This window comes from Aeromonas sp. 603757 (assembly GCF_049171255.1).
GTDB classification, from domain to species: domain Bacteria; phylum Pseudomonadota; class Gammaproteobacteria; order Enterobacterales; family Aeromonadaceae; genus Aeromonas; species Aeromonas veronii_A.
In genome coordinates this window covers 115,343-171,449 of record NZ_JAAKOE010000004.1, presented here as the reverse complement: position 1 = coordinate 171,449, position 56,107 = coordinate 115,343, and the positions used below count along the sequence as shown (strand labels likewise).

General features: G+C 57.8%; 56 protein-coding genes, 4 tRNA genes and 1 riboswitch (2 of these 61 cut by a window edge). Of the genes, 22 read left to right on the top strand and 38 right to left on the bottom strand.

The window, feature by feature from the left end:
• On the top strand, positions 1-1,510 hold the 3' portion of the coding sequence (locus G5332_RS05755) for a hypothetical protein (protein ID WP_421249484.1). 488 nt of this gene lie to the left of the window's left edge; only the last 1,510 of its 1,998 coding nucleotides appear in the window; its start codon lies beyond the left edge, outside the window; the stop codon is at positions 1,508-1,510.
• A gap of 84 nt (positions 1,511-1,594) precedes the next feature.
• Here the strand turns inward: G5332_RS05755 and glgC are convergent, their stop codons facing one another.
• Positions 1,595-2,869: a glucose-1-phosphate adenylyltransferase gene (glgC, locus tag G5332_RS05750; protein ID WP_005337070.1), complete on the bottom strand. Its 1,275-nt coding sequence runs from the start codon at positions 2,867-2,869 to the stop codon at positions 1,595-1,597.
• Between the two features lie 189 nt (positions 2,870-3,058).
• Between glgC and G5332_RS05745 the strand changes: the two genes are divergently transcribed.
• A complete protein-coding gene (locus tag G5332_RS05745) occupies positions 3,059-4,699 on the top strand; it encodes an EAL domain-containing protein (RefSeq protein ID WP_421172589.1) in 1,641 nt (546 codons plus the stop codon).
• On the opposite strand, the gene G5332_RS05740 is transcribed toward G5332_RS05745, so the two are convergent.
• The 14 genes from G5332_RS05740 to lrp form a co-directional block, all read right to left on the bottom strand.
• Entirely contained in the window at positions 4,662-5,156 is a 495-nt protein-coding gene (locus G5332_RS05740; protein WP_042055706.1) for a hypothetical protein, read from the bottom strand. The two genes, G5332_RS05745 and G5332_RS05740, sit on opposite strands and share 38 nt — an antisense overlap.
• A 175-nt stretch (positions 5,157-5,331) precedes the next feature.
• Positions 5,332-5,694 carry a DUF2750 domain-containing protein gene (locus G5332_RS05735; protein WP_005337077.1) on the bottom strand — a complete coding sequence of 121 codons (363 nt, stop codon included), beginning with the start codon at positions 5,692-5,694 and terminating at the stop codon, positions 5,332-5,334.
• 179 nt (positions 5,695-5,873) lie between these two features.
• Positions 5,874-7,178, bottom strand: coding sequence for an inosine/guanosine kinase (locus tag G5332_RS05730; RefSeq protein WP_216953402.1), 1,305 nt, complete (start codon positions 7,176-7,178; stop codon positions 5,874-5,876).
• A gap of 186 nt (positions 7,179-7,364) precedes the next feature.
• On the bottom strand, positions 7,365-7,757 hold the full coding sequence (locus G5332_RS05725) for an MAPEG family protein (RefSeq protein ID WP_421172590.1): 393 nt from the start codon (positions 7,755-7,757) through the stop codon (positions 7,365-7,367).
• A 34-nt stretch (positions 7,758-7,791) separates the two neighbouring features.
• Positions 7,792-8,766: a ferrochelatase gene (gene hemH, locus G5332_RS05720; RefSeq protein WP_421172591.1), complete on the bottom strand. Its 975-nt coding sequence runs from the start codon at positions 8,764-8,766 to the stop codon at positions 7,792-7,794.
• 96 nt (positions 8,767-8,862) lie between these two features.
• Positions 8,863-9,507 carry an adenylate kinase gene (gene adk / locus G5332_RS05715; protein ID WP_005337083.1) on the bottom strand — a complete coding sequence of 215 codons (645 nt, stop codon included), beginning with the start codon at positions 9,505-9,507 and terminating at the stop codon, positions 8,863-8,865.
• Positions 9,508-9,810: 303 nt separating this feature from the next.
• Positions 9,811-10,569: a tRNA isopentenyl-2-thiomethyl-A-37 hydroxylase MiaE gene (gene miaE, locus G5332_RS05710; RefSeq protein ID WP_005346385.1), complete on the bottom strand. Its 759-nt coding sequence runs from the start codon at positions 10,567-10,569 to the stop codon at positions 9,811-9,813.
• A gap of 205 nt (positions 10,570-10,774) precedes the next feature.
• Entirely contained in the window at positions 10,775-12,295 is a 1,521-nt protein-coding gene (purF, locus tag G5332_RS05705) for an amidophosphoribosyltransferase (RefSeq protein WP_005351229.1), read from the bottom strand.
• Positions 12,296-12,316: 21 nt separating this feature from the next.
• On the bottom strand, positions 12,317-12,805 hold the full coding sequence (locus G5332_RS05700) for a CvpA family protein (RefSeq protein WP_033115174.1): 489 nt from the start codon (positions 12,803-12,805) through the stop codon (positions 12,317-12,319).
• Between the two features lie 187 nt (positions 12,806-12,992).
• Positions 12,993-14,288: a serine--tRNA ligase gene (gene serS, locus G5332_RS05695; RefSeq protein WP_421249485.1), complete on the bottom strand. Its 1,296-nt coding sequence runs from the start codon at positions 14,286-14,288 to the stop codon at positions 12,993-12,995.
• A 287-nt stretch (positions 14,289-14,575) separates the two neighbouring features.
• Positions 14,576-15,913 carry a replication-associated recombination protein A gene (locus G5332_RS05690; RefSeq protein ID WP_421249486.1) on the bottom strand — a complete coding sequence of 446 codons (1,338 nt, stop codon included), beginning with the start codon at positions 15,911-15,913 and terminating at the stop codon, positions 14,576-14,578.
• Positions 15,914-15,989: 76 nt separating this feature from the next.
• Positions 15,990-16,598 carry an outer membrane lipoprotein chaperone LolA gene (lolA, locus tag G5332_RS05685; protein WP_041202312.1) on the bottom strand — a complete coding sequence of 203 codons (609 nt, stop codon included), beginning with the start codon at positions 16,596-16,598 and terminating at the stop codon, positions 15,990-15,992.
• A gap of 80 nt (positions 16,599-16,678) precedes the next feature.
• Complete coding sequence (locus G5332_RS05680) at positions 16,679-19,189, bottom strand: DNA translocase FtsK (protein ID WP_321537288.1); 2,511 nt, start codon at positions 19,187-19,189, stop codon at positions 16,679-16,681.
• Positions 19,190-19,391: 202 nt separating this feature from the next.
• Positions 19,392-19,883 (bottom strand): leucine-responsive transcriptional regulator Lrp, encoded by a 492-nt coding sequence (gene lrp / locus G5332_RS05675; RefSeq protein ID WP_005300047.1) that lies wholly within the window; start codon positions 19,881-19,883, stop codon positions 19,392-19,394.
• A 150-nt stretch (positions 19,884-20,033) separates the two neighbouring features.
• Between lrp and ald the strand changes: the two genes are divergently transcribed.
• The 3 genes from ald to G5332_RS05660 all read left to right on the top strand — a co-directional run bounded on the left by ald (position 20,034) and on the right by G5332_RS05660 (position 23,595).
• Positions 20,034-21,149: an alanine dehydrogenase gene (gene ald, locus G5332_RS05670; RefSeq protein ID WP_005337098.1), complete on the top strand. Its 1,116-nt coding sequence runs from the start codon at positions 20,034-20,036 to the stop codon at positions 21,147-21,149.
• A 185-nt stretch (positions 21,150-21,334) separates the two neighbouring features.
• Complete coding sequence (gene trxB, locus G5332_RS05665) at positions 21,335-22,285, top strand: thioredoxin-disulfide reductase (RefSeq protein WP_019445530.1); 951 nt, start codon at positions 21,335-21,337, stop codon at positions 22,283-22,285.
• A gap of 62 nt (positions 22,286-22,347) precedes the next feature.
• A complete protein-coding gene (locus G5332_RS05660) occupies positions 22,348-23,595 on the top strand; it encodes a diguanylate cyclase (RefSeq protein ID WP_193860409.1) in 1,248 nt (415 codons plus the stop codon).
• A 108-nt stretch (positions 23,596-23,703) separates the two neighbouring features.
• On the opposite strand, the gene G5332_RS05655 is transcribed toward G5332_RS05660, so the two are convergent.
• Positions 23,704-24,174: a glycine zipper 2TM domain-containing protein gene (locus G5332_RS05655; RefSeq protein WP_227342589.1), complete on the bottom strand. Its 471-nt coding sequence runs from the start codon at positions 24,172-24,174 to the stop codon at positions 23,704-23,706.
• Positions 24,175-24,193: 19 nt separating this feature from the next.
• Between G5332_RS05655 and aat the strand changes: the two genes are divergently transcribed.
• The 3 genes from aat to infA all read left to right on the top strand — a co-directional run bounded on the left by aat (position 24,194) and on the right by infA (position 25,901).
• The gene (aat, locus tag G5332_RS05650; protein ID WP_042080501.1) at positions 24,194-24,901 is read left to right on the top strand and encodes a leucyl/phenylalanyl-tRNA--protein transferase; all 708 of its coding nucleotides are present in this window, start codon (positions 24,194-24,196) and stop codon (positions 24,899-24,901) included.
• A complete protein-coding gene (locus tag G5332_RS05645; protein WP_227342588.1) occupies positions 24,898-25,614 on the top strand; it encodes an arginyltransferase in 717 nt (238 codons plus the stop codon). Before aat ends, G5332_RS05645 begins: the two co-directional genes overlap by 4 nt.
• Positions 25,615-25,682: 68 nt before the next feature.
• A complete protein-coding gene (gene infA / locus G5332_RS05640; RefSeq protein ID WP_005300033.1) occupies positions 25,683-25,901 on the top strand; it encodes a translation initiation factor IF-1 in 219 nt (72 codons plus the stop codon).
• Positions 25,902-25,969: 68 nt separating this feature from the next.
• On the opposite strand, the gene clpA is transcribed toward infA, so the two are convergent.
• Both clpA and clpS read right to left on the bottom strand, forming a co-directional pair.
• Positions 25,970-28,225 carry an ATP-dependent Clp protease ATP-binding subunit ClpA gene (gene clpA, locus G5332_RS05635; protein WP_100653551.1) on the bottom strand — a complete coding sequence of 752 codons (2,256 nt, stop codon included), beginning with the start codon at positions 28,223-28,225 and terminating at the stop codon, positions 25,970-25,972.
• Between the two features lie 59 nt (positions 28,226-28,284).
• Positions 28,285-28,602, bottom strand: coding sequence for an ATP-dependent Clp protease adapter ClpS (gene clpS, locus G5332_RS05630; protein ID WP_005337111.1), 318 nt, complete (start codon positions 28,600-28,602; stop codon positions 28,285-28,287).
• A gap of 229 nt (positions 28,603-28,831) precedes the next feature.
• Here clpS and cspD point away from each other — a divergent pair, with 229 nt between their 5' ends.
• Positions 28,832-29,050: a cold shock-like protein CspD gene (gene cspD, locus G5332_RS05625; protein WP_005300025.1), complete on the top strand. Its 219-nt coding sequence runs from the start codon at positions 28,832-28,834 to the stop codon at positions 29,048-29,050.
• A gap of 117 nt (positions 29,051-29,167) precedes the next feature.
• Here cspD and folD read toward each other — a convergent pair whose 3' ends face one another.
• A complete protein-coding gene (gene folD / locus G5332_RS05620; RefSeq protein ID WP_005337113.1) occupies positions 29,168-30,022 on the bottom strand; it encodes a bifunctional methylenetetrahydrofolate dehydrogenase/methenyltetrahydrofolate cyclohydrolase FolD in 855 nt (284 codons plus the stop codon).
• Positions 30,023-30,235: 213 nt separating this feature from the next.
• Here folD and G5332_RS05615 point away from each other — a divergent pair.
• The 8 genes from G5332_RS05615 to G5332_RS05580 all read left to right on the top strand — a co-directional run bounded on the left by G5332_RS05615 (position 30,236) and on the right by G5332_RS05580 (position 36,603).
• Positions 30,236-30,312 (top strand) — tRNA-Pro (locus G5332_RS05615).
• Between the two features lie 37 nt (positions 30,313-30,349).
• Positions 30,350-30,426, top strand: a tRNA-Arg gene (locus G5332_RS05610).
• A 52-nt stretch (positions 30,427-30,478) separates the two neighbouring features.
• Positions 30,479-30,554: transfer RNA gene (locus G5332_RS05605), tRNA-His, on the top strand.
• Between the two features lie 317 nt (positions 30,555-30,871).
• A complete protein-coding gene (gene rstA / locus G5332_RS05600) occupies positions 30,872-31,582 on the top strand; it encodes a two-component system response regulator RstA (protein WP_421172595.1) in 711 nt (236 codons plus the stop codon).
• Positions 31,583-31,603: 21 nt separating this feature from the next.
• Positions 31,604-32,929, top strand: a complete 1,326-nt coding sequence (gene rstB, locus G5332_RS05595; RefSeq protein WP_421172596.1) for a two-component system sensor histidine kinase RstB — start codon at positions 31,604-31,606, stop codon at positions 32,927-32,929.
• Positions 32,930-32,983: 54 nt separating this feature from the next.
• Positions 32,984-33,166, top strand: coding sequence for a hypothetical protein (locus G5332_RS05590; RefSeq protein WP_076494658.1), 183 nt, complete (start codon positions 32,984-32,986; stop codon positions 33,164-33,166).
• Positions 33,167-33,319: 153 nt separating this feature from the next.
• Complete coding sequence (gene mprF, locus G5332_RS05585) at positions 33,320-35,869, top strand: bifunctional lysylphosphatidylglycerol flippase/synthetase MprF (protein WP_227342580.1); 2,550 nt, start codon at positions 33,320-33,322, stop codon at positions 35,867-35,869.
• Between the two features lie 11 nt (positions 35,870-35,880).
• A complete protein-coding gene (locus G5332_RS05580; protein WP_216953396.1) occupies positions 35,881-36,603 on the top strand; it encodes a virulence factor in 723 nt (240 codons plus the stop codon).
• Positions 36,604-36,897: 294 nt separating this feature from the next.
• On the opposite strand, the gene G5332_RS05575 is transcribed toward G5332_RS05580, so the two are convergent.
• Both G5332_RS05575 and G5332_RS05570 read right to left on the bottom strand, forming a co-directional pair.
• Positions 36,898-36,985 (bottom strand) — tRNA-Ser (locus tag G5332_RS05575).
• 134 nt (positions 36,986-37,119) lie between these two features.
• Entirely contained in the window at positions 37,120-37,575 is a 456-nt protein-coding gene (locus G5332_RS05570; RefSeq protein WP_005337119.1) for a YbjN domain-containing protein, read from the bottom strand.
• A gap of 158 nt (positions 37,576-37,733) precedes the next feature.
• Between G5332_RS05570 and G5332_RS05565 the strand changes: the two genes are divergently transcribed.
• Complete coding sequence (locus G5332_RS05565; protein WP_421172597.1) at positions 37,734-39,071, top strand: flavohemoglobin expression-modulating QEGLA motif protein; 1,338 nt, start codon at positions 37,734-37,736, stop codon at positions 39,069-39,071.
• Between the two features lie 78 nt (positions 39,072-39,149).
• Here G5332_RS05565 and G5332_RS05560 read toward each other — a convergent pair whose 3' ends face one another.
• On the bottom strand, positions 39,150-39,731 hold the full coding sequence (locus G5332_RS05560; RefSeq protein WP_005351181.1) for a thymidine kinase: 582 nt from the start codon (positions 39,729-39,731) through the stop codon (positions 39,150-39,152).
• 91 nt (positions 39,732-39,822) lie between these two features.
• Positions 39,823-41,403, bottom strand: coding sequence for a Na+/H+ antiporter NhaC family protein (locus G5332_RS05555; protein ID WP_005351177.1), 1,581 nt, complete (start codon positions 41,401-41,403; stop codon positions 39,823-39,825).
• Between the two features lie 88 nt (positions 41,404-41,491).
• A riboswitch (Lysine riboswitch) is annotated at positions 41,492-41,663 on the bottom strand.
• A gap of 302 nt (positions 41,664-41,965) precedes the next feature.
• Between G5332_RS05555 and G5332_RS05550 the strand changes: the two genes are divergently transcribed.
• The gene (locus tag G5332_RS05550) at positions 41,966-42,370 is read left to right on the top strand and encodes an H-NS family nucleoid-associated regulatory protein (RefSeq protein ID WP_075115902.1); all 405 of its coding nucleotides are present in this window, start codon (positions 41,966-41,968) and stop codon (positions 42,368-42,370) included.
• A 69-nt stretch (positions 42,371-42,439) separates the two neighbouring features.
• Here G5332_RS05550 and G5332_RS05545 read toward each other — a convergent pair whose 3' ends face one another.
• From G5332_RS05545 to G5332_RS05525, 5 genes are all read right to left on the bottom strand, one after another.
• Positions 42,440-43,015 (bottom strand): cob(I)yrinic acid a,c-diamide adenosyltransferase, encoded by a 576-nt coding sequence (locus G5332_RS05545; protein WP_100646101.1) that lies wholly within the window; start codon positions 43,013-43,015, stop codon positions 42,440-42,442.
• Positions 43,012-43,242: a DUF3820 family protein gene (locus G5332_RS05540; protein ID WP_005337126.1), complete on the bottom strand. Its 231-nt coding sequence runs from the start codon at positions 43,240-43,242 to the stop codon at positions 43,012-43,014. Before G5332_RS05540 ends, G5332_RS05545 begins: the two co-directional genes overlap by 4 nt.
• A gap of 1 nt (position 43,243) precedes the next feature.
• Positions 43,244-43,915, bottom strand: coding sequence for a 7-carboxy-7-deazaguanine synthase QueE (queE, locus tag G5332_RS05535; protein WP_227342578.1), 672 nt, complete (start codon positions 43,913-43,915; stop codon positions 43,244-43,246).
• Positions 43,916-43,976: 61 nt separating this feature from the next.
• Positions 43,977-44,684: a 7-cyano-7-deazaguanine synthase QueC gene (queC, locus tag G5332_RS05530; RefSeq protein WP_201990205.1), complete on the bottom strand. Its 708-nt coding sequence runs from the start codon at positions 44,682-44,684 to the stop codon at positions 43,977-43,979.
• Between the two features lie 20 nt (positions 44,685-44,704).
• Entirely contained in the window at positions 44,705-45,328 is a 624-nt protein-coding gene (locus G5332_RS05525) for a tRNA-uridine aminocarboxypropyltransferase (protein ID WP_201990207.1), read from the bottom strand.
• Here G5332_RS05525 and rrtA point away from each other — a divergent pair.
• Positions 45,327-45,920 (top strand): rhombosortase, encoded by a 594-nt coding sequence (rrtA, locus tag G5332_RS05520; RefSeq protein ID WP_179214420.1) that lies wholly within the window; start codon positions 45,327-45,329, stop codon positions 45,918-45,920. The genes G5332_RS05525 and rrtA overlap by 2 nt on opposite strands.
• On the opposite strand, the gene pyrF is transcribed toward rrtA, so the two are convergent.
• From pyrF to cmk, 6 genes are all read right to left on the bottom strand, one after another.
• A complete protein-coding gene (pyrF, locus tag G5332_RS05515) occupies positions 45,895-46,596 on the bottom strand; it encodes an orotidine-5'-phosphate decarboxylase (protein ID WP_227342577.1) in 702 nt (233 codons plus the stop codon). The two genes, rrtA and pyrF, sit on opposite strands and share 26 nt — an antisense overlap.
• Positions 46,597-46,614: 18 nt before the next feature.
• Positions 46,615-47,781: a lipopolysaccharide assembly protein LapB gene (gene lapB / locus G5332_RS05510; protein WP_227342575.1), complete on the bottom strand. Its 1,167-nt coding sequence runs from the start codon at positions 47,779-47,781 to the stop codon at positions 46,615-46,617.
• Between the two features lie 9 nt (positions 47,782-47,790).
• Entirely contained in the window at positions 47,791-48,075 is a 285-nt protein-coding gene (locus tag G5332_RS05505) for a LapA family protein (protein WP_005337143.1), read from the bottom strand.
• Positions 48,076-48,233: 158 nt separating this feature from the next.
• Positions 48,234-48,518 (bottom strand): integration host factor subunit beta, encoded by a 285-nt coding sequence (gene ihfB, locus G5332_RS05500; RefSeq protein WP_005299934.1) that lies wholly within the window; start codon positions 48,516-48,518, stop codon positions 48,234-48,236.
• A gap of 92 nt (positions 48,519-48,610) precedes the next feature.
• Entirely contained in the window at positions 48,611-50,281 is a 1,671-nt protein-coding gene (gene rpsA, locus G5332_RS05495) for a 30S ribosomal protein S1 (protein WP_005337148.1), read from the bottom strand.
• Between the two features lie 94 nt (positions 50,282-50,375).
• Positions 50,376-51,068 (bottom strand): (d)CMP kinase, encoded by a 693-nt coding sequence (gene cmk / locus G5332_RS05490; RefSeq protein ID WP_019444698.1) that lies wholly within the window; start codon positions 51,066-51,068, stop codon positions 50,376-50,378.
• A 248-nt stretch (positions 51,069-51,316) separates the two neighbouring features.
• Here cmk and ribA point away from each other — a divergent pair, with 248 nt between their 5' ends.
• Positions 51,317-51,910: a GTP cyclohydrolase II gene (gene ribA, locus G5332_RS05485; protein WP_005351157.1), complete on the top strand. Its 594-nt coding sequence runs from the start codon at positions 51,317-51,319 to the stop codon at positions 51,908-51,910.
• A gap of 81 nt (positions 51,911-51,991) precedes the next feature.
• Here ribA and G5332_RS05480 read toward each other — a convergent pair whose 3' ends face one another.
• Positions 51,992-52,948, bottom strand: coding sequence for a LysR substrate-binding domain-containing protein (locus tag G5332_RS05480; RefSeq protein WP_421172598.1), 957 nt, complete (start codon positions 52,946-52,948; stop codon positions 51,992-51,994).
• 63 nt (positions 52,949-53,011) lie between these two features.
• Complete coding sequence (locus G5332_RS05475; RefSeq protein WP_266135531.1) at positions 53,012-53,887, bottom strand: LysR family transcriptional regulator; 876 nt, start codon at positions 53,885-53,887, stop codon at positions 53,012-53,014.
• A gap of 95 nt (positions 53,888-53,982) precedes the next feature.
• On the opposite strand from G5332_RS05475, the gene G5332_RS05470 reads away from it, so the two are divergent.
• Positions 53,983-55,206 carry an MFS transporter gene (locus G5332_RS05470; RefSeq protein WP_021231402.1) on the top strand — a complete coding sequence of 408 codons (1,224 nt, stop codon included), beginning with the start codon at positions 53,983-53,985 and terminating at the stop codon, positions 55,204-55,206.
• Between the two features lie 145 nt (positions 55,207-55,351).
• On the opposite strand, the gene G5332_RS05465 is transcribed toward G5332_RS05470, so the two are convergent.
• Both G5332_RS05465 and G5332_RS05460 read right to left on the bottom strand, forming a co-directional pair.
• Entirely contained in the window at positions 55,352-55,906 is a 555-nt protein-coding gene (locus G5332_RS05465; protein ID WP_031227877.1) for a VOC family protein, read from the bottom strand.
• On the bottom strand, positions 55,900-56,107 hold the 3' portion of the coding sequence (locus G5332_RS05460; RefSeq protein ID WP_216953387.1) for a DNA repair protein. The gene runs 557 nt beyond the window's last position; 208 of the gene's 765 nt are visible here — the last part of the coding sequence; its start codon lies beyond the right edge, outside the window — the gene reads right to left on this strand; the stop codon is at positions 55,900-55,902. Before G5332_RS05460 ends, G5332_RS05465 begins: the two co-directional genes overlap by 7 nt.

Sequence of the window (56,107 nt, the reverse complement as noted above, 5' to 3'; positions counted from 1 at the left end):
TGACCAGATCACCATCAAGACAGCCAAAGGTGTCGAGAAAACCGTCAAGACCCAGGTGCCAGCCTACTTCCGCGACTACAGCACCCTGCGCTGGAGCGGCAGCGACAACCTGCTGGTGCCCGCAGCGGTGGGCGGCATCCTGCTCAAAGAGGTAATGTGGTCGCAAGACTTCCTCGGCGGCATGCATGTGGCCGAGACCGATGAAGAGGTAGAAGCCGCCTCCGCCACCATGGATCAGGATGGCAAGCACAAGCTGGGCGTCTCTGCCGCCGATGGCTTCAATGGCATGATGCTGACCGAGCAATCCATCGACAAGCTGGCCATCATGCAGAACCAGCTCGGCTTCGATGGCAAGCAACTGGGCGCCAAGATCACCCCGCAGTACGATCCGGCCAAGGGCGTGATTTACTTCCCCCATCAGGTGAAAGTGACCGAAACCAGCAACAACGATGCCGGTGCCATCGGCAAGCTGGAGGTGGTGGATGGTTCCGCCCAACTGCGCGATGCCTGGATGATGCTGTGGCCGCTCTCCGAGTTCTATGCCTTCAGCGATCAGCGCAGCGCCAACACCAACCAGAACCCGGCCTTCCACGCCGTGTTTGACGGCGCGCCGTTTGCCGCCGCACCGGCTGCCAACAAGGCCAATGACCTGGGCAAAGCGGTCGCGGGCAGCGATGCCTTCTCGCTGGCGATCAATCTCTCCAACCTCACCTTCAAGAACCTGGCTGCCCTGCACTTTGATACCAAGGCTGGCACCCTGGTCGACAGCTGGCAGGCAGGCAAACAGGGCAAGCACGTCACCACCTTTGACGCCGCTTACGCACTGGTCGCCCTGCAGATCTTCCAGCGCGCTCAGGACGCGCTGCCGGTCGGTTACGCCGCCGGTGACAATGGCGAGCTGAACCTCAAGACCAAGCAGGGTCAACAGGCGCTCGACTTGATCCGCAAGCAGGCCGATTTCATCCTTGCCAACCTCAAGGGCAAAAATGGTCTGGTGCATGACGGCATCACCCTGGGTGGCAAGCTCGATGCCGGCTACTCCATCGATGCGCAGTTCGCCGCTATCCGCGGTCTGACGGCCGCCTTCCTCGCTACCTCCGATGCCAAGTACCGCACCGCCGCCCGCGAGCTGTTTGTCGCTGCCGACAAGGCCTACTTCAATGCCAAGGCGGGCACCTGGCTGGCGGGTAAACAGGGTGAATACACTCCCTGGACCCAGGCGGCCATCTCTGGCGCCCTGCGCTCTGCCATGCTGAACCTGCGCAACGAAGGTGCCGAGAAGGCGCCCGAGCTGGAGCTGGCCAAACTGACCAGTCAGTACGTCAGCTGGTTCCGTGGCACCGTCAATGGTGGCATGCAGATGGCCGAGTGGATCGGCGACTCCGGCGAGAACATCATCGAAGGTGCCGGCAGCGATACCGATGAAGATGGCGTACCGCAAGTGACCGCCGCCGGTGGCAAGCACGGCACCGCCATGGTGATGGCCGCCAAAGCGGTGGTTAGCGAATAATCCTCGCCATTCACCAGCATGAAAAAGGGAGCCAACTTGGCTCCCTTTGCATTACAGCGTCTGACACAGTTTCAAGGGCTTTCCTCAAACCAGCTTGTCCAGCATCTCCTTGGTCACCAGCACAATCCCCTGCTCGGAGCGGTAGAAGCGGCGGCTATCCTCATCGGCATTCTCGCCCACCACCAGTCCATCGGGCAGCACACACCCTTTATCCACCACCACCCGGCGCAGACGGCAACCGGCGCCAATCTCGACCCCGGGGAAGATGATGGCTTGATCCAGGGTGCAGAAGGAGTGCACCCGCACATTGGTAAAGAGTACCGAATTGAGCACGAACGATCCGCTGACAATGGTACCGCCCGAGAACATGGAGTTGATGGTCATGCCGTGCTGGCCATTGCGATCCTGCACAAACTTGGCCGGTGGCGTCAGGGTCTGGCTGGTCCAGATAGGCCAGTTCTGATCGTAGATATCGAGCTCGGGCAGCACGGAGGCGAGATCCATGTTCGCTTCCCAGAAGGAGTCCAGTGTACCCACGTCACGCCAGTAGGGCTTTTGCCCCTCGCGTGCCCCGACACAGGACATGTTGAAGGGGTGCGCAAAGGCCATCCCCTCCTCCACAATGCGGGGGATCACATCCATTCCGAAGTCGTGTTTGGAGTCCTGATTGTGAATATCCTCCTCCAGCAATTGGTAGAGGTACTCCGCCTCGAAGATATAGATCCCCATGGAGGCCAGCGAGCGATCCTCGCAACCCGGCATGGCAGGCGGATTGGCCGGTTTTTCGACGAAGGCGCGGATCTTGCGCTGCTCGTCGATATCCATGATCCCGAAGGCGGATGCCTCTGCCCGCGGCACTTCGATGCAGGCTACCGTCACCTTGGCACCGAGGCGTACATGGTCGAGCAGCATGGCGGCATAATCCATCTTGTAGATGTGATCCCCAGCCAGCACCACCAGGTATTTGGGGCCGTAGTCACGAATGATATCGACGTTCTGATAGATGGCATCGGCGGTGCCGCGATACCAGTGCACCTCATCCACCCGTTGCTGGGCTGGAAGCAGGTCGATGAACTCGTTCATCTGGTAACGCAGGAAGGACCAGCCCGATTGCAGGTGACGCAGCAGACTGTGAGATTTGTATTGGGTGACTACACCAACGCGGCGGATCCCCGAGTTGATACAGTTGGAGAGCACAAAGTCGATGATCCGGAATTTGCCACCGAAATGGACGGCAGGCTTGGCGCGGTTGTCAGTCAACTGCTTCAGGCGACTGCCACGTCCACCTGCCAGCACCAGTGCCATACTCTGGTTCAACAATTGTCGTGCTTTGGCACTATTTTCTGGCTCTAACAACATGATTTACCTCTGCCTTGTTTGATCTGTTTTCAACTCATCTTCGCCTGTTTCGGTACCTGTGAAAGTGGTTTCACTCACATTTAACCGATTTCAATTGACCCTTTTCACCGAGTTGCGAGGAATAGCATGCTTTGCACCGCAAGCTTGGTTAAAATTCCCTCATAAAGCAGCCACTTCAAGGATAAAAAGATGGTTCACAAGCTTGGACGCCCCCTCTTCATGATCGCCACCATAGTGACCATACCCCTGCTGCTCCTGCAAGCAGTTTGGTTGGCCCTTCAGAGCACACCGCTCACTCTGACAGTTATTCTGGCCACCACACTGCTCGGCATGATCCTGTTGTTAATGCTGGCCATGCGCACCATGGACGGCATGGTCCAGCATCAGGAGCTCACCTGGGTCAAGGCCATCAGGAGCCGGGATCCCTCACAGCTTGATGAGCCCGCCTCCCGGGAAGTGCTGCAACAGCTGCTGGAACAGTTCGAGAGTGCCGAACAGAGTGCCCATCGTCAGCTGACCGAACTGAGCAATCTGGCCACCACCGACGAGCTGACTCAACTACTCAACCGCCACGCCTTTCGCCGCGACATGACCGAGTTGCTGCAGCGGGATCAGGACACCCAGACCGCAAGTCTGGTGCTGATCCGCGCCACCGAGCTTGGCAAGATCAACGCCCAGCGCGGCTTCCAGTCTGGTGATGCCTACATCAAGGACATGGCCGCTCTCATCAAGCGGGTGGTAAGCCGCTTCCCGGGCAATCAGGTCTACCGCATTTCGGGGGCTGATTTCGCCGTGCTGGTGCAACCGGTGGCCAATATTCCCCCCCATCTGCTGGGGCAGGATTTGAAAGTGGCTTTCGATCACTATCAGGCTCAACACGAGCTGGAGAGCACAGGTTACTCGGGGTTGACCAAGCTCAGCAGCGGCCAGAAAATCGAAGCCGTGCTGGCCAGGGCGGATTTGGCGCTGGCACGCGCCCAGACCGAAACCATCAATGGCTGGGCCATCCAGCAGGATGACAACGTCTCCGATCTGCAGGGACAGCATCACTGGCGCGAGGTGCTGACTGAAGTGCTGGCACAGGAGCGACTCAGCTTCACCTATCAGCCAATCCAGCCCCTGCACCGCAGCATGCTGGCCTACAACGAAATCTACACCCGTTTCAGCGGCAGCGATGGTACCGCCCTGCCCACCGACACCCTGTTTGCCATGGCCCAGCGGCTCGATATGGTGATGCGGCTGGAGCAACTGGTGATTGTTCATATAATGCGTCAATACCGGGCTTTTGGTGCCAATCAGAGTCGCTGGGGAGTCAATCTCTCCCCCAACCTGCTGCAAAACAGCGCCTTCCTGATCTGGCTTGACCGCCAGTTGCTCAAAGATCCCAATACCAGCGCCAATCTGGTGTTCGAGCTGGATGAAGAGCATCTGGAACGCAATCTGACCGGTGCCAAGCGGGTATTTGAACTGCTGCGCCGCAACGGCAGCCGCTCGGCGATCGCCAATTTCGGCAAGGGGATCGGCTCCTTTACCCTGTTTCGCGAGCTCAAGCCCGACTACATCAAGCTGGATCCTGCCCTTATTACCGGGCTGGAGCAGGATCAGACCAACCAGCAGTTTGTGCGGATGATCGTCGATGTATCACATCGGATGGGATGTCAGGTGATTGCTGAGGGGGTAGAACAGCTTGGCCAGAAACAGCTGCTGCAGGGGATGTATGTGGATGGCTTGCAGGGCTATCTGATCGCCCGGCCGCAACCGCTGCGACCGGATATCAGCCAGCTGGGGCTCTTTACTGAGGATGCTTCAGCTTCAACAGGGTCAGAATGATGTCATTGAGCTGGCGATAGCGCTCCAGCTCTTTCTGATCGTAACGGGTCGCCAGCGTGGTGGGGTTGTGGCGATTTTTGAGGTAACGGTTGATTTGCAGGCGATTGAACCCCGCCACCTGATAGACCTGGCCAAGCAGGGTATTGAGCTCATCGTGCTCCAGACCGGCTCTGGCCAGATAGTCCCCATCGGCGGGACTCTCGGTCTGGTGGCTCCACTTGCCAATGCGACCGCTCTCTTGCAGATAGCTGAGCCACTGCTCGATATAGAGCGGTTTGCACCCCGCCAACAGGTTGAAAAAGCCCACCGCATCGCAACGACAACCGCTCAGGAGCACGACCGCCAGCTGATCATCATCGCACTGGAAGGTCACTGGTCCGGCTTGCGCCCAATCCAGCGCCTGCACCCGAATGCTGGCCTTCTCACCCGCAGCTCCCGTTACGTCGAATACAAACATGGCGCTCCTCCCTTGGCAAAAGGTTGATGATGGACCATCCCCCTGACAGGTGCAAAGGCAAATCGGCTTTTAACTCATCAATCGGGCCATTCGACCATAAAAAAGACCGGCACCTTCGCGGATGCCGGTCTTTGTCCCGATGGCCTGTGCGTTCATGCCATCAATGGAGGCGCTTTCAGGCGTCCAGTTCAACCAGTGCCTTGGCCAGCTCGATGGGTTCGAGCTCCTGACCTTCCAGATCGGCGTTCCAGTTCGGGCCAACCAGTACATCATCTTCATCCAGATCGTTGATCCAGATATCGAGAAACTCTTCCAGATCGATCACTTCCGGCTCGTAATCGGCCCACTCGTCAACACAGTGCAGACGAGCGTCCTCTTCGGCAGACCAGAGCGGCATCACGTCGGCATCTTCAAATTCGGCGGAGCGACAGACGACCCAGTCTTCCCCATAGCGCAGACCCCACACCTGACCCGACTCGCGGACTTGTTCGATAAACAGTTGGAAATTGGCGTCAAGGTTGTCGTTAAGCATGCTCATGGGGTTCTCTCTTTCTTTCGGGTGCTGCGGCATTGTCGGGCGACAATACGATGGCCAAATGGTGTCGCAAAAGTGACATGGACTCAAGCATATTGGGGTTATTCCGGGAAAAAAGCCGGGATAACCCCCATTTGCCTGCAAAAACGCCTCCCGATGGAGGCGCCTTGCAGATTAGGAGATCAACGCTCCCAGTAAACCTCTTCCAGGCTGTCCTCTTTCTCCGGCAAACCGCGGGAGAGACGGGGACTGCTCTGGGCCAACACCTCGTAGCTGACGCGGTTGGCGTATTTGCACACCTGGGCCAGTGAGGAGTAAGTCAGGAACTCGGAGATGTGTTTGGCGGAGTTGGGCACATTCATCCGGTGATAGGAGTTGGCCACCATGTCGTGCAGCACGGCGGAAAGCGCGCCATCCCCTGCCCCGTTGGTGTTCTTGATCTTCTCCGGGCCACCCATGTACGGGGAGATGTGGGAGTAGATCCGGGTCGGTTTGCGGCACTTGGCGCGGGCCATCGGACGGCTGAACTCATACATGTTGAACTCGGGGATGACGCCCGGCAACAGGGTATGAGTGGTCTCGCGCTTGTAGTCCTCGTCGGTGTAGCTCGCCATGTAAAGACCGATGGGGCCTGCGGTACAGAGCACCATGTCGGCCCAATCGAGCGCCTTGTCGGCCGCACCGAGCGGATCTGCGATGCCGGTCAGGGCTTCACCTTCGTCTTCGTTCATCGCCAGCACAGTCACGTTCTCGGCAATGAAGTCGCGCCACCACTGGGGGTTTTCGTCGATGACGAAACGGGTGCCCAGGGTCAGCACCACGGGAATACCGGCCTCGCGGGCATAACGCACCGCGGTCATGGCCGCCTCTTTCATCGGATCACCATCGTCACCACGCACCAGATAGGCGGTGATCACCAGGGCAGATGCCCCTTTGATCACATCCTCCGGGATGTGCTGCACATCCAGCTGGTTCATCTTGCCGGCGTTGATGCCGAAGCTGCGCTCGCCGCACTCGGTGATGAAGGTGAAGCAACGACCGATGGGGCCATCCACCGGCTGCAGATAGTCCAGATTGACGCGGGAAGAGGTGTTGCACAGATAGCGGTAGGCGTAGCAGCCGATGCGAATATCCTGACTCATCACACCCAGCAGGATGGAGTGGGAGTCGGCCAGTACCGAGTAGTTGTGTACCGTGTTGCCAATGGTGCCACCGGCAAACTCGCTCACTACCATGTTGTTGGCCTTGAGCTCGTCATAAATCCGTTCGGCTACATCGTCATTGATGACAACGGAGTGCCCCTTGCTCAGACCATAACGGGTCAGAAAGTCTTCATCCACATGGGCTTCAATATCAACCAGGGTCTGATCAATCCCGACCACGTAGGCTTTGCCCAGTTCGGTTAACAGGGGATTTTGCGGCACCAGGGGATCGCGTCTGTCGACAGGGAAGTAGTGTTTGGACTTGCGCTGACCGGGAAATTTCATGGCAATGTTCTGTGCTCTGGGGGAAAGAGGGGCGGGATTTTAACACAATCCGCCGCCCCGAAAAGTCGCCCTGTTTAAATAATGGAGTCAGTATAGACAAGGCTTGCAAGGAAAAACGTTTGCCTTTTCACCATAAAAAAACCACCCTGCCCGGGGTGGTTCCATAGCATGCAAAAGCGTCGGTTTTCAGGTGGCCGCCATGCCCTGCAACAGAGCCTGCAGCGAGAAGAGGCCGAGGGCGAGCCAGAACAGCAAGGTGCCCAGAAAACGGGGCACATTGGGGGCTTTGGGGATCTGGATGCCGATGGCATGCAGGAGGCGGCCAACCAGTAGCATGGCGCCACCGGCATGCAGCCAGAGCGCACCGGCACCGGAGAGCTCGCACAGCGCCATCAGCAGCAGGGTCAGCGGCACATACTCGGCAAAATTACCGTGGGCCCGGATCGCCGCCAGCAGCTCGGGGGCCTCCCCCTGTCCTATCATCACCCCGAACTGGGCGCGGCGTTTGACCACCCAGAAGGAGAGCCCCAGAAACAGCAGCCCAAGCAGGCCTGCGTAGATCAGCGTGATATGTACCATGACTCGACTCCTTGTTTGACTGACTGCCGGTCACTCATGCCAATTCGCGGCAGATGAGCGAGACCATCATCCTGATGTGGGCCTGATCGCTGTTGAGGGCCGGAATATATTCAAACCGCTCGCCACCGGCCTCCATGAAGATCTCCCGGTTCTGTACCTGAATTTCCTCAAGGGTTTCGAGGCAGTCGGCGGCAAAGGCGGGGCAAATTACATCGAGCCGCTTGACTCCGGCGGCCGGCAGGCCAGCAATGGTCACGTCTGTGTAGGGCTTGAGCCACTCCTCCTTGCCAAAGCGGGACTGGAAGCTGGCCGTCCACTGCCCGGCCTCCAGCCCGAGCGCCTCGGCCAGCAAGCTGGCGGTATGGCGACACTGGTGACCATAGGGGTCCCCTTCGTTCTCGTAGCGCTCGGGAATACCGTGGAACGACATCAGCAGGTGATCACCCTGACCGTGCTGCTCCCAGTGACGGCGCACACTCATGGCCAGCGCCTGAATGTATTCGGGATGGGCGTGATAATCACGAATGAGCCGCACCACCGGCAGATTGCGTTCTCTCTTCATCGCCTTGCCCCAGGCATCGAAGACCGAGGCGGTGGTACTGACCGAATATTGCGGATAGAGCGGCAACAGGATCACCCGGTTGACCCCTTTGGCCTTGAGCGCCTGCCAGCCATCATTCATTGACGGGGAACCATAGGTCATCGCCAGCTCCACCGGCACCTCAACCCCCTCCCGCTTGAGCTCCTGCTCCAGCGCAGCACGCTGCTGCTTGCTTATCACCATCAGCGGCGAGCCCTGCTCGGTCCACACCTGCTGATAGAGCTTGGCCACTTTGGGCGAGCGCGTCGGCAAGATGATGAAGTGGAGCAGCGGACACCAGAGGTAACGGGGCAGGTCCACCACACGGGGATCGTGCAGGAACTGGCTGAGGAACGCTTTGACGGCAGCGGTGGTCGGTGCGGCTGGGGTACCCAGATTGACCAGCAATATTCCGGTTTTCGTGGTCACGTTGGCTTCCTGTCTATCTGTCATTATGCAAAAAGGGCCCGACAGGGCCCTTCTCTATTTATCTGATGGCACGGGAAACAGTGCCGGCAGCAAAGATCAGCCCAGAATGGTGGCAAGCTGCTTGCTGACCAGATCAACCGGCTGAGTGCCGTCGATCTTGACGTAACGGGTGTGGCCCGCTTCCGCCTCTTTGCCGTAGAAACCGATCAGCGGCGCGGTCTGCTGATGATATACATCCAGACGCTTGCGTACTGTGGTCTCTTCGTCGTCGGCGCGGATCACCAGATCTTCACCGGTCACGTCATCCTTGCCTTCCACTTTCGGCGGGTTGAACACCACGTGGTAGGTACGGCCGGAGCCGGAGTGAACGCGACGGCCGCTCATGCGCTTGACGATCTCTTCGTCCGGCACATCGAACTCCAGCACGAAATCAACCACAACACCGGCGTCCTTCATGGCTTGCGCCTGGGGAATGGTGCGCGGGAAACCGTCCAACAGGAAGCCTTTGGCGCAGTCCGGCTGAGCGATGCGCTCTTTGACCAGACCGATGATAATGTCGTCAGAGACCAGCTGACCTGCGTCCATCACAGCTTTGGCTTTCAGACCGAGCTCGGTGCCCGCTTTGATCGCCGCACGCAGCATGTCGCCGGTGGAGATCTGGGGAATACCGTGTTTTTCCATGATGAACTGAGCCTGGGTACCTTTGCCGGCGCCCGGAGCCCCCAACAGAACAATGCGCATACACGCTCCTATTGATTGGTTATTCAAATCTTGCGAAGGCAAAAAAGTACACGGTTTCGCCCGTTTCTACAAGGGTGAGCCACCTGAATGAGCACTTTATCACCACAATAACCGGCTGTTCGAACAGGATTTCATCGCAAGGGGAAGACGCAAAAATAGCCAGGGATTCAGCATAGAGCGCCAAAAGCAGGAAGGAGGTACGACAGAAAAAAAGATCCCGGCTCAGGGCCGGGAATTGCGCTCAAAAGTAACTACTTGTCGCTCGTAGTAGGAACAGGGCAATAGTAGTTTGCCCCCTGTACGTCAACAACTGTCAGATGTGACAGGCAGGCCGCTATGGAACCGGAACTGCGGATCCGGTGAGCAGATTAGCTCGGCTTCGAGCTTGCCAAAGAAGGCCACCCGCTCGCTGATATCCTCCCCTGCATACTGTTCGGCCAGGCTCAGATAATCCTGATAGTGGCGCGCCTCGGAGCGCAGCAAAGAGACGTAGAAACGACTCAGCTCTTCGTCCAGATGGGGCGCCAGCTTGGCAAAGCGCTCGCACGAGCGGGCCTCGATGTAGGCGCCGATGATCATCTTGTCGACGATGGTGGCCGGTTCATGGGTGCGCACATGCTGCATCAACTGGCGGGCATAGCGAGAGGCCGTCACCGGCCCGTATTCGATGCCGCGGGCCTGCATGATCTCCAGCACCTGCTCGAAGTGATGCAGCTCCTCCTGAATGAGCCGCACCATGGGAAACAGCAGTGGATTGCGTTCCAGCTCGGCAAAGACGGTGCGATCAGACTCCCCCATGCTGCGTTTGCCCAGGATCTCGGCCTTCTCCGGAATGGCATCCAGCTCGCGATAAAACTCCAGCTTGGGCAGCAGATGGCGCTTGCCCTTGGGCAGGCAGTAGCGGCGCACCAGACTGTGGGCAGTGAGTGCAGCCTTGGTCTCGCAGTTGGCGTGATCGATGAGCAGGGTCGGTAAACGAGCCGGATCCCGCGCCATCTCTACCCACTCATCCGGGGTCTCGCACTGCAAAAACTGGCGCACTGGGGCTAGCAGATCATCCATCTGAACTCTCGTCTCTTAAAAGCGTATAGATCATATATGTTGCCGCCTATGCTAGCGGATCCCGCTGGCCATGCCCATATCCGGCAAGATAAACGGATGTTTTTCAAACAGATACCCCCTACCCCTTCTGCCGGTGCGAGGTAGAAACGACAATGGGGGCCACTGGCCCCCATCTCGCTATCCCATCCGGCAAAACCGCAAACGTTTAACTTCCTTCGTTAAAAATTTCCAGATTGCTGGTGCCTTCCTGCCATTCACGCACCGCTTTGGTGTCATCGTTGCGCAGGGCGTTGAGGTGATCCAGATAGGACTGGTCCACATCGGAGGTGACGTAGTGGCCATTGAACACCGAGGTCTCGAAGTGACGCAGATCCGGGTTGATCTCCCGCACGGCGGCTTCCAGATCTTCCAGATCCTGGAAAATCAGACCGTCAGCGCCAATCAGCTTGCACACCTCTTCCACTTCGCGACCGTGGGCGATCAGCTCGTTGGCGGTGGGCATGTCGATGCCATAGACGTTGGGGAAACGAATTTCCGGCGCCGCCGAGGCGAAGTAGACCTTGGCTGCCCCCGCTTCACGGGCCATCTGGATGATCTGCTCGGACGTGGTACCACGCACGATGGAATCATCCACCAGCAACACCTTCTTGCCCTTGAATTCGGAGCTGATGGCGTTGAGCTTGCGACGCACCGACTTCTTGCGCTGGGTCTGGCCCGGCATGATGAAGGTACGGCCGATATAGCGGTTCTTCACGAAGCCCTGACGGTATGGCAGATCCAGGGTGTGAGCGATCTCCAGCGCCACGTCACAGGAGGTCTCGGGGATGGGGATAACCACATCGACGTCGAGATCTTCCCACTCGCGGGCAATCTTCTGACCCAGCTTGCGACCCATGTTGAGGCGGGCGGCGTAGACCGAGACCTTGTCGATGCACGAATCGGGACGGGCGAAGTAGACGTATTCGAAGATGCAGGAGCTCATCTGCGGGTTCTCCGCACACTGCTCGGAGAAGAGCTGGCCCTGCTCGGTGATGTAGATGGCTTCACCCGGCGCAATATCCCTCACCGTCTCGAAACCGATGGCGTCGAGCGCCACGCTCTCTGAGGCGAGCATGTACTCCACCTGCCCCTGCTCGTCCTGACGACGACCGAGGATCAGCGGGCGAATGCCGTTGGGATCACGAAAGCCGATGAGACCATGACCAATCACCAGCGAGACCACCGCATAAGCGCCGCGGATCTGCTGATGGGTTCTGCGCACCGCGGCGAAGATATCTTCGGGGCGCAGGGCCATCTTGTCACAGCGATCCAGCTCGTGAGCCAGCACGTTCAGCAACACTTCCGAATCGGAAGTGGTGTTGATGTGGCGACGGGCGACCTTGAACTGCTGCTCCTTGAGCTCCTTGGCGTTGGTGAGGTTGCCGTTATGGGCCAGCACCATGCCGTAGGGCGAGTTCACATAAAAAGGTTGGGCTTCAGCGGCACTTGAGCTACCTGCGGTGGGATATCTGACATGACCTATGCCGATGTTCCCTTGCAAACGCTGCATGTGGCGCACTTCAAACACGTCCTTCACCAGGCCATTGGCCTTGCGTTGCCGGAAGTTTCCACTATCAATGGTCACGATCCCGGCGGCATCCTGTCCCCTGTGCTGCAACACCGTCAAGGCGTCGTAGAGGGCCTGATTGACGGGGGTGGTGCCAACTATACCGACAATACCACACATGTCTTTGCTACCTCGAAGTCACTATACCTGTTTAAGAAAACTGGATGAGTTCAGCATGAACCCGAAAAACCACTGGATCACCGGCTTGAACTCCGGCACCAGCTTGGATGCCGCCCACCAGTCGCTCTGGGAGAGGCTGGTGAAGGTATCCATGAAAAAAAGCAGGGCACTGACGATCAGTACCCCGCGAATTGCGCCGAAGCAGACTCCAAGCACCCGATCGGTACCGGAGAGCCCCGTCTTGTCCACCAGCAGACCCACCACGTAGTTCACCACGCTGCCCAGGATCAGGGTTGCCACGAACAGGGCCGCGATGGCCAGACCGTTGCGCACCAGCGCATCGGAGAAAGAGGTAAAATAGGCGGCGAGATCAGGATAGAAGTGGCTGGCAATAAAGAAGGCAACGAACCAGGTGACGAGAGACATGGCCTCTTTGACGAAGCCGCGCACCAGGCTGATGAGTGCAGAAAAACCGACGATGCCGATGATGGCGTAATCAATCCAGACCATAGAAAAAGATGTCCTGCGAAATTGCGGCGCAGTCTAACAAAAACGATTGCGCAATGCTTGATAAAATTGTGTTACATGTTCAAAGAGGCGCCGGAAACGCAGATTTATTCACGATAAAAACGGTTGAGCGGCGCCAGAATGCACAACGCCATGGCATGGCCATGGCGTTGTCGTCTGCAACGAGCGCTTACCCGATGTGGGTCAGGCCGCCCATGTAGGATTGCAGCGCAGCCGGGATGGCGATACGGCCATCTGCCTGCTGGTAGTTCTCGATCACGGCGACCAGAGTACGGCCTACCGCCAGACCGGAGCCATTCAGGGTGTGAATGAGCTGCGGCTTGCCATCGACACGCACGCGAGCCTGCATGCGGCGCGCCTGGAAGTCGGTGCAGTTGGAGACGGAAGAGATCTCGCGGTAAGTGTTCTGGGCCGGCAGCCACACTTCCAGATCGTAAGTCTTGGCCGCGCAGAAGCCCATGTCACCGGTAGAGAGCGCCATCACGCGATATGGCAGCTCCAGCAGTTGCAGCACCTTCTCGGCGTGACCCACCATCTCTTCAAGCGCTTCCCAGGATTTCTCCGGGTGAACCAGCTGCACCATTTCGACCTTGTCGAACTGGTGCATACGGATGAGGCCACGGGTATCGCGACCGTAAGAGCCCGCTTCGGAACGGAAGCAGGGGCTGTGAGCGGTCATCTTGATCGGCAGCTCCTGCTCGTCGAAGATCTCGTCGCGCGCCATGTTGGTAAGCGGTACTTCGGAAGTCGGGATCAGGGAGAACTTGCGCACCTTGCCCTCTTCTTCCCCTTCGCCGTCAATACCGGTATTGAACAGATCCTGGGAGAACTTCGGCAGCTGGCCGGTACCGTACAGGCTGTCCGGGTTGACCAGATAGGGCACGTAGCACTCGGTGTAACCGTGCTGCAGAGTGTGCAGATCCAGCATGAACTGGGCCAGGGCGCGGTGCAGACGGGCAATCTGGCCCTTCATCACCACGAAACGGGAACCGGAGAGCTTGACGCCGTTCTTGAAATCAACGCCCTTGGCCGCTTCGCCCAGATCGATGTGATCCCGTACCGGGAAGTCGAAGTGACGCGGGGTACCCCAACGGCGCACTTCCACGTTGTCGTTCTCGTCACGACCCACCGGGGTGGTTTCGCTCGGCAGGTTGGGGATGGCGTCGGCAATGGTTTTCAGCTCGGTCAGCAGCGCATCCAGCTCGACTTTGCTGGTTTCCAGCTCGTCATTGATCTTGGTCACCTCGGCCTTGAGCGGGCCAACATCTTCACCGCGACGGGCAGCCTCACCGATGGACTTGGAGCGGGCATTGCGCTCGGCCTGCAGCTCCTGGGTACGGGACTGCAGATCCTTGCGCTTCTCTTCCAGAGCATTGACAGCCGCTACGTCCAGAACGTAGCCACGTGTCGCCAGACGAGCGGCAGCTTCATCGATGTCGCTGCGCAGATATTTGGGATCCAGCATGGGTTACCTACTTTTTTAATAAGGGATCTGGGCCTGAGTCATCATGACGGGCTAAAAAACAGATCCGGAAGTTAACATCGGTTGGCCCCCGTCGCCTTGAGAGTCAGGCCTTCGAAATCAAGAAGATGGTATCAGGCCGAAACCAACGGGGTCAGAGGGGCAGTGTAGCAGACCGCCCCCCTGCCCGAACAGGGACTATTTGGGTCGTTTTTGCCGACTTGTGCGGTCAAACACCCCAATTATTCCGGTACTTGACCAATTTTCATTCTGCTGACAAACAAGCGGGGCTATCGGCCCCGTTTTTGCGAGCTCTGTCGATCCAGCTCGTGGAGATAATCGAGCTTCTGGCCGATCTGCTTTTCAAGGCCACGATCGGTAGGCTGATAGTACTGCTTGCCGGCAAGCTCGGGGGGGAAATACTCCTCCCCCGCAGCATAGGCGCCCGGCTCGTCATGGGCATAGCGATACTCGGCGCCATAGCCCAGATCGCTCATCAGCCGGGTCGGCGCATTGCGCAGGTGCACCGGCACCTCGAAGTCAGGGAGGTTTTTGGCATCATTGAGCGCTGCCTTCCAGGCGGTGTAGACCGCATTGCTCTTGGGGGCACAGGCGAGATAGACGATCGCCTGGGCGATAGCCCGCTCCCCTTCCGCCGGCCCGATGCGGTGGAAACAATCCCAGGCAGATAGCGCCACCTGCATGGCACGGGGATCGGCATTGCCCACATCTTCCGAGGCGATGGCCAGCAAGCGGCGGGCAATGTAGAGGGGATCGCAGCCGGCACTCACCATGCGGGCATACCAGTAGAGTGCCGCATCCGGTGCCGAGCCGCGGATAGATTTATGCACCGCCGAGATGAGGTCGTAGAAGTGATCCCCCCCCTTGTCGAAGCGGGCCACATGTTCCCCCGCTACGGCGGCAAGCAGCGCGCTGTCGATCACCCTCGCCCCTGTGCTGTCGGTTTCGGCCATGTCGGCCAACAGCTCCAAATAGTTGAGGGATTTACGCCCGTCCCCATCCACCGCCTTGGCCAGCGCCTCCTTCACCCCGGGGGCAAAGGTGAGCACCGGATCATTGAGACCACGGGGATCGGTCATCGCCTGATCGAGCATGGCGAGGATGTCGCTCTCCTCAAGTCGCTTGAGCAGATAGACCCGAGCACGGGAGAGCAGCGCGTTGTTGAGTTCGAACGAGGGGTTTTCGGTGGTGGCACCGATAAAGGTGATGGTGCCATCTTCGATATGAGGCAGGAACACATCCTGCTGACTCTTGTTGAAGCGGTGCACTTCATCCACGAAGAGGATGGTGCGCACCCCGCGCCAGCTGTTCTCTTTGGCCTTGTCGATGGCGGCGCGGATCTCCTTGATGCCTGAGGTCACTGCCGAGAGTCGCTCCACTTCCGCCTGACAGTAGTGAGCCACCAGCTCCGCCAGCGTGGTTTTACCGGTACCGGGTGGCCCCCACAGGATCATGGAGTGGCAGTGACCCGCCAGGATCGCTTTGCGCAGGGGCTTGTCAGCCCCCAGGATATGCTGCTGACCGATATACTGGTCGAGGTTTTGCGGCCGCATCCGGGCCGCCAGCGGACGAAAGTCCGATGAGAAATCCAGCGACAAGTTGCTCATCTGTATTGACCACCCAGCGTCACGCCACTCGCCTTTGACTGGCGCAGTGGCAAGCAATCCAACGACCGCTTGCTCATTAGCGCTGGTCGTCCAGTTCGACCCCCTTCGGGATCTTGAAAACAAATTCGTTGCCCTTGAGCACCGGCTTGCGGTTGAAGCTGCTCAGGGTGAATTCACTCCACTGCCCTTGCGCCTCTTTCACATCGAAACGACTGATGTTGTCTTGTCTGTCGAAGGTGACACGGAAGGAGGCAATCAGCTCATCCTTGTTACGGCTGGTGACGGTGTAGACATCCCCCTGCTGGGTCACGTCATAGTTCTTCCAGAACTTGTCGTCATTGCCGGCGATCAGAATAAAGGGGGTGTTGAGCACCGCATCTTTCAGCTTGAGGGCGGTCACCTGCTCGACGAAGGGATCATAGACCCAGACATCCTGACCATCGGCAACTATCAGGCTCTCGTCCGGCGAGGTGGTGTGCCAGTTGAAACGGTTTGGCCGCTGCACCAGCAGATCGCCGCTGGCCTTTTGCAGTTCCTTGCCCTTGCTGTCATAGACGGTCTGGGCAAATTTGGCGGAGAAGAGGCTCACCCCCGCCAGCTTCTGTTTGAGATCGCTGGCCGCATCGGCCCACACCTGGCTGCTGGCCATCAGCAGCACGGTACCCATCAACAGTTGTTTTTTCATCACGCTCTTCATAAAGACGCTCTCGATAAAAGGCCACGCCCGCGGAGGGCATGGCCAGGGATAGTATGAAACGGTGAGGCTTAGTCCCGCACCGGCGGCGGTGCCAGCACGTCGCGCTGACCATTGCCACCCGGTGAGCTGACGATGCCCTGATTCTCCATCTGCTCGATGAGACGGGCTGCCCGGTTGTAACCAATCTTGAACTTGCGCTGGACGCTGGAGGTCGAGCCACGGCGGGACTCCACCACAAAAGCGACCGCTTCGTCGAACAGGGGGTCGAGCTCTTCATCGCCACCACCGCCATATTCGCCGCTGCCACCTTCGCCACCCGACTCACCGGAGAGGATCTCCTCGATGTAGTTCGGCTCGCCGCGCAGTTTCCAGTCCGCCACCACCTTGTGCACTTCGTGATCATCGACGAACGCACCGTGTACCCGGGTCGGGTTGGAGGTGCCAGCCGGCATGTAGAGCATGTCGCCCATACCGAGCAGGGATTCGGCGCCGCCCTGATCGATAATGGTACGGGAGTCGATCTTGCTCGATACCTGGAACGAAATACGGGTCGGGATGTTGGCCTTGATAAGACCGGTAATCACATCCACTGACGGACGCTGGGTCGCCAGAATGAGGTGAATACCGGCGGCCCGCGCCTTCTGGGCGATACGGGCGATCAGCTCTTCCACCTTCTTGCCGACGATCATCATCATGTCGGCAAATTCGTCCACCACCACCACGATGTGGGGCAGCTTCTCCAGCTCCGGCGGCATCTGATCCATGGAGTCACCCGGGCGCCACAACGGATCCAGCAGGGGTTCCCCCTCCTCGATGGCGGCCAGCACCTTGTCGTTGTAGCCCTTGAGGTTACGCACCCCGACCGCCGACATCAGCTTGTAACGACGCTCCATCTCGCCCACACACCAGCGCAGGGCGTTGGCGGCATCCTTCATGTCGGTCACCACCTCGGTCAGCAGATGCGGGATCCCTTCGTAGACCGAGAGTTCCAGCATCTTGGGATCGATCATGATGAAGCGCAGATCATCTGGGGATGACTTGTAGAGCATCGAGATGATCATGGTGTTGACCCCTACCGACTTACCGGAACCTGTGGTACCGGCCACCAGCAGGTGCGGCATCTTGGCCAGGTTCACCACCACCGGCTCGCCGGCGATGTCCTGACCCAGGCCCATTGTGAGCGGGTTGCGGCTATCGCGGAAAGCATTGCAGTCGAGGGTTTCACGCAGGTAAACGGTCTGGCGCACCCGGTTGGGCAGCTCGATACCGACATAGGTTTTACCCGGGATCACCTCAACCACCCGCACACTGCTGGCAGACAAGGAGCGGGCCAGATCGCGTGAGAGGTTGGTGATCTTGCTCGCCTTCATGCCCGGCGCCAGATCCAGCTCGAAACGGGTAATGACCGGGCCCGGATAGACACCGACCACCTTGGCCTGCACGTTGTAGTCGGCAAGCTTGGCCTCCACCAGACGGCCCATGCGATCCAGCTCGTCCTTGCTCATCATCTGGGTCTTGGCTGGCGGTCTGTCCAGCAGCTCGATACTCGGCAACGGCGGCATTGTTGACTGCGGACGACGCTTGGGCTTGGTCGGAGCGACGGCTACCGGCGCGGCGACCTCGTCGTCCCCTTCGGCCCAGGGCAGATCCAGATCGTCCTCGTCATCGGCCACAGCCAGTAGCGGCTGGCGGCGCCCATTGGCAGCCGCCACCGCACGTTTCGGTTTGGCAGCCGGAGCCGGCTCATCATCTTCATCATCAAACTGTGGGTCGAACTCGAAGGTATCGTCGTCGAGTTCCGGCAGCCACTCTTCGGCTGCAGCCTTCTGGTTCTTGGCCTTGGGCTTGCGCGTCCAGCTGGTGTGCGGCTCATCTTCCTCGTCATCAAACGCGATGGCCCCTACCCCGCCTTCCAGCAAGGGATCCGGCCCCTCGTTGCGGGGTTGACGCCAGCCACCGGTCAGCCAGCGGCCGAGGGTGGTCGGGAAGTGGTAAACAGCACTGACCGAACCGGTACAGGCCGCACCGATCTGCTCGACAATAGTGAGCCAGGACCAGCCGGTAAACAGGGTGATGCCGGTTGCCACGAAGCAGAGCAGCATCAGGTTGGCCCCGACGCCGCCAAACAGCGGCACCACTGCAGAAGCGATCACATCCCCCACCAGACCACCGGCGGAGAAGTTTTGCATATCGTTGAAGTTCATGCTGGCAATGGCCGACATGCCGAGCACGGTCAGGATAAAGCCGATGATCCGCACCCCCAGGGTGAGGTAATCCACATCGAGCAGACGGCTCGGGCGCCAGAACAGACTCCAGCCCAGCAGCACCACCAGCGGCGGCACCAGATAGGAGAAGGCACCAAAGGTAAACATGGTGATATCGGCGAGCCAGGCACCGGCACTACCGGCGAGGTTCTTCACCTCCCCTTGCCAGGAGGTCTGGGACCAGCCGGGATCAGCGGGATGATAGGACAACAGGGCAAGCAGAAGATAAGCAGCCATCAGGGTGATGGCGATCAAGACGGCTTCGAAGATCCGTTGTGTACCTGATAAAGGAGTAAACAGCTTTTTATCGGCCAAACTCCGGCTCCTTTCTGAAAACATGTAATGCAGGAAATAAGGGGGCCTAGTATCCCCGAAAAGCCCATCGATTGTCAGCCAGAGCCTGATGGGACGGGGCCATATTTGCAATTATCTTTACAAGAAGAAACGAGCGGACCGGCCGCTCGTTTCTGACTGTCATGGTGTCTCATATGGAAAAGATACCACGGCATAACCTGCTTTATCGGGTGCTGATCACCAGACGACTGCTCTGCTTGACCTCTTCCATCACCACGTAGGTGCGGGTGTCATTGACACCGGGCAGACGCAGCAGGGTTTCCCCCAACAGACGGCGGTAAGCCGACATGTCGCTGACTCGGGTCTTGAGCAGATAGTCGAAGTCACCGGAAACCAGATGACACTCCTGGATCTCTTCGAGCACCTGAACAGCCTTGTTGAACTGTTCAAACACATCAGGCGCCCCGCGATTGAGGGTTATCTCTACAAACACCAGCAGAGATGCGTCCAGATAATGAGGGTTCAGAATAGCGGCATATCCTTCGATATAACCTTGTCGCTCGAGGCGACGAACCCGTTCCAGACACGGTGTAGGACTCAGGCCAACTCGCTTGGACAACTCAACATTCGAAATCCTGCCATCCTTTTGCAGTTCATTAAGAATGTTGCGGTCAATCCTGTCCAAATCCTTTAGCCGACTCTTAGCTTCCATCATTTTATTCCATCCTTTGGCTATTTTTTGGTAAGAATCACCAGTCATTTTATAATTATGGTCACAAATCCTGTCAATACCTGAATATACTAGGCGCAAATGTTGGTTAACATTTTGGCAACATGAAACACCAATCTATAGACGAGGGATAGCATGATTATCGGTGTACCTAAAGAGATAAAAAACCATGAATACCGCGTAGGCATGGTTCCGGCCAGTGTACGTGAACTGACAGCACGAAACCATACTGTTTTCGTCCAAAGCGGTGCCGGAAACGGCATTGGCTTCAGCGATGCAGATTATATCGCTGTTGGAGCCGAAATTTTGGCCTCTGCAGCAGAGGTTTTCGCCAAAGCCGAGATGATCGTCAAGGTCAAGGAACCTCAGCCTGTCGAATGTGCCATGCTGCGTCCGGGTCAGACCCTGTTCACCTATCTGCATCTGGCGCCAGACTTGCCCCAGACCGAAGCCCTGCTGAAAAGCGGCGCCATCTGTATCGCCTATGAAACCGTCACCGACGGCCGTGGGGGCCTGCCCCTGCTGGCCCCCATGTCGGAAGTGGCCGGACGCATGTCTATTCAGGCGGGTGCCCAGGCGCTGGAAAAATCGCGCGGTGGGAGCGGTGTTCTGCTTGGCGGCGTACCCGGTGTCGAACCGGCCAAGGTGGTGATCATCGGTGGCGGCGTGGTCGGCTCCAATGCGGCCCGCATGGCCATTGGCCTGCGCGCGGATGTGACCATCCTCGACAACAACGTCGATACCCTGCGCCGTCTCGATAACGAGTTCCAGGGAGCGGCCAAGGTGGTCTACTCCAACAGCGAGACGCTGGAGCGCCATCTGCTGGCGGCCGATCTGGTCATCGGCGGCGTGCTGGTACCGGGTGCCACTGCGCCAAAACTTGTCCGCCGTGACCACATTGCGCGCATGAAGCCGGGTTCTGCCATCGTCGATGTGGCCATCGATCAGGGCGGCTGTGTGGAAACCTCCCACGCCACCACCCACCAGGATCCGACCTATATCGTCGATGAGGTGGTGCACTACTGTGTCGCCAACATGCCGGGGGCGGTGGCCCGCACCTCGACCGTGGCGCTCAACAATGCCACCCTCCCCTTTATTATCAAGCTGGCCCAGCAAGGGTATCGTCAGGCACTGCTGAGCGACCCCAACCTGTTGCACGGGCTCAACGTGATGGAGGGCAAGCTCACCTGCAAGGAAGTGGCCGTGGCACATGGCCTTGCCTACACGGATCCCCTGACCCTGCTGAACTGATCTGCTCTGGCCTGCGCCAGTTGGAGATGAGTGAAAATCCGCCCGCGATGGGCGGTTTTTTTATTCCTTTATTTTGCATGTCACCCCTTGTGAACACGATTAGTGCAATCGACTCACCAGCCTTTGACCCCGGATCACGAATTACCTACAATCGCGCAAACTCATCACATCCCGGAAATGACATCATGAGCCAAGTCACTCACAGCAAATTGCTGATCTTAGGGTCAGGCCCGGCCGGTTACACCGCGGCCGTCTATGCCGCCCGCGCCAACCTCAATCCCCTGCTCATCACCGGCATGCAGCAAGGGGGTCAGCTGACCACCACCACCGAAGTGGAAAACTGGCCAGGTGATCCGGAAGGCCTGACCGGCCCGGCCCTGATGGAACGCATGAAAGAGCATGCGGAGAAGTTCGATACCCGCATCCTGTTTGATCACATCAACAGTGTCGAACTGACTCAGCGCCCGTTCCGCCTCAAAGGGGACAACGGCGAATACACCTGCGATGCCCTGATCATTGCGACCGGCGCCTCCGCCAAGTATCTGGGCCTGCCCTCCGAAGAGGCCTTCAAAGGGCGCGGCGTCTCTGCCTGTGCCACCTGTGACGGTTTCTTCTACCGCAATCAGGAAGTGGCGGTGATCGGCGGTGGCAACACCGCAGTTGAAGAAGCCTTGTATCTGGCCAACATCGCCAAGAAGGTGCACCTGATCCACCGCCGCGACGAATTCCGTGCCGAGAAGATCCTGATCAAGCGTCTGCACGACAAGGTTGCGAGCGGCAACATCGTGCTGCACACCCACCAGACCCTGGACGAAGTGCTGGGTGATCAGATGGGGGTCACCGGTGTGCGCCTGCGCAACACTCAGGACAACAGCACCAGCGAGCTACCGCTGATGGGCGTCTTCATCGCCATCGGCCACCAGCCCAATACCCAGATCTTCGATGGCCAGCTTGAGATGCAAAACGGCTATCTGAAGGTACGTGGCGGCCTCGACGGTTTTGCCACCCAGACCAGCATTGAAGGAGTCTTCGCTGCTGGCGATGTGGCCGATCACAACTACCGTCAGGCGATCACCTCTGCCGGTACCGGCTGCATGGCAGCCCTCGATGCCGAACGCTACCTCGACGCGCAATAAACAAGCGCAGTTGTGATATAAGGCATACCAGTCGGTATGCCTTTTTTATTTAAAGGAGTCTAATGAAACAGAAGATATTGATTGTCGAAGATAGCCTGACCATCCGCCGTATGCTGACTCAGGCCATTGCCCAGCAGACAGGCCTCGAGATCGATGCCTTCGATACCCTCGAAGGCGCCCGTCACTGTCGGGGCGAGGAGTATGTGGTCGCGCTGGTGGACTTAACCTTGCCGGATGCGCCCCGTGGCGAAGCGGTCAACGAGCTGCTGGCTCGAGGTTTGCCGGTGGTGATCCTCACTGCCGACATCAGCGAGGATAAACGTGCCGCCTGGCTGGAAACCGGCGTGTTGGACTATGTGATGAAGGATTCCCGCCACTCGCTGCAATATGCAGTCAGTCTGGTGCACCGCCTCTATCTCAACCAGTCGATCGAAGTGCTGGTAGTCGACGACTCACGCACCTCCCGTCACCGCACCATGGCCCAGTTGCGCAAGCAGTTGTTGCAGGTGCATGAGGCCAGTCATGCCCGTGAAGCGATGGCGATGCTGGAGCAACACCCGGACATCCGGCTGGCACTGGTCGACTACTATATGCCGGATATCGATGGCATCAGTCTGGTGCGGATGCTGAGAGAGCGTTACAGCAAGCAGCAGCTCGCGATTATCGGGATCTCGGTCTCGGACAAGCGCGGTCTCTCTGCTCGCTACCTCAAGCAAGGCGCCAACGACTTTCTCAACCAGCCGTTCGAGCCGGAAGAGCTGCAGTGTCGGGTCAGCCACAATCTGGAAGCGCTCGAGCAGTTCAACAGCATTCAGGAGTCAGCCAATCGTGATTACCTGACCGGTCTCTACAACCGGCGCTACTGGTTCAACGAAGGGCAAAAATGGTTTGAAGAGCATCAGCGCCAACAGACGCCTCTTGCACTCTGTGTGCTCGATGTGGATCACTTCAAGCAGGTCAACGATCACTGGGGCCATGCCATCGGCGATCAACTGCTCTGCCATCTGACCCGGCTACTGACCCAGTTCTTCCCCGATGCCATGATCGCCCGGTTTGGCGGAGAGGAGTTTGCCATGATGGTGCCTCACTGTACCGTCCCCGTGTTGATCAAGCGTCTTGAAGGGCTGCGTCAGCAGCTGCGCCAGCAACCCTTGTCACCGGAAAACCCGCTCTTTGTTCGCGCCAGTTACGGCGTGATCAGCGTCGGGCGGATATCCATGGACGAGGCGCTGAGCGTAGCGGATCGGCTGCTCTATCAGGCAAAGAACACCGGTCGCGATAAGATAGTCTCTCAAGAGACAGCTATCTGAATCCTCAGGGCATCAGTCCCGTGTATTACCGCCCGACAGACTTTCCGACAGGAGAGTCTGCGGGTTCCTTCCCTGCCACAGTCTCCCCATCACCATGACTATCGAAAGTCAGTAAGTCTTGTCGACTCGCACCCCATCATCGAAGTAGAGAATGCGCACCTTGTCCCCATTGGCAAAGACCATGGCGGGATCATAATCCTGGATCACGTTGATAAGGGCATTTTGCTCGTTGCGGATCAGCAGCTCCACCAACTTGTTTTCCACCACGGTTCCCTCGGACTGGTATTGCTGCGCAGCCGCAGCACCTGCGAGCGCGCCGACGGCGGTGGCGATTTCACGGCCATGACCGCCACCAAACTGGTTCCCCAGCAGGCCGCCCAACACAGCCCCCCCCAGCGTCTTCCAGCCAGAGTGCTCTGACTCCAGGATCTGGCGCTGGGTAATATTGCGCACCGTTTCGACCTGACCAAACACCACCAGATTGACCGGCCGCGCGGTATTGCGCTGGTAGACCTCCGCCCCGGCGGGCGCCGTGACAAAGCAGAGCAAGCTGGATACTATCAGGATAATGGCCTTCATCTATGAACCTCGTTGCCTTATGTCTCGCTATCTTACCCAACTGGATGATGAGCTTTGCTGGTTTCCCGACCCCAGCCATGCGCTGGAAGAGCCCAACGGCTTGCTGGCGATCGGCGGAGATCTCTCCCCTGCCAGATTGCTGGCAGCTTACCACAAGGGGATCTTCCCGTGGAATGAACCCCACCAGCCGACCCTGTGGTGGTCACCGGACCCCCGCGGAGTGATCCGCCCAGACCAACTCCATGTGGGACGGACACTGCAGAAGATTATCCGCCGTACCCCATTCGATATTTCCGTCAATCGCGCCTTTAATGAAGTCATTACCGCCTGCGCCGCCCCTCGTCGCACTGCCGATGGCACCTGGATCAGCCAACCCATGATCGAGGCCTACCAGCAGTTGCACCGGCTGGGTCATGCCCACTCTATCGAGATCTGGCAGGAGGGAGAGCTGCAAGCGGGACTGTATGGCCTCTCTATCGGCCGACTGTTTTGCGGTGAATCCATGTTCAGCCGGATTGATAACGGCGCCAAACTTGCCATGGTGGCACTCTGTCGCCACTTCGCCCGCCATCACGGCGCCCTCATCGATTGCCAGATGCAGAACCCGTTTCTGGCGACCCTGGGTATCGAGGAGTGGCCAAGGGCCCGTTTTCTGGCAGAGCTGGCGCGCCTTGGCCATCAACCACTGTTGGCTTCCTGCTGGCAAGAGGGGGAGATCAGCTTATGACTGAAGAAGTGATCCTCAAAGTAGGGCTGACTCCCAAGCATCCCTGCAGTTATCTGGATCATGAACAGGAGCAGTTGCTGGTGCTCATGGATCACAATCTGCTCAACGCCAACGGTTACGAGCGATTGTTGACTGCCGGTTTTCGCCGCAGTGGCAACGACATCTATCGCCCCCACTGCCCGGCGTGCCATGCCTGCCAGTCCCTTCGTATTCACAGCGAACGCTTTCGTCCCAGCCGCGGCCAGAAGCGGATCCGCCAGCTCAACAGGGATATCGAGATCGTCCTGAGCTACGATGACAAGCCCGAGTATTACCTGCTCTACGAACGCTATATCCGCGAACGCCATCACGATGGCAGCATGTATCCCCCCAACCGCAGCCAGTATCGCGGGTTTCTCCATTGTGACTGGATGCCGCCGCTCTACCTGGAGATGCGCAAAGATGGCCACCTGATCGGTGTCGCCACCACAGACCTGCTGCCCCACTCCTTGAGTGCCATGTACACCTTCTTCGATCCGGATTATGCCGATCGCTCCCTGGGCACCTTTGCCATCCTCTGCCAGCTCGATCTGGCCAGGAGAACCGGGCGAAGCTGGCTCTATCTTGGCTATCTGGTAGAGGCGTGTCGCAAGATGAATTACAAACGCAATTACCTCCCTCACGAGCTGTTAATTCAGGGGGAATGGAAAAATATCGACACCAAGCCCGAGTAAACTTTACACATAGCCTTAAATCCGGCATGATCCAGCGGTTTTTTGTTGTGGCTTATCAAGAGGATTCAATGGCTAAAGAAGACAGTATTGAGATGCAGGGCACTATTCTCGAAACCCTGCCCAATACCATGTTCCGTGTGGAACTGGAGAATGGTCACGTGGTTATCGCTCATATTTCAGGCAAGATGCGCAAAAACTACATTCGTATCCTGACTGGAGACAAAGTAACGGTAGCACTGACTCCCTACGATCTCTCCAAGGGACGTATTGTTTTCCGCTCTCGCTAAGCCAGGAATTCAGCAAAAAACCCCAACCTTTCGGTTGGGGTTTTTTGTCGTTTTCTGATCACTGACGCTTAGTGGGAAACAGCTTCAACATTGACCTGAAAATCAAAGCTGAGGCTGTCATTTACCAACTCAACCTTCACAATTCCCCCGTCAACCAGTGAACCGAACAGGATCTCGTTGGCCAGGGGTTTCTTGAGGTGCTCCTGGATCACCCGCCCCATCGGTCTGGCGCCCATGGCTCTGTCATATCCCTTCTCTGCCAACCAGTGGCGGGCACGCTCGGACACCTCGAGAGAAACTCCCTTCGCATCCAGTTGAACCTGCAATTCGACAATGAACTTGTCGACCACCTGATGGATCACCGTCATATCGAGATGGTTGAACCAGATGGTGTGATCAAGCCGGTTACGAAACTCCGGACTGAAGGTCTTGTTGATCACCGCCATGGCATCGTGGCTCAAATCCTGTTGCTGGAAGCCAATCGATTTGCGTTGGGTCTCCTGCACACCGGCGTTGGTAGTCATCACCAAAATGACGTTACGGAAATCCGCCTTGCGCCCGTTGTTATCGGTCAGGGTGCCGTTGTCCATCACCTGCAACAGCAGATTGAATACGTCCGGGTGAGCTTTCTCAATTTCGTCAAGCAACACAACGGAATGAGGATGCTTGATCACCGCATCAGTCAGCAGACCACCCTGCTCAAAACCAACATAGCCGGGAGGCGCACCAATCAGACGAGATACGGTGTGGCGTTCCATGTACTCGGACATATCAAAGCGCAGCATCTCGACACCCAGCGCCTTGCCAAGCTGCTGGGTGACCTCGGTCTTACCCACCCCGGTCGGACCAGCAAAGAGGAAGCAACCAACCGGGCGACGCTCGTTACCCAAACCTGAACGAGAGAGGCGAATCGCATCGGTCAGCACCTCGATGGCTTTATCCTGACCAAAGACCACCATCTTCAGATTGCGTTCCAAGTTCTTCAGTACTTCTTTATCTGAAGAGGAGACTGATTTTTCCGGAATGCGGGCGATCTTGGCCACAATGGACTCAATTTCCTGCACATTGATCACTTTCTTGCGCTTGCTCGCCGGCAGCAACCGTTGACCGGCACCCGCCTCATCGATCACATCGATCGCCTTGTCGGGCAAGTGACGATCATTGATGTACTTGGCAGAAAGCTCGGCAGCTGCACGGATCGCCTTGGCGGTATAGCGCACGCCGTGGTGGGCTTCATAGCGACTCTTGAGCCCCATCAGGATGCGAGTGGTGTCATCGATAGTCGGCTCGACAATATCGATCTTCTGGAAGCGACGGGCCAGCGCACGGTCTTTCTCGAAGATCTGGGCATACTCCTGATAAGTGGTGGATCCCACACAGCGGAGCAAACCATTGGAGAGCAGCGGCTTGATCAGGTTGGCTGCATCCAGCTGACCACCGGATGCCGCACCGGCACCGATGATGGTGTGGATCTCGTCGATAAAGAGGATGGCCCCTTCCTGACGCTCAATCTGCTTGAGCAATACCTTGAGGCGCTTCTCGAAATCACCACGGTATTTGGTGCCCGCCAGAAGAGAACCCATATCCAGCGAATAGATGGTACTGCCCGCAATCACCTCGGGGACATCCCCCTTGACGATGCGATAGGCCAACCCTTCGGCAATGGCGGTTTTACCCACGCCCGCTTCACCCACCAGCAGCGGGTTGTTCTTGCGACGGCGGCAGAGCACCTGAATGGTACGGTTGAGCTCCTGATCACGACCAATCAGCGGATCGATGCGCCCTTCCAGCACCAGCTGGTTCAGGTTGGTGGCAAAGCTTTCGATCTGGGCGGCCGAAACATCATCATCAGACTCGGGATTGTTATTGCTGCCGAGATCCGGCTTGTTATCCTTGCGCACCCCGTGGGAGAGGAAATTGACGACGTCGAGACGGCTGATCTCGGCTTTTTTCAGGAAATAGGCAGCTTGTGACTCCTGTTCACTGAAGATAGCGACCAGCACGTTGGCACCACTGACTTCGGTATTGCCGGAGGATTGCACATGGAAGACTGCACGCTGCAACACGCGCTGGAAGCCCAAAGTCGGCTGGGTTTCCCGATCTTCATCGTCGCGCGGTATGAGCGGAGTAGTTTGGGTGATGAATGCGCGGATCTCCTTGCGCATCTGCTCAACATCGGCACCACAAGAGCTCAGCGCCTCATGGGCTGAACTGTTATCCAGAAGGGCTAACAACAGGTGCTCGACGGTCATGAATTCGTGGCGCTCGTCACGGGCCAGTTTGAAAGCCTCGTTCAGCGTCTTTTCTAGATCTTTATTCAACATAGGCACCTCCCCTAGTACAGCTACAATGTGGTGTCACACTCGCCATCAAGTCATCAGATTCAAGCCTTTTCCATAGTACAGAGCAGTGGATGTTCGTTGTTACGTGCATAGGTGTTGACTTGGACAACCTTGGTTTCGGCGATCTCTGCGGTAAACATGCCGCAGACACCCTTACCACTATAATGCACACTCAGCATGACCTGAGTCGCCTTGTCCAAATCCATACCAAAGAACTTTTGCAGCACCTCCACCACAAACTCCATGGGCGTGTAGTCATCGTTGTTCAACACAACCTTATACATGGGTGGCGGCTGCAGCTTTGTTTTCTCTGCTTCTGCAATCTCTTCATTAGCAAAGAGTTCTTTCTGCTTGCTCATAATCGCGCTTTGGTACCTCTAGATTACTACCGTCTAACACAAGGTTGTCAATAGACTTGTTAACCAGATCACATCAGCTGTTAACAACTTCTTGACTCGCTCAAAAGTTAGACTAGATTGGTTACTTGCTAATCTGTGCCCGTCTGCTATGGGCCCATGTCCCTAGTTATAAAGGGCTGGCGCAGGTTACTCAACGACTTCTGGGTAATCAATAAAAGGATGTAGAAGTATGGCAACCGGCACAGTTAAGTGGTTTAACAACGCAAAAGGATTTGGGTTTATCTGTCCGGAAGGGGGCGGTGAGGATATCTTCGCTCACTACTCCACGATTCAAATGGAGGGCTACAAGACCCTGAAAGCGGGTCAGGCTGTCAATTTTGAACTGCAACAGGGGCCGAAAGGAAATCACGCTTCTGTGATTGTGCCAAACGAAGCACAAAATATGTAAATAACACCCGTTGGATAAATAAAAAACCGGTTCCTCTCTGAGCAACCGGTTTTTTATTGTCAGATTTCTGGCCAACCCTGCCTCCTCACGGGATCACAGGGTTATCACCAACCATGATCAGTCGTGATATTCACTGCAGGCGATCAGGGTATTTTCCATCAGGCTGGCGACCGTCATCGGGCCCACGCCACCGGGTACCGGGGTAATGAAGGAGGCATGGCTGCGCGCCGTCTCAAACTCTACATCCCCGACCAGCGAGCCATCAGCCAGGCGGTTGATGCCCACATCGATCACCAATGCCCCCGGTTTGATCCACTCGCCAGGTATGAAGTTGGGCTTGCCGACCGCAACAACCAGCAGATCGGCACGGCGTACCTGCTCTTCCAGATCCCGCGTAAAACGGTGACAGGTCGTGGTTGTGCAGCCCGCCAGCAACAATTCGAGGGTCATGGGACGCCCGACGATGTTGGAAGCACCGACCACAACGGCGTGCAAACCATGGGTTTTGACACCGGTGGTTTCAATCAGCGTCATGATCCCTTTCGGAGTGCAGGGGCGCAGCGCCGGAATACGTTGGGCCAGACGGCCGACGTTATACGGGTGAAATCCATCTACATCCTTGTCAGGCTGGATCCGCTCCAGCACCTGAGTGGTATCAAAGTGATCCGGCAACGGCAGCTGAACCAGAATGCCATCTACGTGGCTATCCGCATTCAACTGGTCGATCAGCGCCAGCAACTCTTCCTGACTGGCGGTTGCACTCAGATCATAGGAGCGGGAGAGAAACCCCACCTCCTCACATGCCCGACGCTTGCTGCCGACATAGACCTGAGAGGCGGGATCCGCCCCCACCAGAATGACTGCCAGCCCTGGAGCCCGTTTCCCTGCCGCCAACCGCTGTTGGACTTGCGCCGCGACCTGGCTGCGAATCGTTTGCGCAACCTGTTTTCCATCTATGATTTTGGCAGACATCGTTCTCCACTCACCATGTGTTCAACTGCCGCGCATTGTCGCATTTTTTTAGCCGGGATGTTAGCGGCAGACGCACGCCATACCTGTAGCGGGCAATAAGTAGGCACTTGAATTTACTGGGGGAAAAAGTCGTTGACGCTGGCCCTTACGCTTGGCTATGATGCCCGCCCGTTGCCCAGCACGACTCTTGTCGATATGCTGGTCAGGGATTTTCGGTGATTAGCGCAGCCCGGTAGCGCATCTGGTTTGGGACCAGAGGGTCAAAGGTTCGAATCCTTTATCACCGACCATGTTCATCAACTCGTCATCAAGACGAGTTGATACAAAGCGCCCTTAGCTCAGTTGGATAGAGCAACGGCCTTCTAAGCCGTGGGTCGCAGGTTCGAATCCTGCAGGGCGCGCCATTGATACTCTCCTTTTCTTCTGGATTGGCGAGTGTTGATGAAGATTTTAGTGGTGGCTGTAGCTCAGTTGGTAGAGTCCCGGATTGTGATTCCGGTTGTCGTGGGTTCGAGCCCCATCAGCCACCCCATTATTTTGTCGATAATCGCCGCAAGGTGGTGTCCATCGACTTGGAGCAGTGACCTTCTGGTCTGCTCCGCGAAAAACCGGCCTTGGCCGGTTTTTTTGTTTTTGCGCTCGACAGCACCTTACCTTGTCTGCAAGGCCATCATCCTCCAGATCGATAAACGCGGCTCCGCCCATTTGTCACGATGTGCGCCTCCTCATCGATACACACAGCCACTCTCCCCCACACATCAGCCTGCCCGGTTCTTTTTCTGTATTTCCCAAGCGCCATTGATATGCTGATCGCTCTTCTTCTCTCCTGCTTTCCGTTGGAGCTTTTCTATGCAACGCATTCTTTTTGTCGAAGATGATCCCGAGATTGGCCAGCTCATCAGCAGTTGGCTCGGTCGCCACGATATGGACGTGATCCTCGAGCCCAGAGGGGACATGGCGCTGGCCCGAATCGAGGCCGAACAGCCCGATCTGGTGCTGCTCGATATCATGTTGCCGGGGCAAGATGGCATGTCCCTCTGTCGGGATCTTCGGCCACGCTTCGACGGCCCCATCGTAATGCTCACCTCGCTGGATAGCGACATGAACCAGATCCTGAGTCTGGAACTGGGCGCCAACGACTACATCCTTAAAACCACCCCGCCCCCCGTGCTACTGGCCCGACTTCGGGTGCAGTTTCGCCAACACCAGCAAGCATCAACCCAACCGGCCGCCACCAGCAGCGTTCCCCAGCAACTGCAATTTGGTCTGCTGCGGGTGGATGGTCCGGGGCGAGATGTGCGCCTCGATGGCGAGAGCATTGCTCTCTCGACCGCCGACTTTGATCTGCTGTGGGAGCTCGCCTGCCACGCGGGCCAAATCTTGAGTCGGGAAGCCCTCTTTCGCAGCTTGCGCGGCCGGGAGTACGACGGCCAGGATCGCAGCATGGATGTGGCCATCTCCCGCCTGCGCCGCAAACTGGGTGATAACCCCGACAACCCGACCCGGATCAAGACGGTGCGCCAGAAAGGTTACCTCTTCGTCCCCCACGCCTGGGCATAACCCTCTTTCGGGAGCACCGCCATGCGCCGCCTCTTTATCCAGTTCTATCTGTTGTTGATCGGCTGTTTCACGCTGGCCATCCTGCTGGTTGGCGTGGTCTATCAGGTGACCGCCGAACGGGCGGGTGATCGCTATCTCGAACGCATGATGCAGGGCTCTCTTGGCCTGTTGACCGGCGAGTTGGCAAGAACTCCACCCGAGCGCTGGCCCGATCGACTGGCCGAGCAGAGCAGTCAGTTTACCCTCCCCCTCAAGATCGGCGAGCTGACACGCCAGCCCTTGGCCAGCGAGGATCAGGCCTTTCTGGCCGCCGGCAACATTGTCATCGTCGAGGAGGATGACACCTTCCTGCAGCGCATCCCCGATACCGATCGGGTGCTGATTGTCGGCCCTGTCCCCTACCTCTCCTACCTGCATGAGCTGCACTGGGTCGATGTAGGGCTGTTGCTGGTGATCGGCCTATCCCTCGGCCTGCCCATCCTTCTGTGGTTGCGTCCCCACTGGCGCGGCTTGCAGCAGTTGGAGCAAACCGCACGTCGCGTAGGCGATGGGGATCTCTCCTGCCGAACCAATCTGCCACCGGGCAGCAGTCTGGCCCGGGTGGGGCTTACCTTCGATCAGATGACCGCCCAGCTGCAAGCCATGCTCACCAGTCGCAAGCAGCTGACCGATGCCATCGCCCATGAGCTGCGTACCCCGCTGGTCAGATTGCGCTATCGGCTTGCCATGCTCGATCCTGCCCCTGCCGCAGAAGAGCAGCGAGCACTGGAGCGGGATCTGGGCGCGCTGGACTCGCTTATCGAAGAGATGCTGACCTACGCCAAGCTGGACAGGCCGGAGCTTCCGCTGCAGCGGGATGAACTGGAGCTCGGCAGTTGGGCAGAGCATCACCTCGGCGACTGGCAAGCGTTGCGGCCGGAGAAACATCTGACCCTCGCTCTGCCTCCCATCAAGATGCCCTGGTGCGGCGATCAGCGTCTGCTGACGCGCGCGGTGGAGAACCTCATCGGCAATGCCCTGCGCTACGCCGAGAGGGAGGTTACCCTCTCCATCTCGCGGCTGCAGGAGAACTATTTGCTGGAGGTGAGCGACGATGGGCCGGGGATCGATCCGGCGCTGGCGCCCCAGATCTTCGAGCCGTTCGTGCGTCTTGATCAGAGTCGGGATCGCCGCACCGGCGGCACCGGGCTGGGGCTCGCCATTGTGCGCAGCATAGCGCTCCACCATGGTGGTGATGTGGCATTGCTTCCCGCCGCCAAGGGAGCCCGCTTCTGCCTCACCCTGCCTGTACATTTGGATACAAACCGTCACCAACCGCTCACTGAAGGGCCGCTGCTACCGTCATAGGATGACTGTCATGGAGAACGCTCCATAACATCAACCCGAATAAGGAAATTGAACATGAAAAAGATCATTCCTCTGACCCTGGCAGCCGTCTTCGCCCTCACTTCCGGTTTCACCATGGCGGCCACCCCGACCAAGACAGCCACACCGCAGGCGACCCAGACCAAGGTGGTGAAAAAACACCATAAAACCACTCACGCCAAGACTCCTGCCGTCAAAGTCGCGCCGAAAACCAAGTGATCCAACCGGTCACTGGATATCACAGAGGGAGGCTGACGCCTCCCTTTCCATCTCTTCCCGAAATTTTCCTGACGAGCGCCTCCCTCGTCCAAACCGGATCCACGACCCGGCTCCCCCTTTGCGGGAAACGGTCAATGACCACAGGAACATGGCATGTGGCGTCATCTGCTTAAATGGCTCGGCCCCTTGTGCAGCTTGCTGCTGCTCGGCACCGCACTGACCGTGCTGTATCACCTGACTCAGGCATGGCACTGGCACGATATTCGTGTGGCCATCTGGTCCCAACCCCTGCCGCGACTGGCGGGCGCCCTGCTGCTGACCCTGCTCAGTTATGGTTGCCTCTGCAGCTATGACATGCTGGCGCTCCATGCGCTGGGCAAGCGCCTTCCCTGGCAACAGGTCAGCATTACCTCCTTTATCGCCTACACCTTCTCCAACACCCTGGGATTTGCCCTGCTGACCGGCACCTCGGTACGCTATCGCCTTTACTCCGCACTGGGGCTCGCCACCGGGGAAGTGGCACGCGTGGTGCTGTTCTGCTCCATCACCTTCTTCCTCGGCCTGCTAGCGTGGGGAGGTGGCGCCCTACTGACCTGCGATGCATCACAGTTGCTGCCTGACTGGCCGCAATGGGCAGATACCTTGCTCAATCTGGCTGGCGCTATGGCGCTGCTGTTGGTGGCCTGCTACCTCTGCTGGCCCGCCCCACATCTCTCTTTGCGGAAACACACCCTGACCCTGCCGGGCTTTCGGATACGTCTGTTGCAACTGCTAGTCGCGCTGGCCGACTGGATGGCCGCCGCCGCCGTGCTGTTTGTGCTGTTGCCTGCAGATAGCGTCCCCTACCCTGTGCTGCTCAGTGCCTTCGTGCTGGCCAGCTTCCTCGGGGTACTGGCCCACGTGCCGGGCGGGATCGGCGTGTTCGAAGCAAGTATGAGCCTGCTGCTGGCCCACTACCTGCCGGCCGACAAGCTGCTCGCCTCGCTGCTACTCTACCGCTGCATCTATTATCTGCTTCCCTTTCTCTGTGCCCTGCTGCTCTTTGCGAGTCAGGAGATGCTGCAACAAAAAGCGCGCTGGCAGCGGCTACAGGGGCTGATGAGCGCGGTGCGCGAATTTCTGCCTGCCCTTATCAGCATGGGCACCTTTGCCGCCGGCAGCCTGCTGCTCTGCTCGGGCATGATCCCGACCATGCGCAGCCACATCGAAGTGTGGTTGCAGGTGCTGCCGCTCCATCTGCTGGAGCTCTCCCACGTGCTCGGCAGCGTGAGCGGTATCCTCCTGATCCTGCTGGCGCGCAGCCTCTACCGCCGTCACGACGCCGCGTTTCGCATCACCCAGCTGCTGCTGGCACTGGGTGTCGCCTTCTCCCTGCTCAAGGGCGGAGACTGGGAGTCAGCCCTGCTGCTCGGCAGCTTCCTGCTCATCATGACTCCCTGCAGCGCCCTCTTCTATCGCAAGGGATCGCTGCTCTATCCCCAGTACACCCCGGGCTGGCTCATCTCGGTCGGCGCCGTGCTGCTGGGAGCACTGTGGCTGCTGCTCTTCTCCTATCGTCAGGTGGAGTATGACCACGCCCTCTGGTTCCACTTCTCGCCCCACGGCGGGGCTGCCCGCGGCCTGCGCGCCATGGGGAGCGTGGTGGCAGTGCTGGCCGTGGCCGGGGCTGCCCAGCTGCTTGCGCCGCTGCGCGTGGTCGGTGAAAAACCGGACAAGGAGACGCTGGCGCGCGCTCACGAGCTGGTGGTTCGCGAAGGGGGGATCCACGGTTATCTGGCCCAGCTGCAGGACAAGTCCCTGCTATTCCACCCCGCCGGCGACGCCTTCCTGATGTATGGCATCGAGGGCAACAGCTGGATTGTGATGGGGGATCCCGTCGGTCGCCCCGAGCAGATCGAAGAGCTGCTCTGGCAATTTCGCGAGCGATGCGACGAGCACGACGCCAATCCGGTCTTTTATCAGGTCTCGGCCCGCTATCTTCCGCTCTATCTGGAGCTGGGGCTGATCCCCTTCAAGCTCGGTGAAGAGGCGATGGTCGATCTGGCCACCTTCGATCTGGCTGGCAGCCGGCTGCGCAACCTGCGCCAGAGCCACGCCAAGGGCAAACGGGAAGGGTTGACCTTCGAGGTGGTCGAGGCAAGCGCCGTGGCCCCCCTGCTGCCTAGGTTGCAGACCGTCTCCGATACTTGGCTGCAGAGCAAAATGGGCAAGGAGAAGGGTTTCTCGGTCGGCCGTTTCGAGCCTGACTACCTGACCTTGAGCCCGGCTGCGCTGGTGTGGCACGAGGGGCAGATCGTCGGCTTTGCCAACCTCTGGGTGAGCGATAACAAGGAGATGCTCTCCATCGATCTGATGCGCTACAGCCTGGATACCGGCACCGCCCCCATCATGGATTTTCTCTTTGTCGAACTGCTGCTGTGGGGCAAGGCGCAAGGGTACGCCAGCTTCAATCTGGGGATGGCCCCCATGTCCGGCTTCAACGATCACCCGCTCAACAGCTACTGGGCCCGCCTTGGCAATACCCTGTTTGTGCGTGGCAGCCGTTTTTACAACTTTCAGGGGCTCAGACGCTACAAGGAGAAATTTTCGCCCCGCTGGGAACCCCGCTACCTGCTCTGCAGCAGCAAGCTGGTACTGCCCAGAACCCTGACTCACCTGATCACCCTGATTAGCCGCGGCCCGCTAGGGCTGATCAAGAAATAGGAGGATGGCCAATGAGAGCCCTGATATTGCTGTTACTCAGTCTCGTACTGCCCGTTTCATCTTTTGCGGCGCACGCAGCCCCGGTCAAGGATGACCTGAGCCTGATTGAGCTGCCGGTCAAGCAGTCATCCGACACCCCCATGGTGATCTTTCTCAGCGGCGATGGCGGCTGGGCGGCCCTCGACAAGGGGCTGAGCGCCCAGTTTCAGCTGAACGGCATGCCGGTCGTGGGCTGGAGCTCCCTCACCTACTACTGGAAGAAGAAAACCCCGGAGCAGGTGACCGCCGATCTGGAGCGGATCCTCAATGATTACCAGACTCGCTGGCAGCGCCCTCACTGGCTGCTGGTAGGCTTCTCGTTTGGTGCCGAGATTGTCCCCTTCGTCATCAACCGGTTGCCGGAGCACTATCGTCAGGGGCTGGTCGGGGCCGTGATGCTCTCCCCCTCCACCAGCTCGGACTTCGAGATCCACGTCAGCGATATGCTGACCCACAAGGTGCGCAGCTACCCGACCGAACCGCAGGTGAAAACCATCCGCGACCTGCCGATGCTCTGCCTGCAAGGAACCGATGACGATAACGGCGACCGCCTCTGCCCCCGTCTCAACCAACCCAACGTCACCACCGTCACCCTGCCGGGAGGACACCATTTTGACGATAACTACCCCCAGCTCTATCAGGCCATCACCAAGCATCTGAACCTGCCCCCGGATCCGCTGACTGTGGAGCATTAACCCGTATCACCACGGAATGCCTTTCAAGTACCGAGCAGGGCAAATCAGCGAGCAATGAAAAGGGCCTCTCTTGCGAGAGGCCCTTTTACTGAATTGGGCGGAAACTTTAAAAGGATCGACCAATGGGTTGGCCGTGGCGTCAAAGTCACCGAGGCTTTTCACTACGATTGCCCAAGAGGTTCAGCCAGATGCTGGGCTATCAACAATGAGGATTTGCATTCCTATGCCAGCAACCACGCGGGGATTGCGCCAGAAAGCAAAAAGCCCTGATGTTTCCATCAGGGCTTTGCAATGTGGCGGTGAGGGAGGGATTCGAACCCTCGATACGTTGCCGTATACACACTTTCCAGGCGTGCTCCTTCAGCCACTCGGACACCTCACCAAATTTTGGTCTGTGGTTTAACGTGTTCAGCCAACACGGTGTTCGCTGCGCTGTTGCGCTGGAACGGGGCGTAATTTAGGGGAAAGCCCCGCCCGCGTCAACGGCTTTTTTCACCTGGCGAACCGTTCGAACACTTAATGCACAGATTCCGGTGCAACCTGGATTTCCGGCAGGTTGAGGAAGCCGGAACGTTCGCATTCGGCAACCAGTTCGTGGGTGGCAGCGATGGTGCTTTGCACGAACAGCAGGAACTGCTCGACGCTGAGTCCGGCCTTGGTAAAGACGGTGTGCCCGACCACCAGCCGCGGCAGGTTGTCATCGATGATATCGAGGAACACCTTGAGGGAGGGGTACTGCATATTGAGTCGGCCCAGTTCGGCAACCAGCGGCAGCATTGCGGAGGGGCGCACTTCCAGCTCGGAGGAGAACAGCAGGCCTTCCTCTTCCACGAAGATCCGGCTCTCCTGAATACCATCGACCGACTGCAAAGAGACAATGTGGATACCGTGACACTGGTCGCAGACATAGTGCTCGATACGAGCCTGTTGCAACCAACGCATTATCATTTCGGAGCTGGGGATATTCATCATTTCCACGACAAGATTGGGATCAAGGGGCGCAGTCTAAACCAATTTGCTATCAACAAAAAGCACGCCAACCCAATAACCCTGCGGCTCGCTTCTTTTTGGCAAGCGCTATGCATATACTCAGCCAAATCCACGACGACGCTTGCCCCACAGGGGGCCCCATGACTATCCAAGAAAAGTATCGCCTTCATCTGAAATCACTCTCGGATGAGCTGCTCACCCTGCAAAAACCCATCCGCATTCTGGATGCCATCAAATGGCCACGCCATCTGCAGGATCGCTTTCTGGCAAGCGGTGGCAGGGAGCAGCCCGCTATCGACAGGCACTTCTATGATGCCCTCCCCCTCGGCTTCGATCCGCGCAACAAGTATCTGGAACTCAAGGAGCTGCGGGACAGGATCCGCAGAAAACTGGGGCCACAGGACGATCTTGGCCGGATCCTGCAAGAGACGGTCGATCAGTACATGGTGGTGATCGAGATGCTGCGCCAGCGCGGCCAACCCGATTTTCAGCGTTACAGCCAGCTGCTTTATGGCTCTGCCAGCGATCACCTGCGCGGGGATCGCAAGACTCTCAAGGAGCTGGGCGCCCGCCTGTGCGATATCTTCTCCCTGCCCGGCGCCCGCCATCTGGTGCGCCCCTACCCCAAGGAGTTCGAAGGAGAGGCCGCGGTCGCCAAACTGCAGGGCAAGCTGTCGAGCTACTTCAGTGACGGCACTGTGCAGGTGAAGCTGAGCGATGGGATTGTCTCCGATGCCGCTGCCGGTGGCGACTACATCAAGCTCAACTCCCACGCCCGTTTCTCCGAGCTGGACTTGCAGGTGCTGGAGGTGCACGAGGGGTGGGTTCATGTCGGCACCACCCTCAACGGTCGCCAGCAGCCCTATGCCACCTGGCTGAGCGCCGGTTCACCGCGGATCACCGCCTGTCAGGAGGGGCTGGCCGTTCTGATAGAGACCCTCACCTTCAGCTCCTTTCCGGATCGGGCCAAGCGCATCTCCGATCGGGTGATGGCCATCGACATGGCCGAGCGCGGCGCCGATTTTATCGAGGTGTTTAAGCACTTCGTACAGCAGGGCACCAGCGAGCACGACGCCTACAAGATCACCCAGCGGGTCTTTCGTGGCGGCATGGTGGGCGGCGGCGCCTGTTTTACCAAGGATCTCTCCTACGTGCGTGGCTATGTGGAGACGGTCAACTTTATCCGCAGCGCCGTGCTGGAAGGGGTGCCCGAGATCCTGCCAATGCTGTTTGTCGGCAAGGTGACACTGGATGACATTCCGGTGCTCTATCAGCACTATCTGGAGGGGCTGATCGCCGCTCCCCGCTATTTGCCGCCGATGTTTCGCGATCTCACCGGCCTCTATGTCTGGTTCGGCTTTGCCTCCGGCATGTCACTGGTCGATATAGGCCGGGTACAGCACCATTTTCGCCAGCTGTTTCAACGCCTGCCGGTGGCCGACCCCATCATTGCGCCGGTGGATATCGAGATCGACTGAACCGCAGAGAAGCAAGCAGGAAAATAAAAAGGGCGCCAGATTGGCGCCCTGCTCGACGATTCAAATATCGCAGCCGACTTACTTGTAGGCCCGACCTTCGAGATAGTGTTTGCGACAAAGCGATACATAGCGATCGTTGCCGCCGATCTCCACCTGTTCGCCATCACGCATCACCTGCCCCGCTTCGTTGACCCGGGAGTTCATGTGAGCCTTGTTGCCACACCAGCAGATGCTCTTCAGCTCTTCAAACTTGTCGGCCAGACAGAGCAGATGGTAGGAACCGGGGAACAGCTCACCGCGAAAATCGGTCTTGAGGCCATAGGCCATCACCGGAATATCCTGCTCATCGACGATGCGGGCCAGCTGGTAGACCTGCTCACGGGTCAGGAACTGGGCCTCGTCCACGATGAAAACATCGATATGTTTCTTCGCATGGCGCGCTTTCACCATTTCAAACAGATCGCAGCTGTCGCTGAACACGTCCACCTTCAGTTCAAGGCCAACCCGGGCACTGATCACCCCGACCCCGAAACGGTCATCGATGGCTGGCGTCATCGCCAGAGGATGCATGCCCCGCTCCAGATAGTTGAAGTGCGCCTGAATGAGCTGGGTGGATTTGCCTGAATTCATGGTGGCAAATTTGTAGTGCAGTGAAGCCATGATACTGTTCCGAAACTGAATTTATGGGGCGCATGCTAACCAAAGCCCCTGACAAAACCAAGGGGCCCGCGGGCCCCTTGCTCTATAAATGTTACGCGGTGGCCAGCACTGGCCGCGCTTTGGCCTTTTTCAGGTGATAGCCGGTAAAGAGCACGAACCAGAGGGCACTGACACTGAAACCGGCCAGGCTGGAGTGCATCAAGCCCATCGCCAGGTAACCGATGGCCGCGCCGAAGGCGATGGCCAGTGCATAGGGCAGCTGGGTCATCACGTGATCGATGTGATGGCAACCGGCACCGGTGGCAGAGAGGATGCTGGTGCTGGAGATGGGTGAGCTGTGATCCCCGAACACCGAGCCAGCCAGTACCGCAGCCAGCATCGGCAGCATCAGGCTGATGTCGCTGGCGGCGGCCATGTCACCGGCCAGCGGCAGCATGATGCCGAAGGTACCCCAGCTGGTACCGGTAGCAAACGCCATGGCACAGGAGAGGATAAAGACCACGGCAGGCAGCACTTCGATCGGCAGGTTGCCGTTAGCCAGCGAAGCCAGGTACTTGCCGGTCTCCACGTCGCGCACCACGGCACCTATGGTCCAGGCAAACAGCAGGATGTTGATGGCTGGCAGCATGGCCATGACGCCTTGCGGCGCGGCCTTGATCCAGTTCTTGGCTCCCAGCTTCAGGCGCATCGCCAGACCGATGGAGACCACCAGACTGCACAGGGCACCGTAGACCAGCGAAGAGCCGACGTTGGTATTTTCGAACGAGCCGAGCACGCTGAATGGCAGCCCTTTCTCGCTCAGCACCGCAGCACCGGAATCAATCATGAAATAGATGGTGGCGGCGGTCAGAGTCAGGATCGGCAGTACCATGTCGATCATGCCGCCGTTGCTCTCCTCCGGGCTCTCCATATCCAGACCGATGGGGCGGCCCTTGGACTCATCCCACAGCTTGCCTTCCAGCGCCCACGCTTCGTGTTGACGCATCGGGCCGATATCCAGCTGACAGGCGATCACCACCAGCACCATGATCAGGGTGAAGACGGCGTAGAGGTTCATCGGGATCATCTCGACAAACGCAGCGATGGGGCTCTGCTCGGTCAGACCGTGGGCCGCCATGATGCCGCCAACCAGGGCGATGATATAAGCCCCCCAGGAGGAGATGGGCATCAGCACGCAGACCGGCGCCGCGGTGGAGTCCAGCAGATAGGCCAATTTGGCACGGGAGATCTGGAAGCGGTCGGTGACCGGACGGCAGATAGCCCCCACCGACAGGCTGTGGAAGAAGTCATCAATAAAGAAGGCAAACACCATCATCCCAGTCAGGGCTTTGGCGCCCTTGCGGGTCTTGGCACGACGCTCGGCCCACTCGGCAAAGGCACGGGTCGCCCCGGAGACGCTCATCAGGCTGATGAGGCCACCCAGCAGCAGCATAAACAGGATCATGTTGACATTGTCACGATTGAGCGCGCCATCGACCCAGAAGATCTTGAGCACGGTATTCAACATGTAATGCAGGGATTCGAGGGGTGAAAACTGATTGAGCAGCAAACTGCCGGTGACGATGCCCACACCAAGGGACAGCAGCACGCGGCGGGTCATGATCGCCAGCGCGACAGCCAACAGGGGGGGAAGAACGGACCAACCGGAGTCGGCGAAATGACTAATGTCCATGATCTCTTTGCACCTAAAGATTACAGGTGGAGATCTACCGAGAGGATCTAAAGAAACAAAACCTATGGGGAGGTCATACTCCTCAGCCCCTTCAGGTAGCGCTCCATAGTGGATGACTATGGCAGTCCTGCACCTATTAGATGCAGAACCAGCAGCCCGGTATGATGGCCTGGCCACTTCGGCGCTGACTCCTTTCCTTGTGCATCACAGGCATCACCCTCCGCACAAATACTCATAGGCAGCGCGCCTCTACTTAAAGGTATTCGCCGCACATTTTATCGAGATGGCAGCTTATAGCAAGTTTTTTGATTAAATAGTCACGATAAACATATCAAGGTCGAAAAATGGTAGTCAAATGATGCAACAACGCCAGCTTTGGCGCTATTTTCACCTACTACGGCTTCATTGGCATCCAATCACCAAGCCTATTGCTGGCCATATTAAATATCTATATTGATGTTCCCCACGGATATTATATTTAACCCGGCTTGACTTATTTAAATCACCAAGCAAGAATCAGCTGGAACATAATATTTTTCTCTGACTCGACGTGGTAACTCCTATGAATGAATTTTTAAAGGTACTGCTTAATATCCGCAGTCTGCGTGCGACCTGCCGCGAGCTTTCTCTGGAACAACTGGAAGAGGCACTGGAAAAACTCTCTACTATCGTTGCTGAACGTCAGCAGGATGAAGCTGCCGAGCGTCAGGCCCGTGAAGAGCATCTGCGGAAAATTAACGAATATAGCGAAATGCTGAAAGCCGCCGGTATTGACCCGGCAGAATTGGTAAGCGCTGTCGCTACCAACCCCGGCAAATCAGAAAAAGCCAAGCGGGCGCCACGTCCTGCCAAATATCGCTATCAGGATAATGGCGTAGAGAAAACCTGGACCGGCCAGGGCCGTATGCCTTCAGTCATTGCCAGCGCAGTGGCAGCAGGCAAATCACTGGAAGATTTTGCTATCTGACAGCGCTTGCGTTGCTAATAAAAAACCTCGCCAAGGCGAGGTTTTTTATTGCCGCTTAAACGTGAAATATCAGATAGCCGATTGCGGACGATCTGCTGCCTTGACCCACAGCACTTCACGATCCCCTGCCACGCAGATGAGATAGCGGGCAACGGTAAAGAACCAGTCACTCATCCGGTTCAGATAGGGCAGCACCTCGGGATTGACCCGCTCTTCCCGGCTCAAGGTCAGCAGCAAGCGCTCGCAATGACGCACCAGAGTACGCACCACATGCGCTTGCGCCGCGGCACGGGAACCACCCGGCAATATAAATTGGCGCAGCGGTGGCAATGGCTCGCTATAACGATCTATCTGCTGTTCAAGGCGAGTGGTCCAGGCAGCATTAACTTGCCAAATTGATTCATTCTGGGCGTCGCTGGAGAATGCCAACTCGCCCCCCAGATCAAACAACTCCTGTTGCAACAGCTGTAAATCAGCCAATAAGCCGACCTCTTGCGATGGCACGTCACAAATCAGCAAGCCAATATGGGAGTTGAGCTCATCGATATAACCGTAAGTCTCGACCCGCAAATGATCCTTGGGCAATGGGATACCATCGGCCAGCCGGGTCATGCCCTTGTCGCCCTGCCTCGTATATATTCTCATACCGACATCCTGTTAATAATGGGAATAATCATGGACTCGAGTCCATTGAGTTTGATTTCGTAAGCCAACGCCAGCGTCTGGCCCAATTTACCCGCCGGAAAACCGCTGCGCGCCATCCACACCAGATAGGGCTCGGGAATATCGATGATACGCCGCCCCTGATATTTACCGTAAGGCATCTTGTTAGTCAGAGTCAGCAGTACCTGTTCGTCGGATAGCCAATCCATATTAATCAATATCCAGATATTTATGAGTCTGGATTGAGAGTCGCCAGTTACGCGCGATACAGGTATCCATCGCCAATTGGGTGGCCCGTGGTTTCTGGCTGATCGGCTGCAAGGCAATGACCACGTCCGGGCGCAGAGTTGCGGTCGCCAGCAGCACATCCAGCTCTTCAATATGGTGCTCGGTGGCCACCGGATGCTTGATCTCGTTGGCCCGCTCCAGCGCCGAGACCAGCACAGGCAGCCCCCCTTTCATACCGATCTTGGGGGAGACTGTTACCCAGGTCTGCTCATGAGTCTTGATCTCGCTGGTGCCACTGGTTTCAATTTGCACCTGATAACCCGCCGCCAGTAATGCTGACGAGAGTTCGTGCAGATCGTAGAGGCAGGGCTCGCCACCGGTGATCACCACATGGCGCGCCTGATAACCCAGATCGCCAAAGCTCTTGATAATCTGCGCTGTGCTGAGTTGGCTCCAGCAATCGGATTCGTTGGAACGATCCAGCACCGCCTCCTTGCCCACTTCACGAGCCGGATCAACAACCCAGGTATGACGGGTATCGCACCAGGGGCAGCCCACCGGGCAACCCTGCAGGCGAACAAAGATGGCGGGCAGGCCGGTAAAGATGCCCTCCCCCTGGATGGTCTGGAAAATCTCGTTGATTGGGTAGTGCATCTCGATCACAGCTTGTTGCAAAAGTCGCGGATTATACCCCAAGCCACGGCAAGACGCAGGCTCACTCTGCGCTTTTCTCGCCCAGCCCGGTTTTCTCAAATAGTCTGGCCATGATGCCCGCCTTATCGGCCAGATAGTTGTTCAGGCCGCGACGGCGCAGTTCACACGCAGGACACGTGCCGCAGCCGTCACCGGCAATGCCGTTGTAGCAGGTCAGGGTCTGCTGGCGCACCGTGTCGAGGTGACCATAGTGATCCGCCAGTGCCCAGGTCTCGGCCTTGTCGAGCCACATCAAGGGAGTTTCAAAACGGATACCGCGATCCAGCCCCAGCGACACCGCCTGATTGAGGGCCTTGACGAACGCGTCACGGCAATCGGGATAGCCGGAGAAGTCAGTCTCGCAGACACCAGTGATCACCGCTTCGGCGCCTACCTGATAGGCATAGATGGAGGCCAGGGTCAGGAACAGGATATTGCGGCCCGGCACGAAGGTGTTGGGCAGCCCGTTATCCTGCAGCTCGCAGCTGACAGGAATGTCGTCACGGGTCAGGGCAGAGACCGCCAGCTCATTGAGCAGCGTCACATCCATCACCTTGTGGGCGGCAATCCCCAGTGCACTGCCCAGACGGCGCGCGGTGTCGATCTCTTCCCGATGGCGCTGGCCATAGTCGAAGGTGATGGCGTGCACTTCATCATACCGGGCCAATGCCTGCACCAGACAAGTAGTGCTGTCCTGACCGCCGCTGAAAACCACGACTGCTTTTTTCATCTTGATAACTCCTTGAATTGTCACGCGCGGCGGCCTTCGGCAAAGTCCTGCCACTGGGTATTCAACCGATTGAACAGGGTCAGCAAGGGCGCATAGCGCTCCGGCCTTCCCTCCCACCGGGACAAGAGGTGATAGCCCGCCTCTATGGTAGAGAGGGCATCGGGAAAGGGTTTCTTGCGAATGGCATATTGACCGGCAATGGCACCAATGCCGATGCGGGGCAAGCGGGCCAGTGCCGGGTTGCTCTGCAACATGCGATAGGCTTTGCGCCAGGTGCCGTCAAGCAAGATAAAGGCGACGGATACGGAGCCAGAGGATTCACTCTCCCACTGTTGGCGAAGATCGGTCAGCGAAATGGCATCCTCATCCGGCCAGAGTAGATAGCAGCGACGAGAAAGATCTGCGAGTAACCCATTGAGCCACTCATCGCAGGAAAAGTCCTCCCCCACATGGATCTCGCACTGTTGCAAAGAGGCCGCCAGCAGTGCCGCGGTCCCCTTGGGATGTGCCACCTCGTTGGGGTGCTGCAAGATGTAGAGGGGCGTGTGATTGTCAACCGGCACAATATAATCGCACAGGCAGGCTTTGAGGGCTCGGGTGCAACGTGTACAGTATCGACTGTTCTTGTCGTTGGACTGTTTCATGTTGTCAGACAAATCTGGATTGCTCTGGGTTATCACGCTCTCTCTCACCAGCTTGCTACTCTTCTTTACCGTTCCCAATCTTCAGCTCTCCTTCGATCGGCCCTTGATCGCCGGGGGCGAAGGGTGGCGGATCATAACAGGCAATCTGGCTCATACCAATCTGTGGCACCTGCTGCTCAATCTGGGCGGCCTCGCCATCCTCTATAGCCTGTTTCGCGACTATCTGGGTGGGGCTCGCCTGCCGCTGCTGATGTTGCTGCTCTGGTTGGCAGTGGGCTTGGGGATCTGGTGGTGGTGCCCGCAGACCCAATGGTACATGGGGCTATCCGGCTCGCTGCATGGCCTGTTTGTCTGGGGGGCAATGCAGGATATTCGCCACGGACGCCGCACATCGGGCTGGCTACTGTTGGCAGGGATGGGGCTCAAGCTGGCGATGGACTTCTACAACGCAGGAGAGACCCCGATATCCACCCTGATCAATGCCAGGGTACACATCGGCTCTCATCTTATCGGGGCCGGTGCAGGCCTGTTGCTCGGCCTGCACCGTGTATCACTGAGTGAGCCTGTTACGCACCAACCAGCTCGGCATTGATGCTGGCCAGCATGGCGGCCGGATCGGCAGCCTGCGTAATGGGGCGACCGATAACCAGATAATCGGACCCCGCCTCGACCGCGGATTTCGGTGTCATCACCCGGCGCTGATCCCCGGCTGCTGAACCGGTCGGGCGAATACCCGGGGTCACCAGCTTGAAATCGGCGCCCAACAAGGCTTTCAGCTCATGGGCCTCGTTGGCAGAGCAGACAACCCCATCCAAGCCGGATGCCTTGGTCAAGGTAGCCAGCCGGATCACCTGCTCGGCAGGGCTCACATCCAACCCGAGGGGGATCATGTCGGACTGCTCCATGCTGGTCAGCACGGTCACGCCGATAAGCAGGGGGGCCTTGTCGCCATAAGGCAGTAGCGCCTCTTTGGCGGCACGCATCATCCGCTCGCCACCACTGGCATGCACGTTGACCATCCAGACACCGAGCTCGGCACTGGCTGCCACGGCTTTGGCAACGGTATTGGGAATATCGTGAAATTTCAGATCCAGAAAGACATCGAATCCCTTGGCCACCAGCTGGCGTACAAACTGCGGGCCAAACAGGGTAAACATCTCCTTGCCTACCTTGAGACGGCACTGGGCCGGAGAGATACGTTCAACGAACGCTAAGGCATCTGCCTCGTGCTGATAATCCAGCGCTACCAGTACTTTGGGATCTTGCATCTCACATCCTATTGCTTGTTATTCACCGTCCAGACCACGGATCGGCTTGATGGAACCCCACTGGCGACAAGACGGGCACTGCCAGAACAACGAGTGAGTGGCAAAGCCGCACTGCCGACACTTGTGGGTTGACTTGATTTTGATCTGCTCGCCGACCAGCTGTTGCAACAGTTCGAGGCTCTCCTTGGCTGGCCCCTCTTCCGCACTGGCCAGCTGAAAACCCACCAGCTGGTAAAAACCTTTCATCGACGGATGACGACGCAGCTGACGCAGCACCAGCGAACGGGCCTGGCTCAGGCCATCACGCTCTTCAACCAGCTTGGCAAGGGCCAGGGTCACGCTGACGCCGGCGTGATCTTCCACTGCCTTCTCAAGCAGCGGGATCAACGCAGGCGTGCGCCCCAACTGCTGATAGCACTCGAGCAATTTGGGCATTGCCTCGGAGGCAAAATCGATATCCTGCTCGAACACCCGCAGCAGCTCCTTGCTGGCCTGCTCATACTCCCCCTCTGCTATGGCGAGCTCAGCGAGGCGCAAACTGGCCCGGGCACATGCCGGATTGATACTGAGCGCCCGTTTGAGCTTGGCCAGCCCCTCCCCTTTATTGCCCTCACGCAGCGCGATCTCGGCTTGTTCGCAATAGAAATGGGAGATGGGGTCGGCCAGCTTCTTGCCCTGGAATTTTTGCAGACGCACCGCCACATCGATGGCCTTATCCCAATCCCGCAACTGCTGATGGATGATCAACAGCTGTGCCAGCGCCGTCTCTTCATAGTCGCTGTCGTCACACAGCTCATTCCAGAGCGCTTCCGCTCGGTCCAGCAGACCAGCAGCCAAAAAGTCGCGCGCAAGCTCCTGCAGGGCAAGCTGTCGCTGCTCCCGGGTCAGTTGGCGGGTTACCAGGTTCTGGTGGATCTTGATGGCACGATCGACCTCCCCACGCTGGCGAAACAGGTTGCCGAGGGAGAGGTGTGTTTCGATGGTTTCACTGTCCACCTCAAGCAGCTGAATAAAGAGATCCACCGCCTTGTCGGATTCATCGGACAGCAAATAGTTGAGGCCCGCCACATACTGGCGGGAAAACTGGTTACTCTGTTTTTGGGTGTCCTGGCGAACACTCCTGCGACCCATGTACCAACCATAACCGGCGGCGATGGGCAACAGCAGGAAAAGCAGTTCAAGCATTGAGGAACATTATTCCTTACCCGGTGACCGGGCCAGCTCCAACTCGCGGGATTGACGACGCATGGTGCGGTTGAGGGTGCGGTTTTGCATTTTCAGGCGCAGGAACAGCAGGCCGAATACCAGCCAGCCCAGCAAAAAACCGCCAGCAAAGAAGAAGCCCAACAGCATGGCAAGTGAAAACTCACCCTGAGCGATCAGGTAATTGAACTGAACCAGCTGGCCATTTTGTGAGCCCAGCGCCAGGGTCAGAACAAACACCAGCACCAGCGGAATGAGGGCCAAAATACGCTTCATAAGAGCTCCCTGTCAGTATCTAATGAGAGGCTGATTATCCTTAAAATCGCAGGCAGACTCTAGAGTGAATGGGAAAAGAGTTTAAGAAACAAGACGATTGGCACAGGAATCGGTGCCAAAAAGAAAAAAGGCATACCCGAGGTATGCCCATTTCTGCATTATTCAATGATGTTGACGCGCTCGCGCAACTCTTTACCAGGTTTGAAGTGCGGGACATATTTCCCTGTCAGTTCAACCTTGTCCCCAGTCTTGGGGTTGCGGCCCACACGGGGCGCACGATAGTGCAGTGAAAAACTGCCAAATCCGCGGATTTCAATCCGGTCGCCGTTTTGCAAGGTCGACGCCATCTGCTCAAGGATCTCCTTGATGGCGGCTTCGACATCCTTGGCCGGCATATGCATGCGGCTGGCTGCCAGTTGTTCGATGAGATCTGATTTGGTCATAACGTTAAATCTCCTTCCCCGATCACATGCAATATTCATTTTGCCAGGATAAAAAAGGGCGGCGCAATGCCGCCCTTTTCTTGCATCAAGGATTACTCACCCTTGGCGGCTTTGAACGCTTCCATCATAGCATTGCTGAACACAACTTCTTCTTGCTGGTTCAGGTTATCGATAGCAACACGCTCATCAGCCTCGTCCTTAGCACGGACAGACAGGCTTACGGTGCGGTTCTTACGATCAACGCCCATGAATTTAGCTTCAACTTCGTCACCAACAGACAGCACCAGAGTGGCGTCTTCTACACGGTCACGAGCAGCGTCGGAGGCACGCAGGTAGCCTTCTACGCCATCAGCCAGTTCGATAACGGCACCTTTGGCATCAACCTCGGTAACCTTACCCTTCACGATAGCACCTTTCTTGTTGTCAGCCAGGTACTTGTTGAACGGGTCTTCTTCGATCTGCTTGACACCCAGGGAGATGCGCTCACGCTCCGGATCCACTTGCAGAACAACGGCTTCGATCTCGTCGCCTTTCTTGAATTCACGCACGGCTTCTTCGCCCTGGTTGTTCCAGGAGATGTCAGACAGGTGAACCAGACCGTCGATGCCGCCATCCAGACCGATGAAGATACCGAAGTCAGTGATGGACTTGATCTTGCCGGAAACACGGTCGCCTTTGGCGTGAGTTTCGGCAAACAGCTGCCACGGGTTGGATTTGCACTGCTTCAGACCCAGGGAGATACGACGACGCTCTTCGTCGATGTCCAGAACCATCACGTCAACCACGTCGCCAACGTTAACAACTTTGGACGGGTGGATGTTCTTGTTGGTCCAATCCATCTCGGATACGTGTACCAGGCCTTCAACGCCTTCTTCGATTTCAACGAAGCAGCCGTAGTCGGTCAGGTTGGTCACGCGGCCAGACAGACGGGTGGTCTCCGGGTAACGCTTGGCGATAGCAACCCAGGGATCTTCGCCCAGCTGCTTCAGACCCAGGGATACACGGGTACGCTCGCGGTCGAACTTCAGAACCTTGACAGCGATCTCGTCGCCAACGTTGACGATTTCGGAAGGATGCTTAACGCGCTTCCACGCCATGTCGGTGATGTGCAGCAGGCCGTCAACACCGCCCAGATCTACGAATGCACCGTAGTCGGTCAGGTTCTTGACGATACCCTTAACTTCTTGACCTTCTTGCAGGTTAGCCAGCAGGCTTTCGCGCTCGGAGGTGTTCTCGGTCTCGATCACGGCACGACGGGAAACAACAACGTTGTTGCGCTTCTGGTCCAGCTTGATGACTTTGAACTCGAGTTCTTTGTTTTCCAGGTGAGCGGTGTCACGGATCGGACGCACGTCAACCAGAGAACCCGGCAGGAAGGCACGGATGCCGTTCAGTTCAACGGTGAAACCACCCTTGACCTTGCCGTTGATGATACCGATAACGGTAGCTTGCTCTTCGTAAGCCTTCTCAAGCTGCAGCCAGGCTTCGTGGCGCTTGGCTTTTTCGCGGGACAGCTTGGTTTCGCCGAAACCATCTTCGATAGAGTCCAGAGCCACGTCAACGGTGTCGCCGACGTTGATTTCCAGCTCGCCCATGGCGTTCTTGAATTCTTCAGCCGGGATAGCGGACTCGGATTTCAGACCGGCGTCAACCAGTACGAAACCGTTCTCGATAGCAACGACAGTACCCTTGACGATGGAACCTTGACGGGTTTCAACGGCGTTCAGGGACTCTTCAAAGAGTTGAGCAAAAGATTCGATCATTGTTTATGTCACAAATGAAACATCCACTTGCAATCCGGCACAAGCGGGGCTGTTTTAAATAATCTGCGCCATCCTTGGTGCAGACGACCGGATGTCAGCTTGCGCTGGCATCACCAAGTTGTTGCTCTGCATAGGCGAGTACTGTTGCCAGCACTTCATCTATGGTCATAGCGGTAGAGTCTACCACCAGAGCATCTTCTGCCGGTTTCAGGGGTGCAGTAGCGCGATTTCTGTCGCGATCGTCACGTTCCCGAATCTCGGTTAAAAGACGCTCAAAGTTAACATCAAAGCCCTTATCTTGCAACTGCTTATAGCGACGCTGGGCCCGTTCTTCGGCACTGGCGTCGAGGAAAATCTTCACCTCGGCCTCGGGGAAAACAACTGTGCCCATGTCACGACCGTCCGCAATCAGACCCGGGGCCTGACGAAATGCCCGCTGACGGCGCAGCAAGGCTTCGCGCACACGGGGGAAGGCGGCGATTTTACTGGCAGCATTACCCACTTCTTCGGTGCGGATGGTACGGGAGACATCTTCCCCTTCCAGGATCACCTTGACCAGATCGCCCTCAACCTGAAATTGCACATCCAGATTGGCGGCCAGCGGCACCAGTGAGGCTTCACTGTCCAGCTCTACATCGTGATGCAGGGCGGCCAGGGACAACACCCGATAGATGGCGCCCGAGTCCAGCAAGTGCCAACCCAGCTTCTCAGCAAGCAGCTGACACAAGGTGCCTTTACCTGCACCACTGGGGCCATCAATTGTCATTACGGGGGCCATCTGAGGCATAACTTCTCTCCTGCACTGTGTTGCTCCCATCCCGAAGGGGCGGGTTAATGGGCGCCGATTATACCCGAATGTGGTGAGCCTGGCAGTCATCAATCCGCACAAAGGACCAAAACCCCGACGGACAGCTGTGCTTGTATCTCATTTGGAGATTTCATTAAGCAATGCAGGGACTTGTTCTTATGGTCGTTCCTGACAAGGCGCGCTAAACTGGCCCCCTTTTTTGAGCCGTTAGTAGTAAGGAGCAACCTATGAGCAGCGTTACCCTCGTGGCCAAATCCAAATTGCCCACCCCTTGGGGCACCTTCACGCTGGTAGGTTTTCAGGAAACCGGCACAGGCAAAGATCACGCCGCACTGGTGATGGGCGACATTACCGGTGACGAGCCCGTGCTGGGCCGGATCCACTCAGAGTGCCTGACCGGCGACGCCCTGTTCAGCCTGCGTTGTGACTGCGGTTTCCAGTTGCAGGCGGCCATGGAGAATATCGCCAAAGCCGGTCGTGGCGTGTTGCTGTATGTGCGTCAAGAGGGCCGTGGCATCGGCTTGCTCAACAAGATCCGCGCCTATCACCTGCAGGATCAGGGGGCCGATACCGTGGAGGCCAACGTAGCCCTTGGTTTCGCCGCCGATATGCGCGACTACACCATCTGCGCCGATATGCTCAAGCAGCTTGAGGTCAAGTCTCTCAAACTGATGACCAACAACCCGCGCAAGATGAAAGCGATGGAATCCTTCGGTATTCCTGTGGCCGAACGGGTTCCGTTGCAGGAAGGGCGCAATCCCCACAACGAGTTCTATCTGTCGACCAAGGCCAACAAGCTTGATCATATGCTGAAGAAGTGAGCCTGCATTGACGAATGCCAGATAGTCAAACGCCTCCCATTGGGAGGCGTTTTTCTTGGATCGACCACAAATCAACCCTGGCTATCTAAGTGGCACGGTCAGATTGGCCAGCATAGCTTCAAGCTCTTCGCCAGTGCGGGCAGCACAGTATTGGTCGACCCGCTCGCGGGTCAATTGCGGCGCGAGACGTTCAATCAGATCGTAGAGATAGCCGCATAAAAATGCCCCTCTGCGCAACCCGATAGCGGCCACACCGCCTGGTAGCCAGGGCGCCGTTTTGAGCACCAGATCGCCATCGCGCTGGGGCTCCCAAGCAAAAGTTGCCATCACCCCGATGCCCATTCCTTGTCTGACATAGGTCTTGAGCACATCGCTGTCGCTCGCACAGCAGGCGATCCGGCTCTCGGCATGAGCGCAATCAGTGCCATGAGCTGTGGAGAGAGCCCTTCCATCGGTCACCAATGCAAACTCCACCAGCTCAGCCGGGGTCAGCGATGGTGCTCTGGCCAACGGATGCTCCTTGGGTAGCACCAAGCCCCGTTGCCACTGAAAAGAGGGGAGCATGAGCAGATCGCTCCCCTCCTCCGGTTCATCCGCCAGCAGCAGATCGGCAGCGCCATCATGCACGGCTGCGCGGCACTGCGCCGCACTCCCTTGCATCACAGTTACGGCCACTTTGGGAAAGCGGGCCATGAATCCCTTGAGGATGGCGGGCAGAATATAACGGGCTTGCAGATGAGTAGCGGCAATGGTGAGGGTTCCCTGCTCCGGATGCACATGCTGCCTGGCCATCACCTTGATGGTGGCCACCTTGTCCAGCACCTCCGCGGCCACTTTGATCACATCCCGACCGATGGGGGTGATCTGGGTCAGGTGTTTGCCGCTACGCTCGAAGATCTGGATCCCCAGCTCATCCTCCAGCATCCGCACCTGTTTGCTGATCCCGGGCTGGGAGGTAAAGAGGCTCTCGGCGGTGGCCGACAGATTCAGCCTGTGGTTGGCCACCTCGACGATATAGCGCAATTGCTGCAATTTCATGGTGTAGCCCTCAAGCGAACCCACCGTTAATAGTAACAAACTTTCAGCAATGGCCCGCCGCCATCAGGCCGGGCGATCCTTGAGAAGAAAGTCGCGCAAGGCACGGTTGGCCATGGAGAGCGGATCGCCACGCCGCCACGCCACGCAGAGATCGAGATAGATAGGCGGGTCGAAGGGCACGCCACTCAGATCCGGCTCCTCTTCCAGCACCATCCGCAAGAAGGTGGTCACCGCAAAGCCTTGCCGCACCACCGCCTTGAGCAGAGGGATAAGATTGCTCTCGAAGGCGATATCGGGTTCGACGCCCAGGCTCTGGGCCAGCGCCTCCATATGCTCCCGGTGGTAGAAACCACGGCGAAACAGCGCCAGCTCCTGAGCGAAAAACTGAGAGAGGGTGACGGCCGATGCGCCACGCAAGGGGTGATCGTCCCCCACCACCATCAACATCTCTTCACTCAGCAGATGTGCCCCCTCGATGGCGGGGGGGAGATCACTGGTAATGAGAATGGCCAGATCGAGGGAGCCATCCACCATCCGGCTGAGCAGCTCACGGGTGCCGGCCTCTTCGACCCGGATCTTGAGGCCGGGATAGCGATGCTTGAAGGCCATCAGACGAGGGGGGAAATAGTAGGAGCCCATCATATAGGGGATCCCGATCCGCACTTCCCCCCGCTCCAGCCCCTTGAGCTCGGCCATCTCGGCCTCGGCCTGATGCATCTGCAACAACAAGCGCTCGGCATGGCGACAGAGCACCTCTCCCTCCGGGGTGAGCCGTACCGCCCGGTCCTGTCGATCAAACAGCCGCAATTCGAGCTGCTGCTCCAGCTTGGCGATGGCCATGCTGATGGCCGGCTGTGCCACATGCAGACTGTTGGCTGCCTTGGTAAATGAGCTGGCATCCCTGACCGCCAGCAGATAGGTGAGCTGTTTCAGATCCATGTATCAATTCATCTTATGAGATGGATAACTTAAATATATTATATTTATAACTGCAAGGACTCTACCCTGACCAAAAGTAGTCAGGACAATACGCAATGATTGAAGTCGGAAGTCGCGAGTGGATACGTGCAACCCTGGCCCTCAGCCTGGGCTCTTTTCTGGTATTTCTGAACCTCTACCAGACCCATCCCCTGTTACCCCTGATCGCCGAGGTCTTCTCGGTCAACTCCCTCTCGGCCAGCTGGACCCTGGCAGGATGCACAGCAGGCCTTGCCGCCTCCTTGCTGATCTGCGCCAGACTGGCGGATCGCCATGGCCGTCGGCAGGTCATGCTGGGTACACTCACCCTGGCGATCCTGCTCTCACTGTTGATCCCCCTGGTTGAGCAGTTTGGTTCACTGCTGTTGCTACGCATCCTGCAGGGCGCGCTGCTGGCCGGGTTACCAGCCACTGCGATTGCCTATATGGGGGAAGAGTTCAGTAAACGGGCGCTGCTCTCGGCGGTGGGGGTCTATATTGCCGCCAACTCCCTCGGTGGCATTGCCGGTCGGGTGGTCGGCGGCCTGCTGGCGGGCTGGTTTGGCGACTGGCAACATACCTTTCTGGGGATCGGTGTGATCAGCCTGTCACTGCTGCCGCTGGTCTTCTGGCTGCTGCCCCATCAGACCCGCTTTGTGGCGAGCGCCCCCGTTCGCGGCCAATTTGCTCGCGCCTTGCAGCAGCACCTGACCAATCCCTTGCTGGTAGGGGCTTACCTTATCGGGGGACTCAACTTTATGGTGTTTCTGAACCAGTTCAGTTATCTCACCTTCCTGCTGGCAAAGCCCCCATTCTCCTTGCCCACCCAGTGGCTCGGCATGCTGTTTCTCACCTATCTCTCGGGGACGGTGGCCTCCTCACTGAGCGGCCGCTTTGCCAACCGCTGGGGGGCACAACGCATGCTGCTGGTCGGGATCGCCCTGATGGCCCTCGGCAGTCTATGGCTACTGCAAGCTAGCCTGCTCGGGATCCTGAGTGGCTTGCTGATCTCCAGCTTCGGCTTTTTCCTGGCACACGCCTGCGCTAGTGCCTGGGTTGGTCATCATGTCGAACACAACCGCGCCCTCGCCTCCTCTCTCTATCTGGTAGCCTACTATCTGGGAGCCAGTCTGGGGGGACTTTACCTACACCCCTTCTGGGAGCAGGGCGAGCTGGGCGGTCTGGTCATGGGTATTGAACTGGTCCTCATCTTGACGGCCGGCTTGAGCCTCTGGCTCGGCCGTCTCAAGCAGCGAAGCCAATCGCCACTGCCCGCCCAGCAACCCCACCGACACGGGTAACAGGCTCAGCGCAAACAGGGTCACCCACGAGCAGATAGCGCTCTCGCAACCCAGCACCGCCAGATAGCAAAAGGGGTCACACCGGTGACCCCTTTTGCTGCGTTATTCAAGAGCCTGTCAGGCTCGCACCGCATAGAGCGCAGGATCACTCCTGATCGAAATAATCCGCAGGCACCGCGACCACAGCACCGGTCGCCACCTCTTCGGCGATCACCTCAGCCAGCGAGCGTAAGTGAAACTTGATCTGACCGGAGGGCAACATCAGGCCGATATCGGGGTTGCGGGTATCCTGCATATTGCCGGTTTTGAATGGCTGCTCGGGATAGCGCGCTACCAGATCCTGCAGTGAAGTAACCACCAGCTCGATATGTTCCAGTCCTGCCTGATGGATGCGCCCCGGTTTCGGCGCCGCCAGCTCGATACAGGGTACCTGCACCTCACCAGCCAGCAGTGGCTGATGCAACTGATAAGTGGCAATCGGGCGACCGCCGATCATCCCCTCCACCAGCAAGGAGCCCGCTTCAGCCAATACAGCACACAGCGCGCGGTACTCCTGCAAGGTCGCCGCCCGATAACAGAGGTGATCGACCGTTGGCTGGGAAAATGTGACGCCAGCAGCGGCCAGTTCGGTCAACAGCTGAGAAACAAATGGGGCCATTGGCCCCAGTGTGGAATCGAGTGGGTGGGACATGCTTACCATTTCTTCTTGGGTTGAAACAGGACATCGAGCTCGTCGGCTTCCTTGTCCTTGATGTTTTGCAGATCCTGCGCGCTGTTTTGCTGCTGCAGCTCTTCAAGCTCCTTGAGCCCCTGACGCATATCCTCTTCACGAGCCAACAGATAGGGATCCTTGTCGCCAATGCTGGCCATTGCCGACAACCCCTTGGTATAGAGCTGGCGG

Bases quoted from the DNA above. Each gene is read 5' to 3' on its own strand.
- glgC (WP_005337070.1), bottom strand. From the start codon at position 2,869: ATGTTGTTAGAGCCAGAAAATAGTGCCAAAGCACGACAATTGTTGAAC.
- G5332_RS05745 (WP_421172589.1), top strand. From the start codon at position 3,059: ATGGTTCACAAGCTTGGACGCCCCCTCTTCATGATCGCCACCATAGTG.
- G5332_RS05740 (WP_042055706.1), bottom strand. From the start codon at position 5,156: ATGTTTGTATTCGACGTAACGGGAGCTGCGGGTGAGAAGGCCAGCATT.
- G5332_RS05735 (WP_005337077.1), bottom strand. From the start codon at position 5,694: ATGAGCATGCTTAACGACAACCTTGACGCCAATTTCCAACTGTTTATC.
- G5332_RS05730 (WP_216953402.1), bottom strand. From the start codon at position 7,178: ATGAAATTTCCCGGTCAGCGCAAGTCCAAACACTACTTCCCTGTCGAC.
- G5332_RS05725 (WP_421172590.1), bottom strand. From the start codon at position 7,757: ATGGTACATATCACGCTGATCTACGCAGGCCTGCTTGGGCTGCTGTTT.
- adk (WP_005337083.1), bottom strand. From the start codon at position 9,507: ATGCGCATTGTTCTGTTGGGGGCTCCGGGCGCCGGCAAAGGTACCCAG.
- miaE (WP_005346385.1), bottom strand. From the start codon at position 10,569: ATGGATGATCTGCTAGCCCCAGTGCGCCAGTTTTTGCAGTGCGAGACC.
- purF (WP_005351229.1), bottom strand. From the start codon at position 12,295: ATGTGTGGTATTGTCGGTATAGTTGGCACCACCCCCGTCAATCAGGCC.
- G5332_RS05700 (WP_033115174.1), bottom strand. From the start codon at position 12,805: ATGGTCTGGATTGATTACGCCATCATCGGCATCGTCGGTTTTTCTGCA.
- serS (WP_421249485.1), bottom strand. From the start codon at position 14,288: ATGCTGGATCCCAAATATCTGCGCAGCGACATCGATGAAGCTGCCGCT.
- G5332_RS05690 (WP_421249486.1), bottom strand. From the start codon at position 15,913: ATGAGCAACTTGTCGCTGGATTTCTCATCGGACTTTCGTCCGCTGGCG.
- lolA (WP_041202312.1), bottom strand. From the start codon at position 16,598: ATGAAAAAACAACTGTTGATGGGTACCGTGCTGCTGATGGCCAGCAGC.
- lrp (WP_005300047.1), bottom strand. From the start codon at position 19,883: ATGATGGAAGCTAAGAGTCGGCTAAAGGATTTGGACAGGATTGACCGC.
- ald (WP_005337098.1), top strand. From the start codon at position 20,034: ATGATTATCGGTGTACCTAAAGAGATAAAAAACCATGAATACCGCGTA.
- trxB (WP_019445530.1), top strand. From the start codon at position 21,335: ATGAGCCAAGTCACTCACAGCAAATTGCTGATCTTAGGGTCAGGCCCG.
- G5332_RS05660 (WP_193860409.1), top strand. From the start codon at position 22,348: ATGAAACAGAAGATATTGATTGTCGAAGATAGCCTGACCATCCGCCGT.
- G5332_RS05655 (WP_227342589.1), bottom strand. From the start codon at position 24,174: ATGAAGGCCATTATCCTGATAGTATCCAGCTTGCTCTGCTTTGTCACG.
- aat (WP_042080501.1), top strand. From the start codon at position 24,194: ATGTCTCGCTATCTTACCCAACTGGATGATGAGCTTTGCTGGTTTCCC.
- G5332_RS05645 (WP_227342588.1), top strand. From the start codon at position 24,898: ATGACTGAAGAAGTGATCCTCAAAGTAGGGCTGACTCCCAAGCATCCC.
- infA (WP_005300033.1), top strand. From the start codon at position 25,683: ATGGCTAAAGAAGACAGTATTGAGATGCAGGGCACTATTCTCGAAACC.
- clpA (WP_100653551.1), bottom strand. From the start codon at position 28,225: ATGTTGAATAAAGATCTAGAAAAGACGCTGAACGAGGCTTTCAAACTG.
- clpS (WP_005337111.1), bottom strand. From the start codon at position 28,602: ATGAGCAAGCAGAAAGAACTCTTTGCTAATGAAGAGATTGCAGAAGCA.
- cspD (WP_005300025.1), top strand. From the start codon at position 28,832: ATGGCAACCGGCACAGTTAAGTGGTTTAACAACGCAAAAGGATTTGGG.
- folD (WP_005337113.1), bottom strand. From the start codon at position 30,022: ATGTCTGCCAAAATCATAGATGGAAAACAGGTTGCGCAAACGATTCGC.
- rstA (WP_421172595.1), top strand. From the start codon at position 30,872: ATGCAACGCATTCTTTTTGTCGAAGATGATCCCGAGATTGGCCAGCTC.
- rstB (WP_421172596.1), top strand. From the start codon at position 31,604: ATGCGCCGCCTCTTTATCCAGTTCTATCTGTTGTTGATCGGCTGTTTC.
- G5332_RS05590 (WP_076494658.1), top strand. From the start codon at position 32,984: ATGAAAAAGATCATTCCTCTGACCCTGGCAGCCGTCTTCGCCCTCACT.
- mprF (WP_227342580.1), top strand. From the start codon at position 33,320: ATGTGGCGTCATCTGCTTAAATGGCTCGGCCCCTTGTGCAGCTTGCTG.
- G5332_RS05580 (WP_216953396.1), top strand. From the start codon at position 35,881: ATGAGAGCCCTGATATTGCTGTTACTCAGTCTCGTACTGCCCGTTTCA.
- G5332_RS05570 (WP_005337119.1), bottom strand. From the start codon at position 37,575: ATGATGAATATCCCCAGCTCCGAAATGATAATGCGTTGGTTGCAACAG.
- G5332_RS05565 (WP_421172597.1), top strand. From the start codon at position 37,734: ATGACTATCCAAGAAAAGTATCGCCTTCATCTGAAATCACTCTCGGAT.
- G5332_RS05560 (WP_005351181.1), bottom strand. From the start codon at position 39,731: ATGGCTTCACTGCACTACAAATTTGCCACCATGAATTCAGGCAAATCC.
- G5332_RS05555 (WP_005351177.1), bottom strand. From the start codon at position 41,403: ATGGACATTAGTCATTTCGCCGACTCCGGTTGGTCCGTTCTTCCCCCC.
- G5332_RS05550 (WP_075115902.1), top strand. From the start codon at position 41,966: ATGAATGAATTTTTAAAGGTACTGCTTAATATCCGCAGTCTGCGTGCG.
- G5332_RS05545 (WP_100646101.1), bottom strand. From the start codon at position 43,015: ATGAGAATATATACGAGGCAGGGCGACAAGGGCATGACCCGGCTGGCC.
- G5332_RS05540 (WP_005337126.1), bottom strand. From the start codon at position 43,242: ATGGATTGGCTATCCGACGAACAGGTACTGCTGACTCTGACTAACAAG.
- queE (WP_227342578.1), bottom strand. From the start codon at position 43,915: ATGCACTACCCAATCAACGAGATTTTCCAGACCATCCAGGGGGAGGGC.
- queC (WP_201990205.1), bottom strand. From the start codon at position 44,684: ATGAAAAAAGCAGTCGTGGTTTTCAGCGGCGGTCAGGACAGCACTACT.
- rrtA (WP_179214420.1), top strand. From the start codon at position 45,327: ATGTTGTCAGACAAATCTGGATTGCTCTGGGTTATCACGCTCTCTCTC.
- G5332_RS05525 (WP_201990207.1), bottom strand. From the start codon at position 45,328: ATGAAACAGTCCAACGACAAGAACAGTCGATACTGTACACGTTGCACC.
- pyrF (WP_227342577.1), bottom strand. From the start codon at position 46,596: ATGCAAGATCCCAAAGTACTGGTAGCGCTGGATTATCAGCACGAGGCA.
- lapB (WP_227342575.1), bottom strand. From the start codon at position 47,781: ATGCTTGAACTGCTTTTCCTGCTGTTGCCCATCGCCGCCGGTTATGGT.
- G5332_RS05505 (WP_005337143.1), bottom strand. From the start codon at position 48,075: ATGAAGCGTATTTTGGCCCTCATTCCGCTGGTGCTGGTGTTTGTTCTG.
- ihfB (WP_005299934.1), bottom strand. From the start codon at position 48,518: ATGACCAAATCAGATCTCATCGAACAACTGGCAGCCAGCCGCATGCAT.
- rpsA (WP_005337148.1), bottom strand. From the start codon at position 50,281: ATGATCGAATCTTTTGCTCAACTCTTTGAAGAGTCCCTGAACGCCGTT.
- cmk (WP_019444698.1), bottom strand. From the start codon at position 51,068: ATGCCTCAGATGGCCCCCGTAATGACAATTGATGGCCCCAGTGGTGCA.
- ribA (WP_005351157.1), top strand. From the start codon at position 51,317: ATGAGCAGCGTTACCCTCGTGGCCAAATCCAAATTGCCCACCCCTTGG.
- G5332_RS05480 (WP_421172598.1), bottom strand. From the start codon at position 52,948: ATGAAATTGCAGCAATTGCGCTATATCGTCGAGGTGGCCAACCACAGG.
- G5332_RS05475 (WP_266135531.1), bottom strand. From the start codon at position 53,887: ATGGATCTGAAACAGCTCACCTATCTGCTGGCGGTCAGGGATGCCAGC.
- G5332_RS05470 (WP_021231402.1), top strand. From the start codon at position 53,983: ATGATTGAAGTCGGAAGTCGCGAGTGGATACGTGCAACCCTGGCCCTC.
- G5332_RS05465 (WP_031227877.1), bottom strand. From the start codon at position 55,906: ATGGTAAGCATGTCCCACCCACTCGATTCCACACTGGGGCCAATGGCC.